The organism is Pseudomonas sp. GL-R-26 (assembly GCF_019947365.1).
Taxonomy (GTDB): Bacteria; Pseudomonadota; Gammaproteobacteria; order Pseudomonadales; family Pseudomonadaceae; genus Aquipseudomonas.
The window spans coordinates 1-57180 of record NZ_JAGYGI010000014.1; the positions used below are offsets into that span (position 1 = coordinate 1).

Consider the following 57180-nt stretch of genomic DNA (forward strand, 5'->3'; position numbering starts at 1 on the left):
GTGGCTCGATGTCGTAGAGCAGGTCGATACGCCCGGAAACCGGGGTCCAGCCCAGGCTCACCGAGAAGAACATGATCAGGATCAGGCCCCACCAGAAGATCGGCATCGAGTATCCCGCCAGGGAGACCCCCATCACCCCATGGTCGAACAGGGACCCTCGCTTGAGTGCCGCGATCACTCCGGCCAAGAGGCCCAGGACACCGGCGAACAACAGCGCGGCCGAGGACAGTTCCAGGGTCGCGGGGAACAGGGAGGTGAATTCGCTCCACACGCTTTCACGGGTTCGCAGGGATTCCCCGAGATCGCCGTGGGCCAGCTTGCCGATGTAATCCAGGTACTGGGCATACAGGGGTTTGTTCAGACCTAGGCGTTCCATTGCCTGAGCGTGCATTTCGGGATCGACCCTACGTTCTCCCATCATGACTTCTACGGGGTCGCCCGGGATCATGCGAATCAACGCGAAAGTCAGCAAGGTGATGCCGAAGAACGTGGGGATCAACAACCCCAGTCGGCGGGCAATAAAACTAAACATCGTGTGTTGTACCTCATCAGCCGGTTAGGCGTGCCCGGCATGCCTGGGTCAGGAATGCCGGGAGTTTTCTTATTACTTCACCTGGGTGGTGGCGAAGTTATTCGTGGTGAGGGGGCTAATGTGATAGCCCTCTACGTTGTTGCGCATTGCGGTAAACATTCTAGTGTGCGCCAAGCTGATCCACGGCTGGTCCTGGTTAAAAATAACCTGGGCCTGTTCGTAGAGCGCTGCGCGTTCGGCCGGATCGGTTTTTTCCCGAGCCTGGTCGATCAGCGCCTGGAACTTGTCATTGCACCAGCGTGCGTAGTTTTCTCCGTTCTTGGCCGCTTCACAACTGAGCATAGGCGTCAGGAAGTTATCCGGGTCGCCGTTGTCGCCCGCCCATCCGGCGGAAACCATGTCGTGCTCGCCGTTTTTGGCGCGCTTGAGCATTTCGCCCCATTCCATCACGCGGATGTCGATCTTGATCCCGACCTTGGCCAGGTCGGCTTGCATCATCTGCGCGCCGAGCATCGGGTTCGGGTTGGTTGCACCGCCTCCGTTGCGGGTAAACAGGGTGAAGGTGGTGCCTTCCGGTACGCCGGCTTCCTTGAGCAGGGCACGGGCCTTGTCCAGGTCACGGGCCGGGTTTTTCAGTGTGTGGTTGTAGCCCAGCAGGGTGTCCGGGAACGGGTTGACTGCGGCTGTTGCATTGCCCTTGCCGAACAGCGCGTTAACAGCTGCTTCCTTGTCGAAGGCGATGTCGATGGCTTTACGCACCCGTACATCGCTCAGGTACTTGTGCGTGGTGTTGATGGCGATGTACGCGACGGTCATCGCATTCAGTTCATCGACTTTCAGCTTGTCGTCTTTCTTGATGCTCGGGATGTCATCCGGTTTTGGATACAGCGCAACCTGGCATTCGTTGGCCTTGAGCTTTTGCAGGCGCACGTTGTTGTCGGTGGCGATGGCCAGGATCAGCGCATCAGCCGGCGGCTTGCCACGGAAGTAGTCCGGGTTGGCCTTGAAGCGAACCTGGGCGTCCTTGTTGTAGCGCTGGAAGACGAACGGGCCGGTGCCGACCGGCTTGTTGTTCAGGTCGCCGGTCTTGTTGGCCTTGAGCAACTGGTCGGCGTACTCGGCGGAGTAGATCGACGAGAAGGCCATGGCAATGTCGGCCAGAAACGGTGCTTCAGGACGGGTCAGGGTGAACTTGACCGTGTTGTCGTCGACTTTCTCGACGCTTTTCAGCAGTTCCTTGAAGCCCATGCTTTCAAAGTACGGGAAACCCACGCTCGACAGTTTGTGCCACGGGTGATTCGGGTCCAGCTGACGCTGGAAGCTCCAGACCACGTCGTCGGCATTCATGTCGCGGGTCGGCTTGAAGTATTCGGTGGTGTGGAACTTGACGCCTTTACGCAGATGGAATGTGTAGCTCAGGCCGTCTTCGCTGATGTCCCAGGAGTCGGCCAGCGCCGGAATCACGTCGGTGGTACCGGGCTTGAAGTCTGCCAGGCGATTGAAGATGGTTTCGGCCACGGCGTCGGCTGTGACTGCAGTCGTGTACTGGACCATGTCGAAGCCTTCGGGGCTGTTTTCGGTACAAACCACCAAGGGTTTGGCCGAGACACCGACAGCGACACTGAGCAACGCGGCCGCGATGGCCGCACGTAGGGGAAGCATTTTCATCAAGAACCCTCTGCAATCAGTTAAAGGACAAAAGCCGAACGGCCGATTCGTCATTGAATCAGCCGTTCGGCACGGGCATTACAGGATGTTGAACGGAACCGTGGTCACGAGACGGAACTCGTTGATGCTGCCGTCAGCCTGGTTTTCGCTGGCACGGTGAGCGGTGTAGGTGCCGCGGATCGTGGTGGCCTTGAGCGGGCCGCTCTGCACGGCGTAGGTCGCGCCGATGCCGTATTCATAGTGGGTTTCGCCATCCTGGGACTGGATGCCGTCGTAACCCTTGCCTGCCACGCCGCCGTTGCCGGTGTAGTGAGTACCGTCGATGCCCCAGCCGCGAGCCTGGTAGATGTTGAACTTCAGACCTGGCACGCCGTATTCGGCCATGTTCAGACCGTAGGCAACCTGGAACGATTTTTCGTTCGGGCCGTTGAAGTCCGACAGCAGGGAGTTGGCCAGGTAGATGCCGTTGGTTTCGTGCAGGTAGTCGAAGTACTCGTTACCGTTCACTTCCTGGTACGAGAAGGTCAGGGTGTGGGCCTGGTGGGTCAGGCCGAACGACAGGGAGTAGGTGTCGTTGTCGATATCGCCGATCAGGGCTTTACCGGTTTCCTTGGTTTTGTAGTAGTTCAGGCCGGTGGTCAGGCTCAGTACCTGGCTGTCGCCCAGTACGTGAGAGGCGCCGAAATAGTACTGGTTCCAGATGTCTTCAGCCTGGGTCGCCCAGAGGCTGGTGGTCAGGCTGGCGAGCGGGTTGTAGGTGATACCGCCGGTGTAGATGTGGTCGGTTTCGACGATGCCGTTGGCGTATTCGGTGCGGAATTTGCGCTGGCTTTCTTCGGTACGCGGTGAGTTGCGGTCGAAGGTGGCGAGGTCGAAGGCCAGGTTGTTCAGCTCTTCGCTGTGGATGGCCACACCTTCGAAGCTCGAAGGCAGTGCACGGTTACCGATCACGTCGACCATCGGGCTGCTGAAGTTCATGCGGCCGGCGGTCAGGGTGCTGTTGGAAATACGGGCCTTGACGTTGGCCAGGCCCAGTTTGCTCCACTGGCCTTGAGCGTCGCCGCCTTCCTTGGTCAGGGTACGGTTGTTGCCCGCGCCAGGACGAGAGCCCGGTGCTCCGCCGTTGTTGGACGCCAAGTCTTTGCGGTCCCGGTCCAGGGCAACGGCATTGTAGGCGGCGACTTCAGTGCTGAAACCGACAGTGCCTTCGGTGAAGCCCGAGTTGTACTTGAGGATGGTGCCCTGGACCCAGTTGATCCGGCGATCGGTCGGGGTCGAAACGCCGTCCTTCTTGTAGGCGAACTTGGCGCCGCGTTGCAGTTGCTCGTTGGCGTACCAGTTACGCGTGGTGCCGGTGATCGACTGGCCTTCGACAAAGCCGGTGGCTTCGCTTTGGGCGCTTTTCTCGTTCACGGTAACCGGGGTGAAAGCCTGGCTTTGGGTTTCTGCGTAAGCCGTGGCGGTTACGCTGCTTATGGCCAAGGCCAATAACGCGGTGCTGCTCAGTTTCATGGGTAAAGCTCCTTACTTTCTTTTTTTATGCCGGTCTTTTTTTGTGATCCGGCTATTGGTTTAGAACTCATTCACGGCATCGCAAACGTTTGCTGTCAGCCAAATTGGCAAAAGACGGCAAAGCGTCTGCGTGAGGGCGGAAAATCCGCCCCCCGGCATTTCTGGCTAATCGGTTATTTTTCTATGCTGACACCCGAGAAAACGTTGCGACCGAACGGGCTCACTTTGAACCCTTCGATTTTGGCGCTCAGCGGCTGGTTGACCGTTGAGTGGGCGACTGGCGTGATCGGCACTTGCTGCTTGAGCAACTGCTGCGCCTGTTTGTAGAGCAGGGTGCGCTGGTCGCGGTCGGTGACGACCTTGGCCTGCTTGATCAGCTTGTCGTAAGCCGGATCACACCACATCGAGTAGTTGTTACCACCAATGGCGTCGCAGCTGTAGAGCGTGCCCAGCCAGTTGTCCGGATCACCGTTGTCGCCGGTCCAGCCGATCAGGCTGATGTCGTGCTCGCCGTTCTTGGTGCGCTTGATGTACTCGCCCCACTCATAGCTGACGATCTTGACCTTGAGGCCGATTTTCGCCCAGTCAGCCTGGAGCATTTCGGCCATCAACTTGGCATTGGGGTTGTACGGACGCTGGACCGGCATGGCCCAGAGGGTGATTTCGGTGCCTTCCTTGACGCCGGCAGCCTTGAGCAACTCCTTGGCTTTTTCCGGGTTGTAGGCGGCGTCCTTGATGGTCTCGTCGTAGGACCATTGGGTCGGCGGCATGGCGTTGACCGCCAGTTGCCCCGCGCCCTGGTAGACGGCATTGAGAATGCCTTGTTTGTTCACCGCCATGTCCAGCGCCTGGCGTACTTCGAGCTGGTCGAAGGGTTTGTGGCGCACGTTGTAGGCGATGTAGCCGAGGTTGAAACCAGGCTTCTCGATCAATTGCAGGGCCGGGTCGCTCTTCAGTGCGGTTACATCGGCAGGGCGTGGATGCAAGGTGATCTGACACTCGCCGGCCTTGAGTTTCTGCACGCGCACCGAGGCGTCGGTGTTGATGGCGAAAATCAGGTTGTCGAGCTTGACCCGGCTCGGGTCCCAGTAATGCTTGTTGCCGGTGTAACGGATGTTCGAGTCTTTCTGGTAGCTCTTGAACACGAACGGCCCGGTGCCGATCGGCTTCTGGTTGATGTCGCTCGGCTTGCCTTCGGCCAGCAGCTTGTCGGCGTACTCGGCCGAAAGGATGGCGGCGAAGCTCATGGCGATGTTCTGGATGAACGCGGCGTCTACACTATTGAGCGTAAAGACCACGGTCAGCGGCCCGGTCTTTTCGACCTTGGCGATGTTCTTGTTCAGGCTCATGCCGTTGAAGTACGGAAACTCTGTCGGATAAGCCTTACGGAAGGGTTGTTGCGGATCGAGCATGCGATTGAACGTGAACAGCACGTCATCGGCGTTGAAGTCTCGGGTCGGCGTGAAGTATTTGGTGGTATGAAACTTCACTCCTTCGCGCAGGTGAAAGGTGTATTTGAGGCCGTCCTCGGAAATATCCCAGCTCATGGCCAGGCCCGGTACGACGTTGGTCGCGCCTTTTTCAAACTCTGCCAACCGGTTGTACAGCGGCTCGGCGGCGTCGTTGTCGGTCGCAGTGGTGTACTGCGCCGTGTCGAAACCGGCGGGGCTGCCTTCGGAGCAGAACACCAGGCTGTTGTTGGCGGCCTGGGTGATGGAAGTGGCGGCCAACAGGCCGGTGCCCAGCAATGCGGATAAAACCAAGGTATGGCGCATAACGCTCCCTCTTTTCTCAAAGTGTTGTCAATGAGCCGCCGTCCCGTCCGCGGACGTAGGGGCATCACTGATTTCAAGCCATGCACACAGCAGTAACCGATGACCCACGCGTGCACTGGTCAGATCCCGACGGTATGAGCCATGGGTCCGGCAGTAAATGCGTAGAGTCCTAAAGACTCGTAGGAAATGGCAACGCGTCCTCGCCCGATGCTGTAGTCAGCTGCGGATTAGGATGTAGGCGAATTCCTGCTTTCTCGGAAGATAAAGCAACGGCGACGTCAGGAACGCCGCCGTTGCAAAACCTTATTTGCTGACGCTGACGCCGTAGAAGGAGTTCAAGCCAAATGGGCTGATCTTGAAGTCCTGCACGTTGGCGCGCATGGGTTGGAACACCGTCGAGTGAGCGATAGGTGTCATAGGCACAGCGTCTTTGAGGACGTGTTGCGCCTGTTTGTACAGTTCGGTGCGTTTGCCTTGGTCCGAAGTGCGCTTGGCTTGCTTGACGATGTCGTCAAACTTCTTGTCGCACCATTTGGAGAAGTTGTTGCCTTCCAGCGAGTCGCAGCCGAACAGTACGTTCAGCCAGTTGTCCGGATCACCATTGTCACCGCTCCAGCCAATCAGCATCGCCTGGTTCTCGCCACCTTTGGAGCGCTTGATGTACTCGCCCCACTCGTAGCTCTGGATCTTGACCTTGAGGCCGATCTTGGACCAGTCGGACTGCAGCATTTCTGCCATCAGCTTGGCGTTCGGGTTGTATGGACGCTGTACCGGCATCGCCCATAGAACGATTTCGGTGCCCTCTTTCACGCCGGCTTCCTTGAGCAGCTCCTTGGCTTTCTCAGGGTTGTACGGCGCATCCTTGATGGTGGTGTCGTAGGACCACTGGGTCGGAGGCATGGCGTTGACGGCCAGCTGGCCGGCGCCCTGATACACGGAGTCGATGATCTGTTGCTTGTTGACCGCCATGTCCATTGCCTGGCGTACCTTCAGGTCAGCCAACGGGTTCGCATCCGTTTGCCCCTTGACCTTGGGCATCACGTTGTAGGCGATGTAACCGAGGTTGAAACCAGCCTGGTCAGGCAGTTTCAAGTCCTTGTCTTCCTTGAGCGCCTTCAGGTCGGCCGGACGAGGGAACAGGGTGACCTGGCACTCGTTCTTCTTCAGCTTCTGGATACGTACCGACGGGTCGGTGGTGATGGCGAAGATCAGGTTGTCGATCTTCACGTCGTCAGGCTTCCAGTAGTCCTTGTTCCCGGTGTAGCGGATGTTGGAGTCTTTCTGGTAGCTCTTGAACACGAACGGGCCGGTGCCGATCGGCTTCTGGTTGATGTCGGCAGTCTTGCCTTCCTTGAGCAGTTGGGCAGCGTACTCGGCGGACTGGATCGAGGCGAAGCTCATGGCCATGTTCTGGATGAACGCGGCATCAACGTCTTTGAGGGTGAACTTGACCGTGTGGTCGTCGACTTTATCGATCTTGGTGATGTTGGTATCCATCCCCATGTCGGTGAAGTACGGGAATTCGGTCGGGTACGCTTTGCGGAACGGGTCATCCTTGTTAATCATGCGATTAAAGGTGAACAGCACGTCGTCGGCGTTGAACTCACGAGTCGGCTTGAAATACGGGGTGGTGTGGAACTTGACGCCTTCACGCAGGTGGAAGGTGTAAGTCAGGCCGTCATCGGAGATGTCCCACTTGGTCGCCAGCCCAGGAATAACGGCGGTGCCGCCGCGCTCGAACTGGGTGAGGCGGTTGAACATGGTTTCTGCAGAGGCGTCGAAGTCGGTTCCGGTGGTGTATTGACCTGGATCGAAACCGGCCGGGCTCCCTTCGGAGCAGAACACCAGGTTAGTCGCTGCTTGGGCGAACGGTGCGCTGGCTAACAAGCTTGCGCCAACTAAGAACGGAATGACCGCGTGTTTAAGCATGGTGGCCTCATGATTTGTTGTCATTTTTGGAATTAGAGGACGACCTCGTGAGTCGTGCCTGCGGATACTTATGCAGGGGCCATACCCAATGCAAGATCCAGAGTGACTACAAGCCTTAAACGGTGGCACGAACGTACCTTAATGTCGCATTTGTATAACTCCTGACGCATTTGACCGTTTGCGCGGCGTTTTTACGGTGCAAATGACGCACTTTCAAGGTGCATCCCGAACGCTGAGTGCTCCCGATCAGGGCGAGGTGTTACTTATTTATACCCCGTTTTGGGCGGTGGGTATGGCGTGAATAAGAGTGGTTATTGTTGCACCGATGGTGGCCAATCAATTTCAGTTGCACCCGGTGCAACTGCCGGCTTTTTCCGGTGGTCTCTCCAGTTATAGCTCATGCCTGAAAACTGCCCAAAAAAAACGGCGATCATCTGAGTGATCGCCGTCTTTTGTTTACGGGCTATCGATTCAAGGCATCAGCACTTCAATCGAGCCATCCGCGGTCATGCTGACCTGGCTGGTGCCGGCCTCGACATCCGGCGTCACCGGTGCGCTGTCCATGGCGGCGGCTTTCATCATCATTGGAGCGCGCAGGTAAGGCTGTGGATAACCGTTGCTGTTGAGGTTCAGGTTGACGATTTTGTAGCTCTTGCCGCCCAGGGCGTCGGTGGCCAGTTGGGCGCGGGCCTTGAAGGCGGTCACGGCGTCCTTGAGCAGGGCGTCTTCGCTGGCCTTGCGCGTCGGGGTGGCGATGGCGAAGTCCATGCCACCCATTTTCAGGTCGGTGAGCAGTTCGCCGGTCAGCTTCGACAGCGCGGCGAAGTCCGAACTCTCCAGGCGCAATTCGGCGCGCTCGCGCCAACCAGTGATTTTCTGGCCCTTGGTGTCGTAGATCGGATAGCTGTTACGGCTGCCCTGGCGCAGGGTGATGTTCTTGACTTGCTTGGCCTGGGCCAGCGCCTTGTTCATGGTGGTGCTGACATCGGCGGCGAGTTTGGCCGGGTCGGTGTTCTGTTCTTCGGTGTAGAGGGTCACGATCATCAGGTCGCGGGCCACTTCCTGACTGACTTCGGCGCGCAGGGAAATCTGGTTGTAATGTAGCTCGTCGGCGGCCAGGGCCGGGAGGCTGGCGACGGTGCCAACGCTCAGGGCGAGGAGGGCGGCGCTGCGGCGGAATGTGTGCATGAAGGCTCCTTGAAAGGTGCGCAGGGGTATGATCCGGGCCTGCGTGAAACCATCAGACTCTAGCTTTTATGCTCCGGTTCGCACAGTTACAACTTCTATACAGATGGCGCACAGGTGGCCCTGTGGTGAGGGGGCTTGCCCCCGTTCGGCTGCGAAGCAGTCGCAAATGGGTTCACGGGATTCAACAGACAAAACGCAGAGCCATGCTTTGGGACTGCTTCGCAGTCCAACGGGGGCAAGCCCCCTCGCCACAGAGTTCATTGCACGCAGATCCATGCGTCTGGCTGTGGCCGTTTGCCGCACTTTTGCCTGTCAGCCCCCGTGCTTGGTTATACTCCCTGCGATCCGCCTGGAGCGCTCATCAGGAGAGCTCATGCTCGCCCCCGTTCAAATCACTTCCGCCACTCGCCAGAACCTCTGGCGGCTGACGTTCATCCGCACGTTGGTGCTGGCCGCCCAGGCCGGTTCCGTTGGCCTGGCCTACTGGCTCGAATTGCTGCCACTGCCCTGGTTTCAATTGGCGGCGACGCTCGCATGTTCAATGCTGCTGTGCGTGTTCACGGCGATTCGCCTGCGCACCTCGTGGCCGGTGACCGAGCTCGAATACGCCGTGCAACTGGCCTGCGACCTGTTTATCCACAGTGCCTTGCTGTATTTCTCCGGCGGCTCGACCAACCCCTTCGTCTCCTATTACCTGGTGCCGCTGACCATTGCCGCGGTGACGTTGCCATGGCGTTATTCGGTGATCCTGTCGGGTATCGCGCTGACGATGTACACGCTGTTGCTGGCGCAGTTCTACCCGCTGCAAACCTTCCCGATTGCCCGGGAAAACCTGCAGGTGTACGGGATGTGGTTGAGCTTCGCCCTTGCTGCCGCAGTGATCACCTTCTTCGCCGCGCGCATGGCCGAAGAACTGCGTCGTCAGGAAGAGCTGCGGGCCATTCGTCGCGAAGAAGGCCTGCGCGATCAGCAACTGCTGGCTGTCGCCACCCAGGCCGCCGGTGCGGCCCATGAACTGGGCACGCCACTGGCGACCATGAGCGTGTTGCTCAAGGAAATGCGTCAGGACCACCATGACCCGATGTTGCAGGATGACCTGAGCGTGCTGCAGGATCAGGTCAAGTTGTGTAAAGAGACCTTGCAGCATCTGGTGCGTGCCGCCGAAGCCAATCGCCGGTTGGCTGTGGAGATGCAGGACGTCACCGACTGGCTTGATGAAGCCCTCAATCGCTGGCACCTGATGCGCCCGGAAGCCAGCTATCGTTTCCAACGCCTCGGTCAGGGTCCGGTCCCCCGCATGGCGCCGCCACCAGACCTGACCCAGGCTTTGCTGAATCTGTTGAACAACGCTGCCGATGCCTGCCCCGAAGGGCTGCAAGTCACGCTGGACTGGGATTGGGAAAACCTCACCATCAGCATTCGTGATCATGGAGCCGGTGTGCCGCTGGCCATCGCCGAGCAAATCGGCAAACCGTTTTTTACCACCAAGGGCAAAGGTTTCGGCCTGGGCCTGTTTTTGAGCAAGGCCAGCGTGACACGCGCCGGCGGCTCAGTGAAACTCTACAGTCATGAGGAAGGTGGCACGCTCACCGAGCTGCGCCTGCCCCGTGTCGCCCGAGGAGACGAACATGAGTGAAGAGATCCAAGTCGAAGGCGAAGAACTGCCGCATTTGTTGCTGGTCGATGACGACGCCACATTCACCCGCGTCATGGCCCGTGCCATGGCCCGCCGTGGTTTTCGCGTCAGCACTGCCGGTTCCGCCGAGGAAGGCCTGGAGCTGGCCAAGGCCGATCTGCCGGATTACGCCGCCCTGGACCTGAAGATGGACGGCGATTCCGGCCTGGTGCTGCTGCCCAAGTTGCTGGAAATGGACCCGGAAATGCGCGTGGTGATCCTCACCGGTTATTCGAGCATTGCCACTGCCGTCGAGGCGATCAAGCGCGGTGCCTGCAACTACCTGTGCAAGCCGGCGGACGCCGACGACGTGCTGGCGGCGCTGCTGTCCGAGCACGCCGACCTCGACAGTCTGGTGCCGGAAAACCCGATGTCCGTGGACCGCTTGCAGTGGGAGCACATCCAGCGCGTGCTGACCGAGCACGAAGGCAATATCTCCGCCACGGCCCGTGCCCTGGGCATGCACCGCCGCACGCTGCAGCGAAAACTGCAGAAGCGTCCGGTTCGCCGCTGAACCAGCGCTGAACGAATGCGGGCCGTATCTCGCGACAAACCGGACCGATCATCTATGATCGGTTCGTGCGTGTACTTTTCTCTATCGAGCCTTATCCATGAATCAGAACGCTGAGTATTCCGCGGTCAACGACGCCGTGCGCGGGCAGTTTTTTCGCAAAGTGTGGGCGATGATCACGCCTTACTGGCGCAGTGAAGAGAAGGTCAAGGCCTGGACGCTGCTGATCGCGGTGATTGCGCTGTCGCTGATCAGCGTGGGGATCTCGGTGTGGTTCAACACCTGGTACAAGGACTTCTACAACGCCCTGCAAAAGAAGGACGAGGCGGCGTTCTGGCAACTGATCCTGTACTTCTGCGCGATTGCGGCGGTGGCGATCGTCGGCGCGGTGTACCGGCTGTACCTGACGCAGATGCTAACGATCCGCTGGCGGGCGTGGCTTACTGAAAAGCACTTTGCACGCTGGTTGGGTGACAAAAATTACTACCAACTGGAGCAGGGCGGTTACACCGATAACCCGGACCAGCGGATTTCCGAAGACCTCAACAACTTCACTTCCAACACCCTTGAACTGGGTATCGGGCTGCTGCGCAATATCGTCAGCCTGGTGTCGTTTTCGATCATCCTGTGGGGCGTGTCGGGCAGCATTGAAGTATTCGGCATCACCATTCCCGGCTACATGTTCTGGTGCGTGCTGGTTTACGCGGTGGTAGGCAGCTGGTTGACGCATTTGATCGGTCGTCGCCTGATCGGCCTGAACAACCAGCAACAACGCTTCGAAGCCGACCTGCGTTTCTCCATGGTGCGAATTCGCGAGAATGCCGAAAGCATCGCGTTGTACAACGGCGAACCGAACGAAAACCGTCGGTTGAGCAGCCGCTTCGGGATGGTCTGGCATAACTTCTGGGACATCATGAAAGTGTCCAAGCGCCTGACGTTCTTCACCGCCGGTTACAGCCAGGCCGCCATCATCTTCCCCTTCATGGTTGCCGCGCCGCGTTACCTTTCCGGCAAGATCGAACTGGGCGAGCTGATGCAAATCAGCTCGGCATTCGGCAATGTGCAGGAAAGCTTCAGCTGGTTTATCAGTGCGTACCAGAGCCTCGCTTCCTGGCGCGCCACCTGCGATCGTCTGTTGAGCTTCCACCAGGCCATGCGTGACAACGAAGAGCGTGCGCCGGCCATCGACGTACAGAATTCGGGCTCGGCGCTGAAGGTGCACAACCTCGGCCTCGACCTGGCTGAAGGTCGTCACCTGCTGACCAACGCCGACATGACCGTGAAGGAGGGCGAGCGTGTAATGCTCAGCGGTCGTTCCGGCAGCGGCAAGTCGACCCTGCTGCGGGCGATGGGACATCTGTGGCCAACCGGCCACGGCAGCATTCGCCTGCCATCGGCGCGCTACCTGTTCCTGCCGCAAAAACCGTATTTGCCGATTGGCACCCTGCGTGATGTCCTCAGTTATCCACAGCCCGGCGATACCTATCCGAAGGAGCGCTACGCGCAGGTGCTGGAAACCTGCCGCTTGCCGCACCTGATTGCCCGTCTCGACGAAGCCAACCACTGGCAGCGCATGTTGTCGCCAGGTGAGCAGCAGCGCCTGGCCTTCGCCCGTGCGCTGCTTTATGCACCGCAATGGCTGTATATGGACGAAGCCACCTCGGCGATGGACGAAGAAGACGAGGCCACGCTGTATCAGGCGCTGATCGATGAGTTGCCGGGGCTGAGCATTGTCAGCGTCGGTCATCGCAGCAGCCTGAAGCGCTTCCACCCGCGGCACATTCGTATCGAGAATGGCCATCTGGTGGATCAGGCTGTGACCGCCTGAAGACCTTGGATCCCTGTGGGAGCGAGCTTGCTCGCGATGCGGAGTGTCAGACATTTAAATATTGAATGTCGTACCGCTATCGCGAGCAGGCTCGCTCCTACAAGGTGATCGTACAACTGCGTTGCGCTATGATGCGCTTTCAGCCGCCGAACTTTTCGAGACAGATGTTCACCATGGAAAACCCGAACGACGCACCACGCCTCCCACGCAAGCGCCGCAGCCTCGCTCAGGAACTGGTGACGGTGCTGTCCGAGCAGATCCGCGACGGCCATCTCAAGCGTGGCGACAAGTTGCCCACCGAGTCGGCCATCATGGATGCCCATGGTGTCAGCCGCACGGTGGTGCGCGAGGCGATTTCCCGTTTGCAGGCGGCAGGGCAAGTGGAAACCCGCCACGGTATCGGCACCTTCGTGCTCGACACGCCGAGCCCGAGCGGTTTCCGTATCGACCCGGCGACCGTGGTGACCTTGCGCGATGTGCTGGCGATCCTGGAACTGCGCATCAGCCTGGAAGTGGAGTCTGCCGGGTTGGCGGCGCAACGCCGCAGTCCGGAACAGTTGGCCAACATGCGCGCCGCCCTCGATGCGTTGAATGAAAGCGCCGCTCACGCCAGTGACGCCGTGGCTTCGGACTTCGCCTTCCACCTCGAAATCGCGCTGTCCACCGGCAACCGTTACTTCACCGACATCATGACCCACCTGGGCACCAGCATCATTCCGCGCACACGGCTGAACTCCGCGCGCCTGGCCCATGACGACCAGCAGCACTACATGGGTCGCCTGAGCCGTGAGCACGAAGAAATCTACGACGCCATTGCCCGTCAGGATTCCGATGCGGCGCGGGCTGCCATGCGTTTGCACCTGACCAACAGCCGTGAGCGGTTGCGTCATGCCCATGAAGAGGCTGAGGCGCAGCGGGGGTAAGTAATTTGCCCTTGTCCTCCATCGTCTGAACTACCGCTATCGCGAGCAGGCTCGCTCCTACAGTGGATCTCGCAACACTGAAGATCACTGTAGGAGCGAGCCTGCTCGCGATAGGGCCGTAACCTATAAAACAAATCCAGTAGTTTTCCCGCATCTTCCGACAACGTATCTCTCAAGCGACCGTTTATCACGGTGCTCGCAACTGTCCTTCTTCCGCTGAAACCCGCTAAAAATCAGGCCAACAGCCTTTCTTGTCGAACAATTTTCATCCCCTGGCGATGAAATGCAGTTGACGGTTGTATTTTAAGTTGTACGATGACCTACAACTTCAGCGCAGGCTGAACGGTTTTCTCACACAACGTCGTTATCCAGGGTGTTCGAATAATGAATCCACAAGAACTGAAGTCCATCCTCTCTTCCGGTCTGCTGTCTTTCCCGGTTACCGATTTCAATGCTCAGGGCGACTTCAATCGCGCGGGTTACATCAAGCGTCTCGAATGGCTGGCCCCATACGGCGCCTCGGCACTGTTCGCCGCGGGCGGCACCGGTGAGTTCTTCTCTCTGGCGGCCAGCGAATATTCGGAAATCATCAAGACTGCGGTCGACACTTGTGCCACCAGCGTGCCAATCCTGGCCGGTGTGGGCGGTTCGACCCGCCAGGCCATCGAATACGCACAGGAAGCCGAGCGTCTGGGCGCCAAGGGCCTGTTGCTGCTACCGCACTACCTGACCGAAGCCAGCCAGGACGGCGTTGCCGCCCACGTTGAAGCCGTGTGCAAATCGGTCAACATCGGCGTGGTGGTCTACAACCGTAACGTCTGCCGCCTGACCGCGCCGCTGCTGGAACGTCTGGCCGAGCGCTGCCCGAACCTGATCGGCTACAAGGATGGCCTGGGTGATATCGAGTTGATGGTGTCGATCCGTCGCCGCCTCGGTGATCGCTTCAGCTACCTGGGTGGCTTGCCGACCGCCGAAGTCTACGCCGCGGCCTACAAGGCGCTGGGCGTGCCGGTCTACTCCTCGGCGGTGTTCAACTTCATCCCGAAAACCGCGATGGACTTCTACCACGCGATCGCTCGTGAAGATCACGCGACCGTCGGCAAGATCATCGACGACTTCTTCCTGCCGTACCTGGACATCCGTAACCGCAAGGCCGGATATGCCGTGAGCATCGTCAAGGCCGGGGCAAAAATCGCCGGCTACGACGCAGGTCCTGTGCGTGCACCGCTGACCGATCTGACCGGCGAGGAGTATGAAATGCTCGCTGCGTTGATCGACAAGCAGGGTGCGCAGTAACACATCCGATTAAGTAAGGCCGCTGAGCAATCAGCGGCCTTTTGCGTGAGGAGATCTCAAAGTGGCAGATGCAAAGTGTTTCGATAACTACATCAACGGCGAATGGGTTGCCGGTGGCGACTATTCGACCAACATCAACCCGTCCGAACTGAGCGACGCCATCGGCGACTACGCCAAGGCTGATCTGGCTCAGGTCCACGCCGCCATCGACGCCGCCCGTGCCGCGTTCCCGGCCTGGTCCACTTCCGGCATTCAGGCGCGTCACGATTCCCTGGATAAAGTCGGTACTGAAATCCTCGCCCGTCGCGAAGAGCTCGGCACCCTGCTGGCCCGGGAAGAGGGCAAGACCCTGCCTGAAGCCATCGGTGAAGTGACCCGCGCCGGTAACATCTTCAAGTTCTTCGCCGGTGAATGCCTGCGTCTGTCCGGCGACTACCTGCCTTCGGTGCGTCCGGGCGTCAACGTTGAAGTCACTCGCGAAGCCCTGGGCGTGGTCGGTCTGATTACCCCATGGAACTTCCCGATTGCCATCCCGGCATGGAAAATCGCCCCGGCCCTGGCCTACGGCAATTGCGTCGTGCTCAAACCCGCGGACCTGGTTCCAGGTTGCGCCTGGGCCCTGGCCGAAATCATCTCCCGCGCAGGCTTCCCGGCCGGTGTGTTCAACCTGGTGATGGGCAGCGGTCGTGTGGTTGGCGATGCGCTGGTCCACAGCCCGAAAGTCGACGGCATCAGCTTCACCGGTTCCGTGGGTGTTGGTCGTCAGATCGCCGTCAGCTGCGTATCGCGCCAGGCCAAGGTCCAGCTGGAAATGGGCGGCAAGAACCCGCAGATCATTCTCGACGACGCCGACCTCAAGCAAGCGGTCGAGCTGTCGGTACAGAGCGCGTTCTACTCCACCGGCCAGCGTTGCACCGCTTCCAGCCGCTTTATCGTCACCGCTGGCATCCACGACCAGTTCGTCGAAGTCATGGCCGAGCGCATGAAGTCGATCAAGGTCGGCCACGCGTTGAAGGCTGGTACCGACATCGGGCCGGTGGTCTCGCAAGCGCAGCTTGAGCAGGACATGAAGTACATCGACATCGGCCAGTCCGAAGGTGCGCGTCTGGTCAGCGGCGGTGGTCTGGTGACCTGCGACACCGAGGGTTACTTCCTCGCGCCAACCCTGTTTGCCAACAGCGAAGCTTCGATGCGCATCAGCCAGGAAGAGATCTTCGGCCCGGTGGCCAACATCGTTCGCGTCGCCGATTACGAAGCTGCGCTGGCCATGGCCAACGACACCGAGTTCGGGCTGTCGGCGGGCATCGCTACCACGTCCCTGAAGTACGCCAACCACTTCAAGCGCCACTCCCAGGCCGGGATGGTGATGGTCAACCTGCCGACCGCCGGTGTGGATTACCACGTTCCGTTCGGTGGGCGTAAAGGTTCATCCTATGGATCACGTGAGCAAGGTCGCTATGCGCAAGAGTTTTACACTGTCGTAAAAACTGCCTACATCGGATCGTAACCCCGCTGCACCCGCGCAAGGTCCTTGCCTAAGGCCTTGCGCGGCACATGACTCTTGAATGTTTTACCCGCATAAAAATAATCAGTGGGAGTACATCTACATGCAATCGACCAAGCCGACTCACGTCCGCTATTTGATCCTGCTCATGCTGTTTCTGGTGACCACGATCAACTACGCCGACCGCGCTACCATCGCAATCGCCGGCTCCAGCCTGCAAAAAGACCTCGGCATCGACGCCGTTACCCTCGGCTACATCTTCTCCGCATTCGGTTGGGCCTACGTGGCCGGGCAAATCCCCGGTGGCTGGTTGCTGGACCGTTTCGGCTCGAAAAAAATCTACGCACTGAGCATCTTCACCTGGTCGCTGTTCACCGTGCTGCAGGGCTATGTCGGCGAGTTCGGCATGTCTACCGCAGTGGTCGCGCTGTTCATGCTGCGCTTTTTGGTGGGCCTGGCCGAAGCGCCATCCTTCCCCGGCAACGCGCGCATCGTGGCGGCCTGGTTCCCGACCGCTGAACGCGGTACTGCCTCGGCTATCTTCAACTCCGCGCAGTACTTCGCCACCGTGCTGTTCGCACCGCTGATGGGCTGGATCGTCTTCACCTTCGGCTGGCAGCACGTGTTCATTGTCATGGGCGTGATCGGCATGGTGTTCTCGCTGGTCTGGCTGAAAGTTATCCACAGCCCGCGTCAACACCCGATGATCAACGATGCCGAGTTCAAGCACATCGCCGACAATGGTGGCATGGTCGACCTGGATCAGGACAAGGCCAAAGGTTCGGCCAAACGCAGCGAGGGTCCGAAATGGGACTACGTGCGCCAGTTGCTGACCAACCGCATGATGCTGGGCGTGTACCTGAGCCAGTACTGCATCAACGCCATCACTTATTTCTTCCTGACCTGGTTCCCGGTGTACCTGGTGCAGGAACGCGGCATGACCATTCTCAAGGCCGGTTTTATTGCCTCCTTGCCGGCGATCTGCGGCTTCATCGGTGGTGTGCTCGGCGGGGTGATTTCCGATTACCTGCTGCGCAAAGGCCATTCCCTGACCTTCGCCCGCAAAGCGCCGATCATTGCCGGCCTGCTGGTTTCCAGCAGCATTGTGGCTTGCAACTATGTGGACATCGAATGGATGGTCGTGGGCTTCATGGCTCTGGCGTTCTTCGGTAAAGGCGTGGGCGCGCTGGGCTGGGCCGTGGTCTCCGACACCTCGCCGAAGCAGATCGCCGGTCTGAGTGGCGGCCTGTTCAACATGTTCGGCAACATCGCCTCGATCACCACCCCGATCGTCATCGGTTACATCATCAGCTCCACCGGTTCGTTCAAATGGGCGTTGGTGTTCGTCGGTTGCAACGCTTTGGTCGCGGTGTTCAGCTATCTGGTGATCGTGGGCCCGATCAAGCGCGTGGTGCTAAAAGAGCCGCCAGCGAACGGTACTGAAGCCCCTGGCAAATTGTCTCAAGCGCATTCCTGAGGAGCGGCGTCATGCAGTTGATTGAACATTCCGACTCGCCGCGCTACATCCGCCTGCACGAGCGGGATAACGTAGTGATCGTGGTCAATGATCAGGGTGTACCGGCCGGTACCAAGTTTGCGGACGGCCTGGTTACCGTGGACTTCGTGCCACAGAGCCACAAGGTCACCCTGGAAGACATTCCCGAAGGTGGCCAGGTGATTCGTTACGGCCAGGTCATTGGCTATGCCTTGCAGCCGATTCCCCGCGGCAGTTGGGTCAAGGAAGATCAACTGCGCATGCCGACCGCGCCACCGCTGGACAGCCTGCCGCTGTCCACCGATGTGCCGGCCGCGCAGGCACCGCTGGAAGGCTTCACTTTCGAGGGTTATCGCAACGCCGACGGCACCGTCGGCACGCGCAACATTCTCGGCATCACTACCACCGTGCAGTGCGTGACCGGGGTGCTCGATCATGCGGTCAAGCGCATCAAGGACGAGTTGTTGCCCAAGTACCCGCACGTCGACGACGTGGTGGCGCTGACCCACAGCTACGGCTGTGGCGTGGCTATCACTGCGACTGACGCGTACATCCCGATCCGCACCGTGCGCAACCTGGCACGCAACCCCAACCTGGGCGGCGAAGCCTTGGTTATCAGCCTGGGCTGCGAGAAATTGCAGGCCGGGCAGGTGATGCACGACAACGACAGCTCGGTGGATTTGAGCGAGCCATGGCTGTACCGCTTGCAGGACTCCAGTCACGGCTTCACCGAAATGATCGAACAGATCATGGAGCTGGCCGAGACACGCTTGAAGAAGCTCGATCAACGTCGCCGGGAAACCGTGCCGGCGTCCGAGCTGATCCTTGGCATGCAATGCGGCGGCAGTGATGCGTTCTCCGGCATCACCGCCAACCCGGCGCTCGGTTATGCCTCGGACCTGCTGCTGCGGGCCGGTGCAACGGTGATGTTTTCCGAAGTCACCGAAGTGCGCGATGCCATTTATCTGCTGACCTCCCGTGCGGAAAACCAGGACGTCGCCCAGGAACTGGTGCGGGAAATGGACTGGTACGACCGTTACCTGGCCAAGGGCGAGGCGGATCGCAGTGCCAACACCACGCCGGGCAACAAGAAGGGCGGGTTGTCGAACATTGTCGAGAAATCCCTGGGATCGATCGTCAAGTCCGGCAGCAGCGCGATCAACGGCGTGCTTGGCCCTGGCGAGCGTTTCAAGCGCAAAGGCCTGATCTTCTGTGCGACCCCGGCCAGTGACTTTGTCTGCGGGACGCTGCAACTGGCGGCGGGGATGAACCTGCATGTGTTCACTACCGGTCGCGGCACGCCTTACGGGCTGGCCATGGCGCCGGTCGTGAAGGTTTCGACCCGGACCGAACTGGCGCAACGCTGGCCGGACCTGATCGACATTGACGCCGGGCGCATTGCCACCGGCCGCGCATCGATCGAGGAGCTGGGCTGGGAGTTGTTCCACTACTACCTGGACGTAGCCAGCGGCAAGAAACAGACCTGGGCCGAGCAGCACAAGCTGCATAACGACATCACCCTGTTCAACCCGGCGCCGATCACCTGAGACTGTGGCGAGGGAGCTTGCTCCCGCTGGACTGCGTAGCAGTCCCATCTTTTGGGGCCGCTTCGCGACCCAGCGGGACGGTGCGGCGTTCCGACAAGCGCCCTCGCCACATGTGATTCATTGCCTGTTCAAGAGGGCGATCCAGCAGGCGCCGAAGCCCTCAGTGGCTTATCATTAGCCTCCTAACGACGCCCACCAAGGTTACCCCCTGCATGCTGGCAATTTTCCTCGAAACCCTGAACATCACCGCGCCGGTGTTTGCCATGCTGTTTCTGGGGGTGCTGCTCAAGCGCATCGACTGGATCAACGACAACTTCATCCACACCGCGTCGGCCCTGGTGTTCAACGTCACCATGCCGGCGTTGCTGTTTCTGGGCATCCTGCATGCCGACCTGCACGCGGCATTGCAGCCGGCGCTGCTGATCTATTTCTCCCTCGCGACCCTGGTGTGTTTTGCCATCGCCTGGGGCTGGGCGATCTGGAAGTGCCCGCGGGAAGATCGGGGGATCTACACCCAAGGTGCCTTTCGCGGTAATAACGGGGTCATCGGCCTGGCGCTGGCGGCAAGCATGTATGGCGACTACGGGATTTCCCTCGGGGCGATCCTCGCGGCGCTGGTGATCCTGTTCTACAACACCCTCTCGACCATCGTGCTGGCGGTGTACAGCCCGGTGATCAAGTCCGATCCGTGGAGCATCTGCAAAAGCGTGTTCAGCAATCCGCTGATCATCAGTGTGATTGCGGCTGCACCCTTCGCCTATTTCAAGATCGGCTTGCCGGGCTGGCTGGAAACCTCAGGCCAGTACCTGGCGCAAACCACCTTGCCGCTAGCGCTGATCTGCATCGGCGGCACGCTGTCCCTGGCAGCACTGCGCAAAAGCGGCAGCATGGCGCTCAGTTCAAGCCTGGTGAAGATGATCAGCTTGCCGGTACTGGCGACACTGGGGGCGTGGTTGTGGGGCTTTCGTGGGGCGGAGTTGGGAATTCTGTTCCTGTACTTCGGCAGCCCGACCGCCGCAGCCAGTTTCGTCATGGCCCGGGCGGCGGATGGCAATCACGAGCTGGCGGCGGCGATTATCGTGATCACCACGCTGATGGCGGCGGTCACCACCAATGTCGGGATCTTCTTTTTGCAGTGGGGTGGGTGGATCTGACCCTGGAATTCGTGGAGTTCTTCAGGGCGCCATCGCGAGCAAGCTCGCGATGGCGCCAGATCAGGCAGCCTGAATTTCAATGACTCACTCCGGCTTCTGGTAACTGTCGATCACTTCCTGCGCCGCCCGAAACGCATCGATCGCCGCCGGCACACCGGCATACACCGCGCAATGCAGCAGCGCCTCGCGAATCTCATCCACAGTGCAGCCGTTGTTCAGCGCACCGCGCACATGTCCTTTCAATTCCTGCGGGCACTTGAGTGCAGTCAGGGCGGCAAGGGTGATCAGGCTGCGGGTTTTCAGCGGCAGGCCTTCGCGATTCCACACGCCGCCCCAGGCGTGTTCATTGACGAAATCCTGCAGCGGCTGGGTGAATTCGGTGGCATTGCCCAGTGCGCGGTCGACAAAGGCGTCGCCCATCACTTGGCGGCGGACTTCAACGCCGGGTTTTTTATTCTCGGTCATGGGGCTTCCCTCTTATGGTGTTGGCGATGCCAGGCGCGTAGCGACGTAAACAGCAAAAACGCCACCAACGCCGGCAGGACGAAAAACAGCATCAAGTGTTCCAGCTTGCCGGCCAGTGGCATGCCGGTGGTGAACGACACCACGTGCAGCCCATACGCCAGGTACAAACCCAGAAACAGCAGGCCTTCGGCGCGGGTCACCCGGTAGCCGGAGTAGAACACCGGCAGGCACAGCGCCGCGACGCCGAGCATCACCGGCAGGTCGAAATCCAGGGCGTTGGGCGACACCGACAGCGGCGACGGCGCCACCAGCGCGGTAAAGCCGAGCACGCCCAGGAGGTTGAACAGGTTGCTGCCAATCACGTTGCCCACGGCAATCTCGCGCTCACCGCGCATTGCCGCGATCAACGAAGTGGCCAGCTCAGGCAGTGATGTGCTGACGGCGACGATGGTCAGGCCGATGATCCGCTCCGACAACCCAAGATCGGTGGCGACCGCAACCGCTGCACCCAGCAGCAAGTGCCCGGCGTACACCAGCATCGCCAGGCCGGCGATGATCATCAGCACGCTGCTCAGCCATGACGCTTGCACGGCGTGATCATGGCTCGATACCGGGCGTGCCGAGTGTCGTGACTGGCGCAGCAGCAAGCCCAGGTAAATCGCCAGTGCTGTCAGCAACATCACGCCGTCGGCACGGGTCAGTTCTTCATTCCAGGCGAGTACGAACACCAACAGGCTGGCGCCGATCATCAATGGAATATCCAGGCGCACCAATTGCCGGGAAACCCGCAAAGGAATGATCAGCGCGGACAACCCGAGGGTGACGAGGATGTTGAAAATGCTGCTGCCGATCACACTGCCGACGGCGATGTCGGCATTGTGCGCCAGGGTCGCTTGCAGGCTGATCGCCATCTGCGGTGCGCTGCTGCCGAGGGCGACGATGGTCAGGCCGATGATCAGTGGTCGTACGTGCAACCGCGCGGCGATGCGTACGGCGGCGCGCACCATCAATTCGGCGCCGACAATCAGCAGGAACAATCCGCTGACTAATTCGATCACACTGATCAGGGGTAAATCGGCTAGTCCGAAAATGGTCGGGGCTCCATCGGTCAGTCGTCGAGGGCTTGCACGCGAACCCGTGCGGTGCCGCTGCTCAGCATGCCCAGGCGCTCGGCGGCTTCCCGGGACAGGTCGATCAGGCGGCCACGGGTGTGCGGCCCGCGATCATTGATGCGTACCACGCAGGATTTGTCGTTATTCAGATTGGTGACCTTCACCCGTGTACCAAAGGGTAGCTGGCGATGGGCGGCGGTCATGGAATTCATGTTGAAACGCTCGCCGTTGGCGGTGCGTTTGCCTTGGTGTTTGGCGCCGTAGTACGAAGCCACGCCGGTTTTATCGTAGCCGTGCGGATCGACGGTGTCGGTGCTGGCGCAACCAGCCAACAGAGAGAGCAGGGCGCAGGCGCCGAACAGACGTTTCATTCAAGGTTTTCCCGAAACAATTGTGGGAGTAGAGCCAATGTGGCGAGGGGCTTGCCCCCGTTGGACTGCGCAGCAGTCCCAAAATTTCGAACACGATTTGTCAGATACAAACCGAATCCGGAAATTGGGGCCGCTTCGCGACCCAACGGGGCGATGCGGCGTTCCGACAAGCCCCCTCGCCACAAAAGCTCGCTCCCACAGGAGATGGAGCCAGATTTAAGAGCTGGCTCCATCCTCATCAGCCTTCGAGCTTGCTTTTGAGCAGTTCGTTGACCTGTTGCGGGTTGGCCTTGCCTTTGGAGGCTTTCATGGCCTGGCCGACGAAGAAGCCGAACATCTTGCCGCGCTTGGTTTCGTCTGCCGCGCGGTATTGTTCGACCTGCTCGGCGTTGGCCGCGAGCATTTCGTCCAGCACCGCCGAGATGGCACCGGTGTCGGTCACTTGCTTGAGGCCGCGCTTGTCGATGATCTCGTCCGCGCTGCCTTCGCCGTTGGCCATCGCTTCAAACACCACCTTGGCGATCTTGCCGGAGATGGTGTTGTCCTTGATGCGCAACAGCATGCCGCCCAGAAGCTCTGCGGAAACCGGAGACTCTTCGATGTCCAGGCCTTGCTTGTTGAGCAGGCTGCCCAACTCGACCATCACCCAGTTCGCCGCCAGTTTGGCGTCGCCGCCGATGCTCGCGACTTTCTCGAAGTAGTCGGCTTGCTCGCGGCTGGTGGCCAGGACGCTGGCGTCATAGACCGACAGACCAAATTGCTCCTGGAAACGCTCGCGTTTTTGCGGTGGCAATTCCGGTAGGGTGGCGCGCACGTCGTCGAGGAACGAGTTCTCGATGACCACCGGCAGCAGGTCCGGATCGGGGAAGTAACGGTAGTCGTTGGCTTCCTCTTTGCTGCGCATCGGACGGGTTTCGTCCTTGTTCGGATCGTACAGGCGCGTCTGCTGGATCACCTTGCCGCCGTCTTCGATCAATTCGATCTGACGCTGGATTTCGCTGTTGATCGCCTTCTCGATGAAGCGGAACGAGTTGACGTTCTTGATCTCGCAGCGGGTGCCGAATTCGACCTGGCCTTTCGGGCGGATCGACACGTTGCAGTCGCAACGCAGCGAGCCTTCGGCCATGTTGCCGTCGCAGATGCCCAGGTAGCGCACCAGCGCGTGGATCGCCTTGACGTAGGCCACGGCTTCCTTGGCGCTGCGCATGTCCGGCTCGGAAACGATTTCCAGCAACGGCGTGCCGGCACGGTTCAGGTCGATGCCGCTGGCGCCGCTGAATTCTTCGTGCAGGCTCTTGCCGGCGTCTTCTTCCAGGTGCGCGCGGGTGATGCCGACACGTTTGACCGTGCCGTCTTCCAGGGCGATGTCCAGATGGCCCTTGCCGACGATCGGCAACTCCATCTGGCTGATCTGGTAGCCCTTGGGCAGGTCCGGGTAGAAGTAGTTCTTGCGGGCGAACACGTTGTGCTGGCCGATCTCGGCGTCAATCGCCAGACCGAACATCACCGCCATGCGCACTGCTTCCTGGTTCAGTACCGGCAGAACGCCAGGCATGCCCAGATCGATCAGGCTGGCCTGGGTGTTCGGCTCGGAACCGAACGTGGTGGAACTACCGGAAAAGATTTTCGACCGGGTGGTGAGCTGGGTGTGAATCTCCAGCCCGATCACGACTTCCCATTGCATGTGTGTCTCCTCAGAAGCCGGTTGGGGTGCGGGTGTGCCAGTCAGTGTTCAACTGGTACTGGTGCGCAACGTTGAGCAAGCGGCCTTCCTGGAAATACGGGGCGAGCAGTTGCACGCCGACCGGCAGACCGTCGACAAAACCTGCTGGCATGGACAGGCCCGGCAAACCCGCGAGGTTGGCGGTGATGGTGTAGACGTCTTCCAGGTACGCAGCGACCGGGTCGCTGTTCTTGGCGCCAAGCTTCCAGGCCGGGTTCGGCGTGGTTGGGCCGAGGATGATGTCGACCTCATTGAAGGCCGCCATGAAGTCGTTCTTGATCAAACGACGAATCTTCTGCGCCTTCAGGTAGTAGGCGTCGTAGTAACCGGCGGACAGCGCGTAGGCACCGACCATGATCCGGCGCTGTACTTCCGGGCCGAAGCCTTCGCTACGCGAGCGTTTGTACAGGTCTTCGAGGTTTTTCGGGTCTTCGCAGCGATAGCCAAAGCGCACGCCGTCAAAACGCGACAGGTTGGACGAGGCTTCCGCCGGGGCGATCACGTAGTACGCAGGGATCGCGTGCTGCATGTTCGGCAGGCTGATTTCCTTGATTACGGCGCCGAGCTTTTCCAGCTCCTTGACGCTGTTGTGGATCAGCTCGGCGATGCGCGGGTCGAGACCGGCGCTGAAGTATTCCTTCGGCACGCCGATGCGCAGGCCTTGCAGCGAACCGTTGAGGCTGGCGCCGTAGTCCGGCACGGGCTCATCGATGCTGGTTGAGTCGTTCGGATCGAAGCCGGCCATACCTTGCAACAATATTGCGCAGTCTTCGGCGGTGCGTGCCATCGGGCCGCCCTGGTCGAGGCTGGACGCGTAGGCAATCATGCCCCAGCGCGAAACACGACCGTAGGTCGGTTTCAGGCCGGTGAGGTTGGTCAGGGCCGCAGGCTGACGGATCGAACCGCCAGTGTCGGTGCCGGTGGCTGCCGGCAACAGACGAGCGGCAACCGCCGCAGCGGAGCCGCCGGACGAACCGCCCGGCACGTGTTCCAGGTTCCACGGGTTTTTCACCGCGCCGTAGTAGCTCGACTCGTTGGCCGAACCCATGGCGAATTCGTCCATGTTGGTCTTGCCCAGGGTCACGGCCCCGGCAGCGGCCAGCTTGGCGACGACGGTGGCGTCGTACGGTGCCTTGAAGTTGTCGAGCATCTTCGAGCCGCAGCTGGTGCGAATGCCCTGGGTGCAGAACAGGTCTTTGTGGGCGATCGGCGCGCCGAGCAGGGCGCCGCTCTCACCATTGGCCCGGCGGGCGTCAGCGGCTTTCGCCTGCGTCAGCGCCAGGTCTTCGGTGAGGCTGATGAAACTGTTGAGCTGTGGATCGAGCTGGACGATGCGCGCCAGCAGGACCTTGGTCAGCTCTTCGGAGGAAAACTTTTTATCGGCGAGTCCGCGGGCGATCTCGGCCAGAGTCAATTGATGCATTGCAGGCTCTTTCCCTATTAGTCGATGACTTTCGGAACCAGGTACAGGCCGTTTTCGACCGCTGGTGCGATGGACTGGTAGGCCTCGCGGTGATTGGTCTCGGTCACGACGTCTGCGCGCAGGCGCTGGTTGGCTTCCAATGGGTGGGCCAGCGGTTCGATACCGTCGGTATTGACCGCCTGCATTTCGTCGACCAGCCCGAGAATGCTGTTGAGGGCCGAAGTGATGTGTGGAAGATCGGCATCATTGAGGCCAAGGCAGGCCAGATGAGCGATTTTTTCCACGTCGGAGCGTTCAAGCGCCATAGGGATTCTCCAGTGGAAAACAAAACGGACGGCGTCCGTGTGTTAGATTGTCGGAACACTACCGCACTTCTACGGTCATAAGGCCGCGATTGTGGGGCTTGGTGCACAGAAAAGCGGCCAATTTAACATATTGGCGCCTTGCCCAAAATCCCTGTCGTTGTTAGAGTTTGCCGCACTTTTTTACCCACGCGTTGCCTAGGGTCCCTTTCCCATGTTCAAGAAACTGCGTGGCATGTTTTCCAGCGATCTTTCCATTGACCTGGGCACTGCCAACACCCTTATTTACGTGCGCGAGCGCGGTATCGTCCTGAATGAGCCCTCCGTTGTGGCCATTCGGACACACGGTAACCAGAAAAGTGTCGTTGCTGTCGGCACCGAAGCCAAGCGCATGCTGGGCCGTACGCCGGGCAACATTGCTGCCATTCGTCCGATGAAGGACGGCGTGATCGCCGACTTCAGCGTTTGCGAAAAAATGCTGCAGTACTTTATCAACAAGGTTCACGAAAACAGCTTCCTGCAGCCTAGCCCTCGCGTGTTGATCTGCGTTCCGTGCAAATCCACCCAGGTTGAGCGTCGTGCCATCCGTGAATCGGCCCTTGGTGCCGGTGCCCGTGAAGTATTCCTGATCGAAGAGCCAATGGCCGCTGCGATCGGTGCCGGCCTGCCGGTAGAAGAAGCTCGCGGTTCGATGGTCGTGGATATCGGTGGCGGTACCACTGAAATCGCGCTGATCTCCCTGAACGGTGTGGTTTACGCCGAATCCGTCCGCGTTGGCGGCGACCGCTTCGACGAAGCGATCATCACCTACGTGCGTCGCAACTACGGCAGCCTGATCGGTGAGTCCACCGCCGAGCGCATCAAGCAGGAAATCGGTACCGCCTACCCGGGCGGCGAAGTTCGCGAAGTCGACGTTCGTGGCCGTAACCTGGCCGAAGGCGTTCCACGTGCATTCACCCTGAACTCCAACGAAGTGCTGGAAGCTCTGCAAGAGTCCCTGGCTACCATCGTTCAGGCCGTGAAAAGCGCCCTGGAGCAATCGCCGCCAGAACTGGCTTCCGACATCGCCGAGCGTGGCCTGGTACTGACCGGTGGTGGCGCCTTGCTGCGTGACCTGGACAAATTGCTGGCCCAGGAGACTGGTCTGCCGGTGATCGTTGCCGAAGACCCGCTGACCTGCGTTGCTCGCGGCGGTGGCCGTGCATTGGAAATGATGGATAAACACACCATGGACCTGCTTTCCAGCGAGTAAGTCGCCGGATTGCCTCTATGCTGTTGAGCGCGCAGGCGGCACTTTGCAGTGCTGCCTGTTCGCGTTTATCTTCTGTCAGTCTGCATCCAGGCCGGATTGCCGCCGTATGAATAAACAGAACATTTGCCTGGGAGGAGCGGCTTATTAAACCGCTTTTCACCAAGGGCCCTTCACTGGGCGTGCGCCTGTTGGTGCTGGTCGTGCTATCGGTCGCGCTGATGGTGGTCGATGCCCGTTTCAGTCTGCTCAAGCCTGCACGCAGCCAGATGTCGCTGGTGCTGATGGACGCTTACTGGATCACCGACCTGCCTGGACGATTGTGGGAAGGCGTTGCCAGTCAGTTTGGCAGCCGGACCGAACTCGTCGCCGAAAACGAAAAACTCAAGACCGAGAACCTGCTGTTGCAGGGGCGCATGCAGAAGCTGGCCGCCCTGACCGAGCAGAACGTTCGGCTGCGCGAGTTGCTCAACTCTTCGGCCCTGGTCAACGAGAAGGTCGAAGTGGCCGAGTTGATCGGCATGGACCCCAACCCCTTCACCCATCGCATCATCATCAATAAAGGTGAGCGCGACGGCGTGGTCCTCGGTCAGCCGGTACTCGATGCCCGTGGCCTGATGGGCCAGGTGGTCGAGTTGATGCCTTACACCTCCCGCGTCTTGCTGCTGACCGATACCACCCACAGCATTCCGGTGCAGGTGAACCGTAACGGTTTGCGGGCGATTGCCAGCGGCACCGGCAACCCGGAGCGTCTCGAGTTGCGGCATGTGGCCGATACCGCCGACATCAAGGAGGGCGACTTGCTGGTCAGCTCCGGCCTCGGTCAGCGTTTCCCGGCCGGTTATCCGGTGGCGACGGTCAAGGAAGTGATTCACGATTCCGGCCAGCCGTTTGCCATTGTCCGCGCCGTTCCGACCGCCGCCTTGAACCGTAGCCGTTACCTGCTGCTGGTGTTCAGCGACAACCGGACTGCCGAGGAGCGCGTCAACGCTGCCGCCCAGGCCCAGGAAAGCCTGGATGCACAGGGTGGTGGACCGATCATTCCGGCGACGGTTCCGAAACTGGTCAGCCCTGCGGTCCCCGCTGCACCGGCCGCCGCACCGGCGATTCCTGCCACGGCGGTGCCTGCGGCCACCGCGCCAGCCAAGCCAGCCAAGCCAGTCACCACGCCAGCCAAGCCTGCGGCAGCTAAACCGCCGGCGGCGCAACCCGCTGCCGCGAAGCCTGCCGCCAAACCGCCAGTCTCCGCGCCGGCCACTCCAGTGGGGAGAGAATAATGGGCGGTGTAAAAGCATCCCGAAACGGCTGGATAGTCTGGCTGACGTTTGCCGTCGGCCTGCTGCTGAGTGTTTCGCCTCTGCCGCAATTCATGGAAATCCTGCGCCCGCTGTGGCTGGCCTTGTTGCTGGCATTCTGGGCGTTGAACCTGCCGCAGACCGTCGGGATGGTGACGGCGTTTTGCCTGGGGCTGGCCGAAGACGTGCTCTACGGTACCTTGCTGGGTCAGAATGCCTTGATCCTGACACTCATCACCTATCTGGTGCTGGCGCTGCAGCAACGCCTGCGGATGTTCCCGATGTGGCAGCAGAGCCTGGTGATCCTGGTGATCTTCGGCCTCGCCCAGCTGGTACAACTGTGGCTCAGTGCCTTGACCGGCAATCGTCAGCCGACGCTGGCGCTGGTGCTGCCGGCACTGGTCAGCGCATTGCTCTGGCCCTGGATCAGTTTCGGTTTGCGCGGACTGCGTCGACGCTACAAAATCAATTAATTCGCTCAGGCATTGGACAGGGAGAGGTCTTGATGAAACGGTTGTACCTCGCCTCTGGTTCGCCGCGTCGACGTGAACTGCTCACGCAGATCGGTGTTCCGTTCTCCGCTATCAGTGCGGATATCGATGAAACTCCTTTAGCTCAAGAATCCCCGTCGGCCTACGTCGAGCGCCTGGCGCGTGGCAAGGCCGAGATCGGGCGCGGCAGCATCGTGTCTGACGAACCGTTCTGCGTGCTCGGCGCCGATACCGCCGTGGTGCTCGATGGAAAAATTCTCGGCAAACCGGTTGATCAAGCGGATGCGTGCGCCATGCTGATGATGCTGTCAGGGTGTGAGCATGAAGTCCTGACCGCGATTGCCGTGCTCGATGGCGAACGTTGCGAATCCCGGGTTGTCACCAGTCGCGTGCGTTTTCGGGATATCGGCCGTGAAGAAGCCGTGGCCTACTGGGCCAGCGGTGAACCGCGGGACAAGGCGGGCGGTTATGGCATTCAAGGACTGGGTGCGGTGTTTGTCGCCGGGCTCGATGGAAGTTATTCAGCGGTGGTCGGACTGCCGCTTTGCGAAACCGCGGAACTGCTCGGCCATTTCGGCATACCCTGTTGGCAACCCCGGAACGCGCTTTAAGCGTCTTCCTGAACAGATGCGGCCATTATCGTGAACATGCCTGAACGAGACCCTGCCATGAGTGAAGAGATCCTGATCAACATCACGCCGATGGAGTCGCGCGTGGCGGTGGTCGAAAACGGTGTCCTGCAAGAGGTCCACGTCGAGCGTACGCAAAAGCGCGGGATCGTCGGCAACATCTATAAAGGCAAAGTCGTGCGGGTATTGCCGGGAATGCAGGCGGCATTCGTCGATATCGGCCTGGACCGTGCCGCGTTCATTCATGCGTCGGAAATTTCCCTGCGTGAAGGCCCCGCGGTCGAGAGCATCAGTGCACTGGTGCACGAAGGCCAGAGCCTGGTGGTGCAAGTGACCAAGGACCCAATCGGTTCCAAAGGCGCACGCCTGACCACCCAGCTTTCGATTCCTTCGCGTTACCTGGTGTACATGCCGCGCACCGCTCACGTCGGCATTTCCCTGAAGATCGAAGACGAAGCCGAGCGCGAACGCCTCAAGCAAGTGGTCACCGACTGCGTGGCCAAGGAAGGGATCAAGGAGGCCGGCGGTTTCATCCTGCGCACGGCAGCCGAAGGTGCCGGTGCGGATGAAATCCTCATGGACATCCGTTACCTGCGCCGTCTCTGGGATCAGATCAACGCCCAGATCAAAACCATCAGTGCGCCTAGCGTGATCTACGAAGACCTCGGTCTGGCGCTGCGCACCCTGCGTGACCTGGTGAGCCCGAAAATCGAGAAGATCCGCATCGACTCCCGGGAAACTTTCCAGAAAACCACGCAATTCGTCGCCGAACTGATGCCCGAGATTGCCGACCGCCTGGAGCATTACCCGGGCGAGCGGCCGATTTTCGACCTGTATGGCGTCGAAGACGAAATCCAGAAGGCACTCGAGCGCAAGGTCCCGCTCAAGTCCGGCGGTTATCTGGTGGTCGATCCGGCGGAAGCCATGAGCACCATCGACGTCAATACCGGGGCATTTGTCGGCCATCGCAATCTCGAAGAGACCATCTTCAAGACCAACCTCGAAGCCGCGACGGCCATCGCCCGTCAATTGCGCCTGCGTAACCTGGGCGGAATCATCATCATCGACTTCATCGACATGGAAGATGAAGAACACCAGCGCCAGGTGTTGCGCACCCTCGAAAAGCAACTGGAACGCGATCACGCCAAGACCAACATCATCGGTATCACCGAGTTGGGCCTGGTGCAGATGACCCGCAAGCGCACCCGCGAAAGCCTTGAACAAGTGCTGTGTGAGCCGTGCAATGCCTGTCAGGGGCGGGGCAAGCTCAAGACCCCGGAAACCGTCTGCTACGAAATCTTCCGTGAAATCCTGCGCGAGGCTCGCGCCTATCAGGCGGAAGGCTATCGTGTATTGGCAAACCAGAAAGTGGTGGACCGCCTGCTCGACGAAGAGTCGGGCAACGTCGCGGAGCTCGAAGGGTTTATCGGGCGTACCATCCGTTTTCAGGTCGAAACCATGTATTCCCAGGAACAATACGACGTGGTGTTGCTCTGAAGCATTTCGTTTTGATTGTTCGAGAAGGGCTGGCCTCAGCTTTTTGCAAAACTTTTGCCATGGGAGCCACCTGACATGGATCGTCTGACACGCATTTTGGCCGCACTGACCCGCTGGGGTCTGGGCCTGTGCGCGTTGGTTTTGGTGTTGATGGCGCTCTACGTCAGCCTGGGCCGGGAGCTGACGCCCTTAGTCGCCGAGTACCGTGCCGACATCGAAACCAAAGCCAGCGATGCCTTGGGCATGCCGTTGCAGATCGGCGAGCTCGAAGGCAACTGGAGTGGATTCGCCCCCATATTGATGGCCCGCGACGTGACGGTCGGCGAGGGCGCCAATGCCTTGCGCCTGGATCAGGTGCGCGCGGTACCGGACCTTTGGGCCAGCCTGTTGGCCCGTCAGGTACGCATCGCTCATCTGGAATTCAGTGGCCTGAAGATCAACCTCAAGCAAGCTGAGGACGGTCAGTGGGCGCTGGAAGGTTTGCCGGTGCAGCAGGACCAGCCAACCGATCCGGAACAACTGCTCAATCGCATGCAGATGATCCAGCAACTGTCGGTGCTCGACAGCCAGGTGACCTTGCAGCCGTTTGGCGAATCGCCGCTGACCCTGACTTATGTCGGCCTGAATCTGAAAACCGGGGCGTCGCGGCAGCGGCTCGACGCGCGGCTGACCCTGCCTGACGGGCAACCGGTAGCCATGAGTCTGCGTACCCGTATTCGAGCCAGCGAATGGAAGGACGGTGAAGCCGAGGGCTACCTGAGCCTGCCGCAAAGCGACTGGTCGAAGTGGTTGCCTGAACGTCTGACCCAAGAGTGGAGTTTTTCCGAGATCAAGGCCGGCGGCGAGCTGTGGGTGACCTGGGGCAAAGGCACCTTGCAAAGCGCTGCAGTGCGATTGAACGCGCCACAACTCAAGGGCGCGTACGATGAGCGCAAGCCGATCCAGATCGATAACCTGGCGCTCAATGGATACTTCCAGCGCAGTGCCAAAGGCGCGTCGGTGACTCTGGACTCCCTGGCGATGAACCTTGGCGAGACCCGCTGGGAGACGCATTTGCAGCTCACGCAAAGCGCCGCCACTGATAAAACCGTAGAGCTCTGGCAGCTGCAAGCCGACCGGGTTGATCTCACTCCACTTACCCCGCTGCTCAACGCCCTGGCGCCGTTGCCAGAAGGTTTGGCCACGGTCGTCGAGCGGCTCAAAGTCACGGGTAGCCTGCGTAACGTGCTGGTCGACTTCCGCCCCAATGCCACTGACGACAGCAAGTTCGGGTTCGCCGCCAACCTTGATCAGGTAGGCTTCGACGCCTATCACGGTGCTCCGGCGGCGCGGAATGTCAGTGGCAGCATCAGCGGTGACCTGGGGCAAGGCGAGCTGCGCATGGACAGCAAGGATTTCATGCTGCACCTGGACCCGATTTTCGCCAAGCCGTGGCAGTACATTCAGGCCAATGCGCGGCTGACCTGGAAACTCGATAAAGAAAGTTTCACCCTGATCGCGCCGTATCTGAAAGTGCTGGGCGAGGAAGGCAAGATCGCCGGCGACTTCCTGATTCGCCTGCATTTCGATCACACCCAGGAAGACTACATGGACCTGCGGGTCGGCATGGTGGACGGCGACGGTCGCTACACCGCCAAGTACTTGCCGACGGTCCTCAGCCCGGCGCTGGACGAATGGCTGCGCACGGCGATTCTCAAGGGCGCGGTGGATCAGGGTTTCTTCCAGTATCAGGGGTCGCTCAACCACGGTGCCGCGGATGTCGATCGCAGCATCAGCCTGTTCTTCAAGGTTCACGATGCCGAACTGGCCTTCCAGCCGGGCTGGCCCCATGTCAGCAAGGTCAGCGGCGATGTGTTTGTCGAAGACAGCGGCGTGCGGATTCTGGCCAGCAAGGGCCAGTTGCTCGACACCCAGGTCAACGATATCTACGTCAACATTCCCCATGTGCCGGCCGGGCAGAACTCTCATTTGTTCCTCGATGGCGGATTTGCCGGCGGTTTGGGCGATGGCCTGAAAATCCTCCAGGAAGCGCCGATCGGCACCGGGGCAACCTTTGCCGGCTGGGAAGGTGAGGGTGACCTGCAGGGTAAGTTGAAGCTGGATATTCCCCTGGCGAAAGGCGAGGAGCCGAAGATCCTCGTCGATTTCAAGACCGCCAAGGCACGCTTGAAACTGGCCGAACCTGTGCTGGAACTGACCCAGCTCAAAGGTGATTTCCGCTTCGATAGCGGCAAAGGCCTGAGCGGGCAGAACATCAGCGCCCGGGCGTTCGACAAGCCCGTCACTGCACAGATTTTTGCCGATGGCAGCCCGGGCAAGCTCAATACCCGGGTGGCCGCGTCAGGGCAGGTCGAGGTCAAGAAACTGACCGACTGGCTGAAGGTGACCCAGCCTCTGCCGGTGAGTGGCGTAATCCCTTATCAACTGCAACTGACCCTGGACGGCGCCGACAGCCAGTTGAGGGTCAATTCCAACCTCAGGGGCGTGGCCGTCGATTTGCCTGCACCGTTCGGCATGACCTCCGAGACTGGGCGCGACACAACGTTCCGCATGACCTTGCAGGGCGACGAGCGGCGCTATTGGCTCAACTACGGGGACCTGGCGAGTTTCATGTTCGCGGCCCCGGCCAACAATTTCGCCGATGGTCGCGGGGACTTGTTCCTCGGTGGCGGCGAGGCCGTGTTGCCTGGCACCAAAGGCCTGCGGATACGGGGCGTGCTGTCGGAGCTGGACGTTGGCCCGTGGAAGGACCTGGTGGATAAATACGCCGGACAGGACCCCGGCGGAAGTGCCAAGCAATTGCTCAGCGGCGCGGATTTCAAGGTGGGCAAGCTCAGCGGTATCGGTACCACACTCGATCAGGCCTCGATCCAGCTGACGCGCAAGCCTTCCGCCTGGGCGCTGCAACTCGACAGCCAGCAGATCAAGGGCAGCGCCAGCCTTCCCGATTCGAAGGCCACGCCAATCACGATCAATCTGCAAACCGTGCGCCTGCCTGCACCGGACCCGACCGTGCTGGCCGATGAAAACTCGCCGGATCCACTGGCGTCGGTGGACCCGACGAAAATCCCCGCGATGGACATCATCATCAATCGGCTATTCCAGGGCCAGGATCTGGTGGGGGGCTGGTCGCTGAAGATTCGTCCGACGCCCAAGGGCATCGTGTTCAACTCCCTGGATTTGGGCCTCAAGGGCATGCTGTTGGTGGGTAGCGGTGGCTGGGAGGGTGTGCCGGGTGCCAGCAACAGCTGGTACAAGGGCCGCATCAGCGGCAAGAACCTGGCCGACGTGCTCAAGGGCTGGGGTTTTGCACCGAGCGTCACCAGCCAGGACTTCTATATGGATGTCGATGGCCGCTGGCCCGGCTCGCCGGCCTGGGTGGCGACCAAGCGTTTCTCCGGCTCGCTCGATGCGACGCTCAATCAGGGCCAGTTCGTCGAAGTTGAGGGCAGTGCCCAGGCGTTGCGGGTATTTGGCTTGCTCAACTTCAACTCCATCGGCCGGCGCCTGCGCCTGGACTTCTCCGACCTGTTCGGCAAAGGTCTGAGTTATGACCGGGTGAAGGGGCTGCTGGTCGGGACCAATGGTGTGTACGTCACCCGTGAGCCAATTCGGCTGACGGGTCCGTCGAGCACTATTGAACTCGACGGCACCCTGGACATGGTGGCCGATCAGATCGATGCGAAACTGATGGTGACCTTGCCGGTGACCAACAACCTGCCGATTGCCGCACTGATCGTCGGTGCACCCGCGGTCGGCGGGGCGCTGTTCCTGATCGACAAGCTGATCGGTGACCGCGTCTCCCGTTTCGCCAGTGTGAAGTACACCGTCCAGGGGCCGTGGAAAGAACCGAAAATCATCTTCGACAAGGCTTTTTGAGATCCTTTTGAAAAGGCGCTCGGCAAGTCTATGGAGTAGCATGGCCGCATACGATTCCAGGAGTGCGCCATGTCTGTAGCGGTGATTCAAATGGTCAGCCAGAGCGATGTGCTGGCCAACCTGGCCCAGGCCCGTCGGCTGCTCGAGCAAGCGGCCGTCGGTGGCGCGAAACTGGCCGTATTGCCGGAAAACTTCGCCGCCATGGGCCGGCGTGACATTGCCGACATCGGGCGCGCCGAAGCACTGGGCGAAGGCCCGATCCTGCCGTGGTTGAAACAGACCGCACGCGACCTCAAGTTATGGATTGTGGCCGGCACATTGCCGTTGCCGCCGGTGGATCAGCCAACGGCCAAAGTGCATGCCTGTTCGTTGCTGGTCGATGACCAGGGCGAAACGGTGGCGCGCTACGACAAGCTGCACCTGTTCGACGTCGACGTGGCCGACAATCGCGGCCGTTATCGGGAATCCGATGACTATGCTTATGGCAGTGGGGTCGTGGTGGCGGACACACCGGTTGGGCGGGTTGGCCTGACGGTCTGTTACGACTTGCGCTTCCCGGAACTGTACAGTGAATTGCGCGCGGCCGGCGCGGAGCTGATTACTGCCCCTTCGGCCTTCACGGCGGTCACCGGCGCGGCGCATTGGGATGTGCTGATTCGTGCGCGAGCCATAGAGACGCAATGTTACGTGCTCGCGGCTGCCCAGGGCGGGACGCATCCGGGGCCGCGGGAAACCTTCGGGCATGCCGCCATCGTCGACCCGTGGGGGCGTGTGCTGGCACAACAGGATCAAGGCGAGGCCGTGCTGCTGGCCGAACGCGACAGCAGCGAACAGGCGTCCATCAGGGCGCGGATGCCGGTGTCCAGTCACCGGCGCTTTTTCTCGCAGGGCGCCCAGCGACCTGCATCAGAACGACGAATTTAAGGCGTAAAGCATATGAGCGAGTTGTTGTCCTCAGTCAGTGAACACCTGCTGGCGCCCGGTGGCGTCACGATCGAGAGCCTGCAAGGCGTGCTCGGCGATCTGGCCGGGCCGGGCATCGATGCGGCCGACCTGTATTTCCAGGGGCAGATTTCCGAGTCCTGGGCGCTGGAAGACGGCATCGTCAAGGAAGGCAGCTTCAACCTTGACCAAGGTGTGGGCGTGCGCGCGCAATCGGGCGAAAAAACCGGCTTTGCCTACAGCAATGCCATCACCCTGGAAGCCCTTGGCGCGGCGGCGCGTGCCGCCCGTTCGATTTCCCGGGCCGGACAACACGGCACCGTACAGGCATTCACCAGCCAGGATGTCGCGCAGTTGTATGCGCCGGACAATCCCCTGGAAGTGCTGACCCGTGCCGAGAAGGTCGATTTGCTCAAGCGAGTCGACGCCGCGACCCGCGCCCTCGACCCGCGCATCCAGCAGGTCACCGTGAGCATGGCCGGTGTCTGGGAGCGGATTCTGGTGGCTTCCACCGACGGCGGCCTGGCGGCGGATGTGCGCCCGCTGGTGCGTTTCAACGTCAGCGTGATCGTCGAGCAGAACGGTCGCCGCGAGCGTGGCGGTCATGGCGGTGGTGGTCGGACCGATTACCGTTATTTCCTCGGCGAAGACCGCGCCATGGGCTATGCCCGTGAAGCGTTGCGCCAGGCGCTGGTCAATCTCGAAGCCATCCCGGCACCGGCCGGTACCTTGCCGGTGGTGCTCGGTTCCGGTTGGTCGGGCGTGCTGTTGCACGAAGCCGTTGGTCATGGTCTGGAGGGCGACTTCAACCGCAAGGGCAGTTCGGCCTACAGCGGGCGCATGGGTGAGATGGTTGCGTCGAAGCTTTGCACCATTGTCGATGACGGCACCCTGGCCGGTCGCCGTGGCTCGTTGAGCGTCGATGACGAAGGCACGCCGACCGAGTGCACCACGCTGATCGAAAACGGCGTGCTCAAAGGCTATATGCAGGACAAGCTCAACGCCCGCCTGATGGGCGTGGCGCGCACCGGTAACGGTCGTCGCGAATCCTACGCGCACTTGCCGATGCCGCGCATGACCAACACCTACATGCTAGCCGGCGAAAGCGACCCGGCGGAAATCATCGCCTCGGTGAAGCGCGGCATCTACTGCGCCAACCTGGGTGGCGGTCAGGTGGACATCACCAGCGGCAAGTTCGTGTTCTCCACCAGCGAGGCGTACCTGATCGAGGACGGCAAGATCACTGCTCCGGTCAAAGGCGCGACGCTGATCGGCAACGGGCCGGAAGCCATGAGCAAGGTGTCTATGGTTGGTAATGATCTGTCGCTGGACAGCGGCGTGGGCACGTGTGGCAAGGATGGGCAGTCGGTGCCGGTGGGTGTCGGCCAGCCAACGCTGAAGATTGATGCGATCACCGTGGGTGGCACGGGCTCGTAAGAGGTGAGGCTGCGGGTGAGCTGCGAGGCAGCTCACCCGATTCGAGAATTAACGCAGACCGCGTTGAGTCTCGTCCAGCTCACGGATGTACTTGAAGATTTTACGGCTGGAAGCAGGAGGCTTGTTTTGCGCAAGCTCATGCTGGGCCTGACGGATCAGGGAACGCAATTGCTGGCGGTCCGCGTCCGGGTAGTCGACGACGAATTTTTCCAGAACGGCATCGTCGCCGGCGATCAGACGATCGCGCCAGCGCTCCAGGTTATGGAAGCGTTCGTTGTATTGACGGGTGGAGGCATCGAGTTGATCGAGCAGAACCAGAATGGCGGCAGTGTCCTGATCGCGCATCAGTTTGCCGATGAACTGAAGGTGCCGTTTACGCGCGATGTTCGCGGTGTGCTTGGGCGCATCGGCCAGAGCCCGACGCATTCCGTCGGTCAAGGGCAGTTTTGCCAGCAAGTCAGGCTTGAGTGTTGTAAGGCGCTCGCCAAGGTCAACCAGAGCATGCAGCTCGCGTTTAACCTGGGATTTGCTTTTTTCTCCCGTATCGAGGGAGTCGTCGTAAGAATCAACCATGGTGGCCGTCCGCAAAGAAACGCCGCCATGATAACCAGTCGGGGGCCGCTTGTCCGGCCCGGTCGCTCGATGACCGTTACCGAAAGCAGAATTTGAGTGGAGAACAGCATGAGTGCAGTTGAAAGCGTCGGCCCACAAGCGTTGCCGGCACTGCAGGAACAAGTCGAGCAGATCATCGCTGAAGCCAAACGCCAGGGCGCCAGTGCCTGTGAAGTGGCAGTGTCCCTGGAGCAGGGCTTGTCGACCACGGTGCGCCAGCGTGAAGTCGAAACCGTTGAATTCAACCGCGATCAGGGTTTCGGCATCACCTTGTACGTTGGCCAGCGCAAAGGCTCCGCCAGCACCTCGGCCAGTGGACCGGAGGCGATTCGCGAAACAGTCGCCGCTGCACTGGCCATCGCCAAGCACACCTCGGAAGACGAAGCCTCGGGCCTTGCGGATGCCGCGCTGATGGCGCGGGATATTCAGGATTTCGACCTGTTCCACCAATGGGACATCACTCCGGAACAAGCCATCGAACAGGCCCTGGCCTGCGAAGCCGCGGCGTTTGCCGCCGACAGCCGGATCAAGAACGCCGACGGCACCACCCTTAGCACCCATCAGGGCTGCCGCGTTTATGGCAATAGCCACGGGTTTATCGGCGGTTACGCGTCGACTCGTCACAGCTTGAGCTGCGTGATGATCGCCGAGGCCGATGGCCAGATGCAGCGCGATTACTGGTACGACGTGAACCGCCAGGGCAATCTGCTGGCCGACCCGGTCAGCATCGGCCAGCGCGCTGCTCAACGGGCGGCAAGCCGTCTGGGCGCACGTCCGGTGCCGACTTGCGAGGTGCCGGTGCTGTTTTCCGCAGAGTTGGCCGGGGGGCTGTTCGGTAGTTTCCTGTCGGCGATTTCCGGCGGCAGCCTGTATCGCAAGTCTTCCTTCCTTGAGGGCACCCTCGGGCAGAAGCTGTTTCCTGAGTGGCTGACCATCGACGAGCGTCCGCATCTGATGCAGGCATTGGGCAGTGCGGCGTTCGATGGCGATGGCCTGGCAACCTACGCAAAACCGTTCGTCGAAAAAGGCGAGTTGGTGTCGTACATCCTCGGCACCTATTCCGGCCGCAAGCTCGGCATGCCGAGCACGGCCAACGCCGGCGGCGTGCACAACCTGTTCGTCACCCATGGCGACGAAGACCAGGCCGCCTTGCTGCGGCGCATGGGGCGCGGTTTGCTGGTGACCGAATTGATGGGGCAGGGCCTAAACATGGTGACCGGCGATTACTCCCGTGGTGCGGCGGGTTACTGGGTCGAGAACGGTGAAATCCAGTTTGCGGTGCAGGAAGTGACCATCGCCGGGAACATGCGCGACATGTTCAAACAGATCGTTGCCGTGGGTAATGATCTTGAGTTGCGCAGCAACATTCGCACCGGTTCGGTGCTGATCGAGCGGATGACGGTGGCGGGCAGCTAAGCCAGGGCCGCTGTACAAAAAGGCGCGCTACCCAATGGGAGTGCGCCTTTTTTATTGACCACAACACAGGTCCTCCTGTGGGAGCGAGCTACTGGCGGGGGGCGATACTGCTGGGGGGGCGCGAAGTCAGTCCCGAATCGCGCGGCAATGATCATGACCAGCTTGCCAGCCTTGGGCTGCTGATGGGGTTCTGTTTGATGATGGTGATGGATACGGCGCTGGCTTTATTTGTGGCAAAGAGCCTTTGTGGCGAGGGGGTTTACCCCGTTCGGCTGCGTAGCAGTCGTAAATCCGGCGAACACAGGATCCACGTTGAATCTCGATTGCAGTTTTTTGGGGCGGCTTCGCCACCCAACGGGGGCAAGCCCCCTCGCCACAGGTTACTCGCCTTCGTCGAAGAAATTGTTGATCAACGCCACCAGCGCATTCAGCGCTTCCTGTTCCTGCTCGCCTTCTGTGCTCAAGTGGATCGTGGTGCCTTTGCCGGCGGCCAGCATCATCATCGCCATGATGCTTTTGCCATCGACCATGGACTCTGGCGTACGGCCGGCCCGGATCTGGCACGGGAACTGACCCGCCACCCCAACGAATTTTGCAGAAGCGCGAGCGTGCAGGCCCAACTTATTGATGATTTCGATTTCCAGAGCAGGCATCGCGATGTGAATCCTTTAGCTGAGGTCGCGGTGGCGGACCTGGACGTTCTTCAGGGTTTTTTGCAGCGCCTGCCCCAGACGCTCGGTCAGGTAGACGGAACGGTGATGTCCGCCAGTGCAGCCAATGGCAATGGTGACGTAGGCGCGGTTGCTGGCGGCAAAACGAGGCAGCCACTTTAGCAGGTATGTGGAAATGTCCTGGAACATCTCTTCGACATCCGGCTGTGCAGCCAGATAGTCGGCAACCGGTTGGTCGAGCCCGGACTGCTCGCGCAATTCCGGTTTCCAGTAAGGGTTGGGCAGGCAGCGCACATCGAACACCAGGTCGGCGTCCACCGGCATGCCACGCTTGAACCCGAAGGACTCCACCAGGAACGCAGTGCCCGGCTCGGGCTGATTCAGCAGACGCAGTTTGATGGCGTCACGCAACTGGTACAGGTTCAGGCTGGTGGTGTTGATCTTGAGATCGGCGAGGTCGGCAATCGGCCCGAGCAGGTCGCTCTCGACGCTGATGGCTTCGGCCAGCGAGCGGTTGGCGTTGCTCAGTGGGTGACGTCGGCGGGTTTCCGAGAAGCGCTTGAGCAGGGTTTCTTCGTCGGCGTCCAGATACAGCACATCGCACTGGATGTGGCGGCTGCGGACTTCTTCGAGCAGCTCGGGGAAGCGTGACAGGTGGCTGGGCAGGTTGCGCGCGTCAATGGAAACGGCGACCAGCGGCTGTAACAGCTCGGTATGAACCAGGGCGCGTTCGGCCAGCTCCGGCAGCAAGCCGGCTGGCAAATTGTCGATGCAGTAGTAGCCGTTGTCCTCAAGAACGTCGAGGGCGGTACTTTTACCTGAGCCGGAACGGCCACTGACGATGATCAAGCGCATGATTACTGACCGTTCTGCTCGTCCAGGACAACCTGATACAGGGCTTCGTTGCTTGCAGCACTACGCAGCTTTTCGCGAACTTCCTTGCGGTCGAGCATGCTGGCGATCTGTCGCAGCAGCTCAAGGTGCGCATCGGTGGCGGCTTCCGGGACCAGCAGCACGAACAGCAGGTCAACCGGCGCGCCATCGATGGCGTCGAAATCGATAGGGGCGTCCAGGTGCATCAATGCACTGATGGGCGAAACACAGCCCTTGAGACGGCAATGTGGAATGGCGATGCCATTGCCAAACCCGGTGGAGCCGAGTTTTTCACGGGCAATCAGTGCCTCGAAGACATCTTGCATCTCCAGGGCCGGCACTTCGCGGGCGATCAGATTGGCAATTTGTTCGAGGGCTTTCTTTTTACTGCCTCCCGGCACGTTCACCAGGGAACGGCCGGGGGTCAGGATACTTTCAAGTCGGATCATGGGTAGGGAGTGTTAACGACCGGTTGCGCCCTGGAGGAGGCTCTGGGTCTTTTCCTTATGCTTTTTGAGTTGTTTATCCAGCTTGTCGGTGAGTGCGTCGATCGCGGCGTACATATCGGTATGCTCCGCGTTGGCGACCACTTCATTCCCGGGAATATGCAGCGTGGCTTCGATTTTCTGCTTCAGTTTTTCGACGGTCATCGTGACCTGCACATTAGTGATCTTGTCGAAATGTCGCTCCAATCGTTCGAGTTTTTCGCCGATGTAGGTGCGAAGAGGTTCGGTCACTTCCAGTTGGTGTCCACTGATGTTGACTTGCATACAGCTTCTCCTTCGTTGCCAGTGCATAAAGCGGTAGATCAGATGATCTACCACTGGAACGCTGTGGCGTGGCTCTACATCAACCGCTTGCGTTCGCTCGAAGGCGCGATCCCGAGGGATTCGCGGTACTTGGCGACGGTGCGGCGAGCCACCTGAATGCCTTGTGCCTCCAGTAAACCAGCGATCTTGCTGTCACTCAACGGCTTTTTCTGATTTTCCGCGGCAACCAGTTTTTTGATGATCGCCCGGATCGCCGTGGACGAGCATTCGCCGCCTTCGGAGGTGCTTACGTGACTGGAGAAAAAGTACTTCAGTTCATAAATGCCCCGGGGGGTGTGCATGAACTTCTGGGTGGTCACCCGTGAAATCGTCGATTCATGCATGCCGACCGCTTCGGCGATGTCATGCAGGACCAGCGGCTTCATGGCTTCGTCGCCGTACTCCAGAAAGCCGCGCTGATGCTCGACGATCTGGGTGGCAACCTTCATCAGGGTTTCATTGCGGCTTTGCAGGCTCTTGATGAACCAGCGGGCCTCCTGCAACTGATTGCGCATGAAGGTATTGTCGGCGCTGGTGTCGGCGCGGCGCACGAAACCTGCGTACTGGGCGTTGACCCGCAGCCGTGGCACCGACTCCTGATTGAGCTCCACCAGCCAGCGCTCGTTGTCCTTGCGCACGATGACGTCAGGAACGACGTACTCGGCTTCAGTGGACTCGATTTGCGAGCCCGGGCGCGGGTTGAGGCTCTGGACCAGTTCGATGACCTGGCGCAGCTCGTCTTCCTTGAGCTTCATGCGACGCATCAACTGGCTGTAATCGCGGCTGCCCAGCAGGTCAATGTAATCGGTGACCAGGCGCTTGGCCTCGGCCAGCCAAGGGGTCTTGGCAGGCAACTGGCGCAATTGCAGCAGCAGGCATTCGCCCAGGTTGCGGGCGCCGATGCCGGCGGGCTCGAATTGCTGGATGCGGTGCAGGACGGCTTCGATTTCGTCCAGTTCGATGTCCAGTTCCGGGTCGAAGGCTTCGAGGATTTCCTCTAGGGTTTCGTCCAGGTAGCCCTGATTGTTGATGCAGTCGATCAGGGTCACGGCGATCAGGCGATCGGTGTCGGACATCGGGGCCAGGTTCAGTTGCCACAGCAAATGGCTCTGCAGGCTTTCGCCGGCCGAGGTGCGGGTGGTGAAGTCCCACTCGTCATCATCATTGCTGGGCAGGCTGCTGGCGCTGGTCTGGTAAACGTCTTCCCACGCGGTGTCGACGGGGAGTTCGTTTGGGATACGCTCGTTCCAGTCACCTTCATCGAGGTTATCAACCGTCGGGGCGCTTTCCTGGTAGGAGGGCTCCTGGATGTCAGTGTTGGGCTTTTGTTCGGCGTTGTCGGCCAAGGGGTCGGAATTGTCGAAGTCGTCGCCTTCTTCCTGGCGTTCGAGCATCGGATTTGACTCCAGGGCCTCCTGGATTTCCTGTTGCAGGTCCAGGGTCGACAATTGGAGCAGGCGGATGGCCTGTTGCAGCTGCGGTGTCATCGTCAGCTGCTGGCCCATTCTCAAGACTAGCGATGGTTTCATGGCTGGGGCTTAACACCTTATTCGCCGGCGCACATGCGCCATCCACTACAGGGCGCCGGGGCGCCAAACTTAAGCAAATTATATGCCTGAAACTAAAGGGTTTGCCTAGAGCGCTGTAACAATAAAAAACTATAAAGCTGTGTTGCTGCGCTGCCCTTGTTGAGGGCTGACCACGCTTGTCGGCACGAGGCGCCGGTGAGTGGCTGGTCAGGTGCCCGGGCAACTGCCCGGGCACGGCTCAGCGATTACAGGCGGAACTCGTGGCCCAGGTACACTTCCTTGACCAGGTTGTTGGCCAGGATGGTCTCTGCGTCGCCTTCGGCGATCAGTTGGCCGTCATTGACGATATAGGCGGTTTCACAGATATCCAGGGTTTCACGAACGTTGTGGTCCGTGATCAGCACGCCAATGCCTTTGGCCTTGAGGTGGTAAATGATCTGCTTGATGTCGCCGACCGAAATCGGGTCCACGCCGGCGAAGGGTTCGTCGAGGAGGATGAATTTCGGGTTGGTGGCCAGGGCGCGGGCGATTTCCACGCGACGGCGCTCGCCACCGGACAGGCTCATGCCCAGGTTGTCGCGGATGTGGCTGATGTGGAATTCCTGCAGCAGGCTTTCCAGCTCCTTGCGACGACCTGCCTTGTCGAGTTCCTTGCGGGTCTCGAGGATGGCCATGATGTTGTCGGCCACCGACAGTTTGCGGAAGATCGATGCTTCCTGCGGCAAGTAGCCGATACCGGCCTTTGCGCGACCGTGCATCGGCTGGTGGCTGACGTCCAGGTCATCAATCAGGACGCGGCCCTGGTCGGCTTGCACCAGGCCGACGATCATGTAGAAGCAGGTGGTCTTGCCGGCGCCGTTCGGGCCAAGCAGGCCGACGATCTGGCCGCTGTCGATGGACAGGCTGACATCACGCACGACCTGGCGGCTCTTGTAGCTCTTTGCCAGATGCTGAGCTTTCAGAGTTGCCATTACTGGGCCTTTTTCTCGTCGGTTTTCTTCTTCGGCTGGATCACCATGTCGATACGCGGGCGCGCCTCGGTGACCTTGCTGCCTGTGGCGCGACCGGCGCTGGCGAGCTTCTTGTTCGTGTCGTAGACAATTTTCTCGCCTTGGGTGACGTTGTTGTCCTTGTCGACAACTTTGGCCTTGTCGATCAGTACGACGCGATTTTGCGCGGCGTGATACTGGATCGTCACGCCCCAACCCTGAACAGGCTTGGTATCGCCAGCCGTTTGCAACTGCTCGAAGTACGCCAGGTTGCCCACCGAGGTCACTACGTCAATGTCGCCAGTCGGGGTGCGGGTGATGGTAACGGTGTTGCCTGTCACCTTCATCGAACCTTGGGTGATGATCACGTCACCCTTATAGGTAGCAATACCTTGCTTGTCGTCCAGTTGGGCGTCGTCGGCCTGAATGCGGATAGGCTGCTGTTGATCTTCCGGCAGAGCCCAGGCGCTCACGCTTCCCAGTGCTGCGCCCAGACTGAGCAAAATCGGGAGGGTTTTAACGAGCCTCATACTGTCCTCTTACGTTCGATAGCAGGTGTATCCTGCTTTCTTTCAAATACGCTTTCATTCCCTTGCCAGTCGATACACCGCCAGCGCCGTCGATTCTAACGTCTTGCTCGGTCTGCGCATATTGCTGCTGCGGGAACACGGTCATGCGGGTGCTGGTGATCAGGGTTTTACGGTTTTTCTCGTCGAAGCGCGTGATGCGCACGTCATCGATCAGTTCGACCTGTGTGCCATCAGGATTGACCTCGCCGTGCAAGCTCTGGACGTGCCACGGAAATTCAGTGCCGCGGAACACGTTCAGGTCGGGGTTGGTCAGCAATGTCACCTCGGTCGCTTTCAGGTGCTCGACCTTGTCGGACACCAGATCATATTGCAGCTTGCCGTCGGGCAGGTACTGCACGCTGTGAGCGTTGATGGCGTAATAGTCGATCGCGCTTTCATCGACCGGCGTTGCCGGCTTGTCGAGGAAGCGTTCCGGGCTGATGTTCCAGTAGCCAACCGCGGCGAATATCGCTGCGATGCAACTGTACATCAGGGTGTTGCGAAACTTTTTGCTCAGCATAATGGGCTCACAGGTACGCCGCATTGGCCGCGTCGAGGCGGTCCTGGGCGCGCAGGATCAATTCGCAGAATTCGCGAGCGGCACCTTCACCGCCACGGGCGAGGGTGATGCCGTGAGCGTGTTCACGCACGAAGCTGGCGGCATTGGCCACCGCCATGCCCAGGCCGACGCGGCGAATCACCGGCAGGTCCGGCAGGTCATCGCCGAGGTAGGCCACCTGTTCATAGCTCAGGTTGAGTTGGGCCAGTAGCTCGTCGAGTACCACCAGTTTGTCTTCGCGTCCCTGATACAGATGCGGGATTCCGAGATTTCTGGCTCTCCGTTCGACCACCGGGGTCTTGCGGCCACTGATGATGGCCGTCTGCACGCCGGCAGCCATCAGCATCTTGATGCCCTGGCCGTCGAGGGTGTTGAACGTCTTGAATTCGCTGCCGTCTTCGAGGAAGTACAGGCGCCCATCGGTCAGCACGCCATCGACATCGAACACCGCCAGCTTGATCTGTTTGCCGCGTTGCAGCAGGTCCGCACTCATTACATTACTCCTGCACGCAGCAAGTCGTGCATGTTCAAGGCACCGACCGGGCGGTCTTCGCGGTCGACCACGACCAGCGCGTTGATTTTATGATCTTCCATGATTTTCAGCGCTTCGGCGGCGAGCATCTCGGCGCGGGCAGTCTTGCCGTGTGCAGTCATGACCTGGTCGATGGTGGCGCTATGGATGTCGATGCTACGGTCCAGCGTGCGACGCAAGTCACCGTCGGTAAAGATCCCGGCCAGCTTTCCATCGGCTTCCAGGATCACGGTCATGCCCAGGCCTTTGCGGGTCATTTCCATTAGCGCGTCCTTCAGCAGGGTGCCGCGCTGTACTTGCGGCAACTCTTGCCCTGCGTGCATGACATTTTCCACCTTCAGCAGCAGGCGTCGGCCCAGGGCGCCGCCGGGATGGGAAAATGCGAAGTCTTCGGCGGTAAAGCCACGGGCTTCCAGCAGCGCGACAGCCAGGGCGTCGCCCATGACCAGGGCGGCAGTGGTCGACGAGGTGGGGGCGAGGTTCAATGGACAGGCTTCGTGCTCGACGTGAACATTCAGGTTGACCTCGGCGGCCTTGGCCAGCGGCGAGTCAGGGTTGCCGGTCACGCTGATCAACTGAATGCCCAGGCGCTTGATCAGTGGCAGCAGGGTCACGATTTCATTGGTGGAGCCCGAATTCGAGAGCGCCAGAATGATGTCGTCGCGGGTAATCATGCCCATGTCACCGTGGCTGGCTTCAGCCGGGTGCACAAAAAACGCCGTGGTGCCGGTGCTGGCCAGGGTCGCGGCAATCTTGTTGCCGATGTGCCCCGACTTGCCCATGCCGACCACGACCACGCGACCTTTGCTGGCCAGAATCATCTCGCAAGCGCGTACGAAATCTGCGTCGATATGGGGTACCAGGCCTTGCACGGCTTCTACCTCGAGGCGGATGGTGCGTTGTGCTGATTGAATCAGGTCGCTGGATTGGCTCATGTCAGAAATCGTATAGCCTGATGAAAAGGCGGCGATTATAGCGGTTATGATCGAATCCCTCACGCTTGTTCGTAGCGCATTGTCATCCTTGTTGCCGGAAACCTTCTAAACGGGGCTTTCTACCTGTGATGCAGTTGAACATGACCTGGCTTTGGTCTTGGGCGCGCAGCCTTTGCAGTGATATAGTTCGCCGCCAGTTCGGCCTGCCCGGGAGGTATGTGCTTTCGTGAGAAAGCCAGGCGTCCGAGTGAGAGGCTGCATCGCAAGGAGTTTAGATGAGTGCCGATAACGCCTACGCGGTCGAGCTGAAGGGACTGTCCTTCAAGCGCGGTGCGCGCAGCATTTTCAATAATGTCGATATCCGTATCCCGCGCGGCAAGGTCACCGGCATCATGGGGCCTTCCGGGTGTGGCAAGACCACGCTCTTGCGTCTGATGGGCGCCCAGTTGCGGCCCACCAAGGGCGAAGTCTGGGTCAACGGTCAGAACCTGCCGAAGCTGTCGCGCAGCGACCTGTTCGATGCGCGCAAGCATATGGGCGTGCTGTTTCAGAGCGGCGCACTGTTTACCGACCTCGATGTTTTCGAGAACGTCGCGTTTCCGCTGCGGGTTCATACGCAACTGCCGGAAGAGATGATCCGCGACATCGTTCTGCTCAAACTGCAGGCCGTGGGCTTGCGGGGTGCCATCGAACTGATGCCCGACGAGCTTTCCGGCGGCATGAAACGCCGTGTTGCGCTGGCTCGGGCGATTGCGCTCGACCCGCAGATCCTCATGTACGACGAGCCCTTTGTCGGCCAGGACCCCATCGCAATGGGCGTTCTGGTGCGGCTCATCCGGTTGCTCAACGATGCGCTGGGCATCACCAGCATCGTGGTATCCCACGACCTGGCCGAGACCGCGAGCATTGCCGATTACATTTATGTGGTGGGCGATGGTCAGGTGTTGGGGCAGGGTACGCCGGACGAATTGATGAACTCGGATGAACCGCGCATTCGCCAGTTCATGACCGGTGAACCCGACGGCCCGGTTCCGTACCACTTTCCAGCGACGGATTACCGCGCAGATCTTCTGGGGAAGCGCTGATGCGCAGAATTTCATTGATAGAACGCGTTCGTCGCTTCGGCCAGGCCGGCATCGATGTGTTGGCGGTGTTCGGGCGTTCGAGCTTGTTCCTGTTCCATGCCTTGCTTGGTCGGGGCGGCATCGGTGGCGGTTTCGGGCTGCTGGTCAAGCAGTTGCATTCGGTGGGCGTGATGTCCCTGGTGATCATCGTGGTCTCCGGGGTGTTCATCGGCATGGTGCTGGCGCTGCAGGGCTTCAACATTCTTTCCAGCTATGGTTCAGAACAGGCTGTCGGGCAGATGGTTGCCCTGACGCTGCTGCGTGAACTTGGGCCGGTGGTGACCGCCTTGCTGTTCGCCGGGCGCGCAGGTTCGGCGTTGACCGCCGAAATCGGCAACATGAAGTCCACCGAGCAGTTGTCCAGCCTGGAAATGATCGGGGTCGACCCGCTCAAGTACATCATCGCGCCACGCTTGTGGGCCGGTTTCATTTCCCTGCCGGTGCTGGCGATGATTTTCAGCGTGGTGGGGATCTGGGGCGGCTCGTGGGTGGCGGTCGACTGGCTGGGAGTCTACGAAGGTTCCTACTGGTCGAACATGCAGAACAGTGTGACGTTCACCGATGACGTGCTCAACGGGATCGTCAAAAGCATTGTCTTTGCCTTTGTGGTGACCTGGATCGCCGTATTCCAAGGCTATGACTGCGAACCCACTTCCGAGGGGATCAGTCGTGCCACTACCAAGACCGTTGTGTATGCCTCGTTGGCAGTACTCGGCCTGGACTTTATTCTGACCGCCTTGATGTTTGGAGATTTCTGATGCAAAACCGCACCCTGGAAATCGGTGTCGGCCTTTTCTTGCTGGCTGGCATCCTGGCTTTGCTCCTGTTGGCGTTGCGGGTCAGTGGCCTGTCCCCGACTCCGAGCACCGACACATATAAACTTTACGCCTACTTCGACAATATCGCCGGTTTGACGGTCAGAGCAAAGGTGACCATGGCCGGTGTGACCATCGGCAAGGTCACGGCCATCGATCTGGATCGCGACAGTTTCACCGGTCGGGTGACCATGCAGCTGGAAAAACGCATCGATAATCTGCCGGCGGACTCCACTGCATCTATCCTGACTGCTGGCCTGTTGGGCGAGAAGTACATCGGTATCAGCGTGGGCGGGGAAGACACCCTGCTCAAGGATGGTGGAACCATCCATGACACGCAGTCATCGCTGGTGCTCGAAGACCTGATCGGTAAATTCCTGCTCAATACCGTTAGCAAAGAAGCTAAATGAGGAACAGTTAAATGATCTCTACCTTGCGACGTGGCCTGTTGGTAATGCTCGCGGTGTTTCCGTTGGTGTCCCATGCCGTAGCGGCGCCTTCGGCGCACGATCTGGTGCAGGACACAACCAACCGTATGCTCGCGGACCTGGCGGCAAACAAAGAGAAGTACAAGCAGGACCCGCAGGACTTCTATACGGCGCTGGACAACATCGTCGGGCCGGTTGTGGATGCCGAGGGTATTTCCAAGAGCATCATGACGGTCAAATACTCGAAGAAAGCTACGCCTGCGCAGATGAAAACCTTCGAAGTAAACTTCAAGAAGGGCCTGTTCCAGTTCTATGGCAATGCCTTGCTTGAGTACAACAACCAGGGCATCACCGTTGAACCGGCCAAAGACGAGTCGGGCGACCGTACCAGCGTTGGCATGACCGTCAAGGGCAGCAGCGGCGCGATCTACCCAGTGTCCTACACGCTGGAAAAGATCAACGGCGAGTGGAAACTGCGTAACGTCATCATCAACGGCATCAACATTGGCAAGCTGTTCCGCGATCAGTTCGCCGATGCGATGCAGCGCAATGGCAACGACCTGGACAAGACCATCAATGGTTGGGCCGGGGAAGTCGCCAAGGCCAAGGAAGCCACCGACAAGAAGCCAGAGCAGTCAGCCCAATGAGTGAGTCGGCAGTCCAGATGGACGAAGCGGGCGAGCTGCGACTCAGTGGTGTGCTGGATTACCGCACCGGCCCTGGCCTGCGCGAGCAGGGCAAGGCGCTGATCAAGGCCAGCAAGGCTGCGGCGCTGGTGGTCGATTGCTCGGCGGTGACCAAGTCCAGCAGTGTCGGTTTGTCGTTGCTGCTGTGCTTTATCCGCGATGCACAGGCGGCCGGCAAGGCCCTGAGCATCCACGGGATGCCGGAAGACATGCGTGAAATCGCTCAGGTCAGTGAGCTGACCGAGCTGTTGGCGCATCCCTAACCCGCATCTATGAACAAGCCCCCCGTCCGAGTCCTGCTTGGCGGGGTTCGCAGGCGCGGGGCTTTTTTGTATGATGTCCGACCCGCGCGCACAGGGCGCCGATTGAGGTTGAGCATGCAGGCCAACGAAGTTAAGAGCTTTCTTGAAGGAAAGCTGCCCGGAACGAAAGTAGAAGTCGAGGGCGAAGGCTGCAATTTCCAGCTGAACGTGATTAGCGATGAACTGGCGGCATTGAGCCCGGTCAAGCGTCAGCAGCAGGTCTATGCCCATTTGAACCCGTGGATCACCGATGGCAGCATCCACGCGGTCACTATGAAATTTTTCAGCAGCGCGGCCTGGGCCGAGCGCACCTGAGCCCAAGGGCGTCGAGATTCTTATGGATAAATTGATTATTACTGGTGGTGCTCGTCTTGACGGCGAAATCCGCATCTCCGGGGCAAAGAACTCTGCCCTGCCGATCCTGGCCGCCACTTTGCTGTGCGATGGCCCGGTGACCGTGGCCAACCTGCCGCACCTGCACGACATCACCACCATGATCGAGCTGTTCGGGCGCATGGGCATTGAGCCTGTGATCGACGAGAAACTCTCCGTCGAAATCGACCCGCGCACCATCAAGACCCTGGTCGCACCGTACGAACTGGTTAAAACCATGCGTGCGTCGATTCTGGTGCTCGGTCCGATGGTTGCCCGTTTCGGTGAAGCCGAAGTCGCCTTGCCTGGCGGTTGCGCCATCGGTTCGCGTCCAGTTGACCTGCACATCCGTGGCCTGGAAGCCATGGGCGCAGTCATCGACGTCGAAGGCGGCTACATCAAGGCCAAGGCGCCTGAAGGCGGCCTGCGCGGCGCGCACTTCTTCTTCGACACCGTCAGCGTGACCGGTACCGAAAACATCATGATGGCCGCGGCCCTGGCAAAAGGCCGCAGCGTCCTGCAAAACGCCGCTCGCGAGCCTGAAGTGGTCGACCTGGCGAACTTCCTGAACGCCATGGGTGCCAAGGTTTCCGGCGCCGGTACCGATACCATCACCATCGATGGCGTCGAGCGACTGCACACCACTACTTATAAAGTAATGCCCGACCGTATCGAAACCGGCACCTACCTGGTGGCGGCGGCGGTGACCGGTGGTCGCGTGAAGGTCAAGGATACCGATCCGACCATCCTCGAAGCCGTTCTGGAAAAACTCCGTGAGTCCGGTGCCGAAATCACCTGCGGCGAAGACTGGATCGAGCTGAACATGCACGGCAAGCGTCCGAAAGCCGTCAATGTGCGGACCGCTCCGTACCCGGCGTTCCCGACCGACATGCAGGCGCAGTTCATCTCCCTCAACGCCATTGCCGAAGGCACCGGTGCTGTGATCGAGACGATCTTCGAAAACCGCTTCATGCACGTCTACGAACTGCACCGCATGGGTGCCAAGATCCAGGTTGAAGGCAACACCGCCATCGTCACCGGCACCGAAAAACTCAAGGGCGCGCCAGTGATGGCGACCGACCTGCGTGCTTCGGCCAGCCTGGTGATCTCGGCCCTGGTCGCCGACGGCGACACGCTGATCGACCGCATCTACCACATAGACCGTGGCTACGAGTGCATCGAAGAAAAACTGCAGATGCTGGGCGCCAAGATCCGTCGCGTTCCGGGCTAGTACCTGCTGCATGGGCATAAGGACATGCCCGTTGATTTGTTGAAGTCGAGCCGTTTTCGGCTCGATGTGTGTCCGGCGCCATTTGCGACCGGGCATGAGTACCTTGATAAGGACTGACGTTTCCCATGTTGACCATCGCACTGTCCAAGGGCCGCATCCTTGACGACACCCTGCCGCTTCTGGCTGAAGCGGGCATCGTGCCGACCGAGAATCCGGACAAGAGCCGCAAGCTGATCATTCCCACGACCCAGGAAGATGTACGCCTGCTGATCGTGCGTGCTACCGATGTGCCGACCTATGTCGAACATGGTGCTGCCGACCTCGGTGTCGCCGGTAAAGATGTGCTGATGGAATATGGCGGCCAGGGCCTGTACGAGCCACTGGACCTGCAAATTGCCCAGTGCAAGTTGATGACGGCCGGCAAGGTCGGTGCGGTCGAGCCCAAGGGTCGCCTGCGCATCGCCACCAAGTTCGTCAACGTTGCCAAGCGTTATTACGCCGAACAGGGTCGTCAGGTCGACATCATCAAGCTGTATGGCTCGATGGAGCTGGCACCGCTGATCGGCCTTGCCGACAAGATCATCGACGTGGTCGACACCGGTAACACGCTGCGGGCCAACGGCCTGGAGCCACAGGATTTCATTGCTGCCATCAGCTCCCGGCTGATCGTCAACAAAGCTTCGATGAAGATGCAGCACGCCCGTATCCAGGCGTTGATCGACACCCTGCGCAAGGCAGTGGAGTCTCGACACCGCGGCTGATTCACCTGCGCGACGTTAAGTCGCGCCCGTCTATCCGCCTCATAGCCAGAATTCTCAGGTGCCCAAGCGGAAACGACTGCTAAGTTAGGGCGCCTGAGTTTTTGCCATTCCTATGAGGCTCTCGCTATGACCGCACCGACTGCAATTCGCCGACTCAACGCTGCTGACCCGGATTTCGCGCATCATCTGGATCATCTGCTGAGCTGGGAAAGTGTGTCTGACGACTCGGTCAATCAGCGGGTGCTGGACATCATCAAGGCCGTGCGTGAGCGTGGCGACGCGGCACTGGTGGACTTTACCCGCCAGTTCGACGGTCTGGACGTGAAGTCCATGGCCGACCTGATCCTGCCGCGCGAGCGTCTGGAACTGGCGCTCACCCGCATTTCCGTGCCTCAGCGCGAAGCCCTGGAGGTCGCTTCGGCTCGTGTGCGCAGCTACCACGAAAAACAGAAGCAGGATTCCTGGAGCTACACCGAGGCCGACGGCACCGTGCTGGGCCAGAAAGTCACGCCGCTGGATCGCGCCGGTCTATATGTGCCAGGCGGCAAGGCATCGTACCCGTCGTCGGTATTGATGAACGCGATTCCGGCCAAGGTCGCCGGCGTCACCGAAGTGGTCATGGTGGTACCGACCCCGCGGGGTGAAATCAACGAGCTGGTGCTGGCTGCTGCCTGCATCGCCGGTGTCGACCGCGTGTTCACCATCGGTGGCGCTCAAGCCGTTGCTGCGTTGGCTTACGGCACCGAAAGCGTGCCGAAGGTCGACAAGGTCGTCGGTCCGGGCAACATTTATGTCGCCACCGCCAAGCGCCACGTGTTTGGCCAAGTCGGTATCGACATGATCGCCGGTCCCTCCGAGATCCTCGTGGTGTGCGACGGCCAGACCGATCCGGACTGGATCGCCATGGACCTGTTCTCCCAGGCCGAGCACGACGAAGACGCCCAGGCGATTCTTGTCAGCCCCGACGCCGAGTTCCTCGACAAGGTCGCCGCCAGCATCGCCAAGCTGATGCCGACCATGGAGCGCGCCGCGATCATCGAAACCTCGATCAATGGCCGTGGTGCACTGATCAAGGTTCGCGACATGGAGCAAGCCATCGAAGTGGCCAACCGCATCGCGCCGGAGCACCTCGAATTGTCCGTTGCCGATCCACAGGCCTGGCTGCCGAAAATCCGCCACGCCGGCGCGATCTTCATGGGGCGTCACACTTCCGAAGCCCTGGGCGACTACTGCGCAGGTCCTAACCACGTATTGCCGACTTCCGGTACTGCGCGCTTCTCTTCGCCGCTGGGTGTGTACGACTTCCAGAAACGTTCGTCGATCATCTTCTGCTCTGAGCAGGGCGCGTCCGTACTGGGCAAGACCGCTTCCGTGCTGGCCCGTGGCGAGTCGCTGACCGCCCACGCTCGCAGTGCCGAATATCGCATCGTTGACGAGCTCTTTAATGAAGAGCAGGGGGAGTGAGCATGAGTAAATTCTGGAGCCCGTTCGTCAAGAATCTGGTGCCTTACGTGCCGGGCGAACAGCCGAAACTGGCGAAACTGGTGAAGCTCAACACCAACGAAAACCCGTACGGTCCATCGCCGAAAGCCTTGGCTGCGATGCAAACCGAACTCAATGACAACCTGCGCCTGTACCCGGACCCGAACAGCGACCTGCTCAAGCAAGCCGTTGCCAGGTACTACGGCGTACAGAGCAATCAGGTGTTCCTCGGCAACGGTTCCGATGAAGTGCTGGCGCACATCTTCCACGGTTTGCTGCAGCACGATCAGCCGCTGCTGTTCCCGGACATCAGCTACAGCTTTTACCCGGTCTACTGCGGGTTGTACGGCATCACCTTCGACGCGGTGCCGCTGGACGAGCAATTCCAGATCAACCCGGCGGACTACGCCAAACCGAACGGCGGGATCATCTTCCCTAACCCGAACGCACCGACCGGCTGCCTGTTGGCGCTGGAGGCGGTGGAGCAGATTCTCAAGGCCAGCCCGGATTCGGTGGTGGTGGTCGACGAGGCCTACATCGACTTCGGCGGCGAGACGGCAATCACCCTGGTGGACCGCTATCCGAACCTGCTGGTGACCCAGACCCTGTCCAAGTCCCGTTCCCTGGCCGGTCTGCGGGTAGGCCTGGCGGTGGGGCATCCGGACCTGATCGAGGCGCTGGAGCGGATCAAGAACAGCTTCAACTCCTATCCGCTGGATCGTATGGCGAATGTCGGCGCTGCCGCAGCGTTCGACGATCGCGAGTATTTCGACAAGACCTGCGCGTTGGTGATCGAGAATCGCGAGAAGGTCGTTGCACAGCTAAAGGAGAAGGGTTTTGAAGTGCTGCCATCGGCGGCGAACTTCATTTTCGCCCGTCACCCCCAGCACGATGCGGCGGGGCTTGCGGCGAAGTTGCGCGAGCAAGGCGTGATCGTCCGGCACTTCAAGCAGGAGCGGATCGCCCAGTTCCTGCGGATCTCCATCGGCACGCCAGAGCAGAATCAGGCGCTGATCGACGGCCTCGGCGACCTGTAAACCACCGCTGCCCCCTGTAGGCGCGAGCAAGCTCGCTCCTACAAGGGTTTGTATTAGCCGCTTACTCTTCTTCTTTATCTTTGACCGGAGCCGGCGGTGGGCGCAGGCCGACTTCCGCCGTCAGTTTGAGCTCCTTGCCGTTGCGCATCACCTGGATCGCGACCTTGTCGGTCGGCTTGATCCGCGCCACCTGATTCATCGAGCGACGGCCATCACCGGCCGGTTCGCCATCGATGGAAAGAATCACATCACCCAGTTGCAGGCCGGCCTTCTGTGCCGGACCATCGCGGAAAATCCCCGCCACGACAATGCCAGGGCGTCCGGACAAACCGAACGACTCGGCCAGTTCCTGGGTCAGCGGCTGCACTTCGATACCCAGCCAGCCACGAATCACCTGGCCGTGCTCGATGATCGACTTCATCACTTCCATCGCCAGCTTCACCGGGATCGCGAAACCAATGCCCTGGGAGCCCCCGGACTTGGAAAAGATCGCCGTGTTGATGCCGGTCAGGTTGCCGATGGCATCCACCAGCGCACCGCCCGAGTTGCCCGGGTTGATTGCCGCATCGGTCTGGATGAAGTCTTCGTAGTTGTTCAGGCCCAGTTGATTGCGCCCGGTGGCGCTGATGATGCCCATGGTCACGGTCTGGCCGACGCCGAACGGGTTGCCGATGGCCAATGCAACGTCGCCGATGCGGATGTTGTCGGAACGCCCCACGGTGATCGACGGCAGGTTTTTCAGGTCGATTTTCAGAACCGCGAGGTCAGTCTCCGGGTCGCTGCCGATCACCCGTGCCAGGGTTTCCCGGCCGTCCTTGAGGGCCACCACGATCTGGTCGGCACCGCTGGTCACGTGGTTGTTGGTCAGGATGTAGCCTTCCGGGCTCATGATCACGCCGGAACCGAGGCTCGACTCCATACGTTTCTGCTTGGGCGAATTATCGCCGAAGAAGCGACGGAACTGCGGATCTTCGAACAACGGATGGTTGGGTTTGTTGATGACTTTGGTGGTGTACAGGTTCACCACCGACGGCGCCGCGGTGGATACCGCTTCGGCATAAGACACCGGGCCCTGCTGCATGCTGGTGGTTTGCGGCGCTTGTTGCAGATTGACGTCGAGGCTCGGGAGCCCGACCCACTGCGGGTAACGCTGGATTATCAAAAGAGCGACAAGCACGCCGGCCAACAGCGGCCAGCCGGAAAAACGCAGCGCCTTGAGCATTAAGCAGTTCCTGAGAGAGTTGCAGGCGGTATGAGACCGCTCATAATGACGCGCATTATACGAGGCCGCGCGCGCCTCTGAACGGGATATTTAGGAGTCTTTTATGGCCGTCGCCCTGTGCACCCTGGTCGAAGAAGCCGACCGCTACCTCAACAGCGCCAGAATCGCTGATTACTGCCCCAACGGCCTGCAGGTCGAGGGGCGGCCGCAAGTGATGCGCATTGTCAGCGGCGTCACCGCCAGCCAGGCCTTGCTCGATGCGGCCGTGGAAGCCAATGCCGACCTGGTGTTGGTGCATCACGGCTACTTCTGGAAAGGCGAGAACCCGTGCATCACCGGCATGAAGCAGCGCCGCCTGAAGACCCTGCTCAAGCACGATATCAGCCTGTTGTCCTATCACCTGCCGCTGGACCTGCACCCGGACGTCGGCAATAACGTGCAGCTCGCACGGCAGCTCGACATCACCGTCGAAGGCCCACTGGACCCGGACAACCTGAAGATTGTCGGCCTGGTTGGCTCGCTGAATGAGCCGATGATGCCCCGGGATTTCGCTCGCCGCGTCCAGGAAGTGATGGGGCGTGAGCCGCTGTTGATCGAAGGCAATGCCATGATCCGCCGCGTCGGCTGGTGCACCGGTGGTGGCCAGGGTTACATCGATCAAGCCATTCTGGCAGGCGTCGACCTGTACCTCAGCGGCGAGGCCTCTGAGCAAACCTTCCACAGCGCCCGGGAAAACGACATCAGCTTCATCGCCGCCGGTCACCATGCGACCGAGCGCTACGGCGTTCAGGCGCTGGGGGATTATCTGGCCCGTCGGTTTGCGCTGGAACACATCTTCATCGATTGCCCGAATCCGATTTGAGAACGCCATACA

53 protein-coding genes and 1 pseudogene are annotated in these 57180 nt (G+C 60.2%); 30 read left to right on the forward strand and 24 right to left on the reverse strand.

Annotation, left to right across the window (positions count from 1 at the left end; translation table 11 throughout):
* From KGA96_RS15960 to KGA96_RS15985, 6 genes are all read right to left on the reverse strand, one after another.
* Positions 1–532, reverse strand: a 532-nt coding sequence (locus tag KGA96_RS15960; protein WP_223513579.1) for an ABC transporter permease subunit, incomplete at its 3' end; no start/stop codon positions are given.
* A 72-nt stretch (positions 533–604) separates the two neighbouring features.
* Complete coding sequence (locus KGA96_RS15965; RefSeq protein ID WP_223513581.1) at positions 605–2200, reverse strand: ABC transporter substrate-binding protein; 1596 nt, start codon at positions 2198–2200, stop codon at positions 605–607.
* Between the two features lie 78 nt (positions 2201–2278).
* Positions 2279–3712 (reverse strand): OprD family porin, encoded by a 1434-nt coding sequence (locus KGA96_RS15970; RefSeq protein WP_046040001.1) that lies wholly within the window; start codon positions 3710–3712, stop codon positions 2279–2281.
* A 173-nt stretch (positions 3713–3885) separates the two neighbouring features.
* Positions 3886–5487 (reverse strand): ABC transporter substrate-binding protein, encoded by a 1602-nt coding sequence (locus KGA96_RS15975; protein WP_223513591.1) that lies wholly within the window; start codon positions 5485–5487, stop codon positions 3886–3888.
* A 303-nt stretch (positions 5488–5790) separates the two neighbouring features.
* On the reverse strand, positions 5791–7416 hold the full coding sequence (locus tag KGA96_RS15980) for an ABC transporter substrate-binding protein (protein WP_223513594.1): 1626 nt from the start codon (positions 7414–7416) through the stop codon (positions 5791–5793).
* Positions 7417–7887: 471 nt separating this feature from the next.
* A complete protein-coding gene (locus KGA96_RS15985; RefSeq protein WP_046040005.1) occupies positions 7888–8604 on the reverse strand; it encodes an SIMPL domain-containing protein in 717 nt (238 codons plus the stop codon).
* 373 nt (positions 8605–8977) lie between these two features.
* On the opposite strand from KGA96_RS15985, the gene KGA96_RS15990 reads away from it, so the two are divergent.
* The 9 genes from KGA96_RS15990 to KGA96_RS16030 all read left to right on the forward strand — a co-directional run bounded on the left by KGA96_RS15990 (position 8978) and on the right by KGA96_RS16030 (position 20537).
* A complete protein-coding gene (locus KGA96_RS15990) occupies positions 8978–10240 on the forward strand; it encodes an ATP-binding protein (RefSeq protein ID WP_057716443.1) in 1263 nt (420 codons plus the stop codon).
* Positions 10233–10793 carry a response regulator transcription factor gene (locus KGA96_RS15995; protein ID WP_007973041.1) on the forward strand — a complete coding sequence of 187 codons (561 nt, stop codon included), beginning with the start codon at positions 10233–10235 and terminating at the stop codon, positions 10791–10793. Before KGA96_RS15990 ends, KGA96_RS15995 begins: the two co-directional genes overlap by 8 nt.
* Positions 10794–10890: 97 nt before the next feature.
* Positions 10891–12618 (forward strand): ABC transporter ATP-binding protein/permease, encoded by a 1728-nt coding sequence (locus tag KGA96_RS16000; RefSeq protein WP_046040009.1) that lies wholly within the window; start codon positions 10891–10893, stop codon positions 12616–12618.
* A gap of 173 nt (positions 12619–12791) precedes the next feature.
* A complete protein-coding gene (locus KGA96_RS16005) occupies positions 12792–13541 on the forward strand; it encodes a FadR/GntR family transcriptional regulator (protein WP_223467498.1) in 750 nt (249 codons plus the stop codon).
* Between the two features lie 384 nt (positions 13542–13925).
* The gene (gene kdgD / locus KGA96_RS16010) at positions 13926–14837 is read left to right on the forward strand and encodes a 5-dehydro-4-deoxyglucarate dehydratase (protein WP_007976489.1); all 912 of its coding nucleotides are present in this window, start codon (positions 13926–13928) and stop codon (positions 14835–14837) included.
* Between the two features lie 61 nt (positions 14838–14898).
* Positions 14899–16344, forward strand: a complete 1446-nt coding sequence (locus KGA96_RS16015) for an aldehyde dehydrogenase family protein (RefSeq protein WP_223513597.1) — start codon at positions 14899–14901, stop codon at positions 16342–16344.
* A 100-nt stretch (positions 16345–16444) separates the two neighbouring features.
* Positions 16445–17818, forward strand: a complete 1374-nt coding sequence (locus KGA96_RS16020) for an MFS transporter (RefSeq protein WP_223513599.1) — start codon at positions 16445–16447, stop codon at positions 17816–17818.
* A gap of 11 nt (positions 17819–17829) precedes the next feature.
* Positions 17830–19383, forward strand: a complete 1554-nt coding sequence (gene garD / locus KGA96_RS16025) for a galactarate dehydratase (RefSeq protein ID WP_046040015.1) — start codon at positions 17830–17832, stop codon at positions 19381–19383.
* Positions 19384–19595: 212 nt separating this feature from the next.
* Entirely contained in the window at positions 19596–20537 is a 942-nt protein-coding gene (locus KGA96_RS16030; RefSeq protein ID WP_046040017.1) for an AEC family transporter, read from the forward strand.
* An 84-nt stretch (positions 20538–20621) separates the two neighbouring features.
* On the opposite strand, the gene KGA96_RS16035 is transcribed toward KGA96_RS16030, so the two are convergent.
* From KGA96_RS16035 to gatC, 6 genes are all read right to left on the reverse strand, one after another.
* A complete protein-coding gene (locus KGA96_RS16035) occupies positions 20622–21002 on the reverse strand; it encodes a carboxymuconolactone decarboxylase family protein (protein WP_046040018.1) in 381 nt (126 codons plus the stop codon).
* On the reverse strand, positions 20999–22060 hold the full coding sequence (locus KGA96_RS16040; protein WP_046040020.1) for a calcium/sodium antiporter: 1062 nt from the start codon (positions 22058–22060) through the stop codon (positions 20999–21001). The genes KGA96_RS16035 and KGA96_RS16040 overlap by 4 nt, the downstream gene beginning before the upstream one ends.
* Before the next feature lie 50 nt (positions 22061–22110).
* Positions 22111–22485, reverse strand: coding sequence for a septal ring lytic transglycosylase RlpA family protein (locus tag KGA96_RS16045; protein WP_046040022.1), 375 nt, complete (start codon positions 22483–22485; stop codon positions 22111–22113).
* Positions 22486–22723: 238 nt separating this feature from the next.
* Positions 22724–24169, reverse strand: coding sequence for an Asp-tRNA(Asn)/Glu-tRNA(Gln) amidotransferase subunit GatB (gene gatB / locus KGA96_RS16050; protein WP_046040024.1), 1446 nt, complete (start codon positions 24167–24169; stop codon positions 22724–22726).
* A gap of 10 nt (positions 24170–24179) precedes the next feature.
* Positions 24180–25631 (reverse strand): Asp-tRNA(Asn)/Glu-tRNA(Gln) amidotransferase subunit GatA, encoded by a 1452-nt coding sequence (gene gatA, locus KGA96_RS16055; protein WP_223513602.1) that lies wholly within the window; start codon positions 25629–25631, stop codon positions 24180–24182.
* A 17-nt stretch (positions 25632–25648) separates the two neighbouring features.
* Entirely contained in the window at positions 25649–25936 is a 288-nt protein-coding gene (gene gatC / locus KGA96_RS16060) for an Asp-tRNA(Asn)/Glu-tRNA(Gln) amidotransferase subunit GatC (RefSeq protein ID WP_046040026.1), read from the reverse strand.
* Between the two features lie 211 nt (positions 25937–26147).
* Here gatC and mreB point away from each other — a divergent pair, with 211 nt between their 5' ends.
* The 8 genes from mreB (at position 26148) to tldD (ending at position 37352) form a co-directional block, all read left to right on the forward strand.
* Positions 26148–27185 carry a rod shape-determining protein MreB gene (gene mreB, locus KGA96_RS16065; protein WP_002555108.1) on the forward strand — a complete coding sequence of 346 codons (1038 nt, stop codon included), beginning with the start codon at positions 26148–26150 and terminating at the stop codon, positions 27183–27185.
* Positions 27186–27328: 143 nt separating this feature from the next.
* Positions 27329–28459: a rod shape-determining protein MreC gene (mreC, locus tag KGA96_RS16070; protein ID WP_223467505.1), complete on the forward strand. Its 1131-nt coding sequence runs from the start codon at positions 27329–27331 to the stop codon at positions 28457–28459.
* Positions 28459–28950, forward strand: coding sequence for a rod shape-determining protein MreD (mreD, locus tag KGA96_RS16075; RefSeq protein ID WP_007970244.1), 492 nt, complete (start codon positions 28459–28461; stop codon positions 28948–28950). The genes mreC and mreD overlap by 1 nt, the downstream gene beginning before the upstream one ends.
* A gap of 32 nt (positions 28951–28982) precedes the next feature.
* Positions 28983–29579 carry a Maf family protein gene (locus tag KGA96_RS16080; protein ID WP_223513606.1) on the forward strand — a complete coding sequence of 199 codons (597 nt, stop codon included), beginning with the start codon at positions 28983–28985 and terminating at the stop codon, positions 29577–29579.
* A gap of 57 nt (positions 29580–29636) precedes the next feature.
* Positions 29637–31094, forward strand: a complete 1458-nt coding sequence (gene rng / locus KGA96_RS16085) for a ribonuclease G (RefSeq protein WP_008018726.1) — start codon at positions 29637–29639, stop codon at positions 31092–31094.
* A 75-nt stretch (positions 31095–31169) separates the two neighbouring features.
* Complete coding sequence (locus KGA96_RS16090) at positions 31170–34973, forward strand: YhdP family protein (protein WP_223513608.1); 3804 nt, start codon at positions 31170–31172, stop codon at positions 34971–34973.
* A 69-nt stretch (positions 34974–35042) separates the two neighbouring features.
* Positions 35043–35897 (forward strand): carbon-nitrogen hydrolase family protein, encoded by an 855-nt coding sequence (locus KGA96_RS16095; RefSeq protein WP_046040034.1) that lies wholly within the window; start codon positions 35043–35045, stop codon positions 35895–35897.
* 12 nt (positions 35898–35909) lie between these two features.
* Positions 35910–37352 carry a metalloprotease TldD gene (tldD, locus tag KGA96_RS16100; RefSeq protein ID WP_046040036.1) on the forward strand — a complete coding sequence of 481 codons (1443 nt, stop codon included), beginning with the start codon at positions 35910–35912 and terminating at the stop codon, positions 37350–37352.
* A gap of 48 nt (positions 37353–37400) precedes the next feature.
* Here the strand turns inward: tldD and yjgA are convergent, their stop codons facing one another.
* The gene (gene yjgA, locus KGA96_RS16105; protein WP_008046139.1) at positions 37401–37925 is read right to left on the reverse strand and encodes a ribosome biogenesis factor YjgA; all 525 of its coding nucleotides are present in this window, start codon (positions 37923–37925) and stop codon (positions 37401–37403) included.
* A gap of 108 nt (positions 37926–38033) precedes the next feature.
* Between yjgA and pmbA the strand changes: the two genes are divergently transcribed.
* Entirely contained in the window at positions 38034–39380 is a 1347-nt protein-coding gene (gene pmbA, locus KGA96_RS16110) for a metalloprotease PmbA (RefSeq protein ID WP_046040040.1), read from the forward strand.
* 74 nt (positions 39381–39454) lie between these two features.
* Positions 39455–39601: pseudogene (locus KGA96_RS16115) on the forward strand (ZIP family metal transporter); the annotation flags it as partial.
* 159 nt (positions 39602–39760) lie between these two features.
* Here the strand turns inward: KGA96_RS16115 and KGA96_RS16120 are convergent.
* The 10 genes from KGA96_RS16120 to KGA96_RS16165 all read right to left on the reverse strand — a co-directional run bounded on the left by KGA96_RS16120 (position 39761) and on the right by KGA96_RS16165 (position 46846).
* On the reverse strand, positions 39761–40033 hold the full coding sequence (locus KGA96_RS16120; protein WP_046040042.1) for an HPr family phosphocarrier protein: 273 nt from the start codon (positions 40031–40033) through the stop codon (positions 39761–39763).
* A 15-nt stretch (positions 40034–40048) separates the two neighbouring features.
* Positions 40049–40906, reverse strand: a complete 858-nt coding sequence (gene rapZ / locus KGA96_RS16125) for an RNase adapter RapZ (RefSeq protein WP_046040044.1) — start codon at positions 40904–40906, stop codon at positions 40049–40051.
* Positions 40907–40908: 2 nt separating this feature from the next.
* Positions 40909–41373, reverse strand: coding sequence for a PTS IIA-like nitrogen regulatory protein PtsN (gene ptsN, locus KGA96_RS16130; RefSeq protein WP_008046148.1), 465 nt, complete (start codon positions 41371–41373; stop codon positions 40909–40911).
* Positions 41374–41385: 12 nt separating this feature from the next.
* The gene (hpf, locus tag KGA96_RS16135) at positions 41386–41694 is read right to left on the reverse strand and encodes a ribosome hibernation-promoting factor, HPF/YfiA family (protein ID WP_007941242.1); all 309 of its coding nucleotides are present in this window, start codon (positions 41692–41694) and stop codon (positions 41386–41388) included.
* Between the two features lie 74 nt (positions 41695–41768).
* A complete protein-coding gene (locus tag KGA96_RS16140; RefSeq protein ID WP_015093497.1) occupies positions 41769–43262 on the reverse strand; it encodes an RNA polymerase factor sigma-54 in 1494 nt (497 codons plus the stop codon).
* Positions 43263–43507: 245 nt separating this feature from the next.
* Positions 43508–44233: an LPS export ABC transporter ATP-binding protein gene (gene lptB, locus KGA96_RS16145; RefSeq protein ID WP_046040048.1), complete on the reverse strand. Its 726-nt coding sequence runs from the start codon at positions 44231–44233 to the stop codon at positions 43508–43510.
* Positions 44233–44781: a lipopolysaccharide transport periplasmic protein LptA gene (gene lptA, locus KGA96_RS16150; protein WP_046040049.1), complete on the reverse strand. Its 549-nt coding sequence runs from the start codon at positions 44779–44781 to the stop codon at positions 44233–44235. The genes lptB and lptA overlap by 1 nt, the downstream gene beginning before the upstream one ends.
* Positions 44768–45340, reverse strand: a complete 573-nt coding sequence (gene lptC / locus KGA96_RS16155; protein ID WP_223513732.1) for an LPS export ABC transporter periplasmic protein LptC — start codon at positions 45338–45340, stop codon at positions 44768–44770. Before lptC ends, lptA begins: the two co-directional genes overlap by 14 nt.
* Before the next feature lie 7 nt (positions 45341–45347).
* On the reverse strand, positions 45348–45872 hold the full coding sequence (locus KGA96_RS16160) for a KdsC family phosphatase (protein WP_007970265.1): 525 nt from the start codon (positions 45870–45872) through the stop codon (positions 45348–45350).
* Entirely contained in the window at positions 45872–46846 is a 975-nt protein-coding gene (locus KGA96_RS16165) for a KpsF/GutQ family sugar-phosphate isomerase (protein WP_223513610.1), read from the reverse strand. The genes KGA96_RS16160 and KGA96_RS16165 overlap by 1 nt, the downstream gene beginning before the upstream one ends.
* 275 nt (positions 46847–47121) lie before the next feature.
* Between KGA96_RS16165 and KGA96_RS16170 the strand changes: the two genes are divergently transcribed.
* The 10 genes from KGA96_RS16170 to hisC all read left to right on the forward strand — a co-directional run bounded on the left by KGA96_RS16170 (position 47122) and on the right by hisC (position 55084).
* Positions 47122–47931 carry an ATP-binding cassette domain-containing protein gene (locus KGA96_RS16170; RefSeq protein WP_008001295.1) on the forward strand — a complete coding sequence of 270 codons (810 nt, stop codon included), beginning with the start codon at positions 47122–47124 and terminating at the stop codon, positions 47929–47931.
* On the forward strand, positions 47931–48728 hold the full coding sequence (gene mlaE, locus KGA96_RS16175) for a lipid asymmetry maintenance ABC transporter permease subunit MlaE (protein ID WP_046040051.1): 798 nt from the start codon (positions 47931–47933) through the stop codon (positions 48726–48728). Before KGA96_RS16170 ends, mlaE begins: the two co-directional genes overlap by 1 nt.
* A complete protein-coding gene (gene mlaD / locus KGA96_RS16180; protein WP_007970271.1) occupies positions 48728–49195 on the forward strand; it encodes an outer membrane lipid asymmetry maintenance protein MlaD in 468 nt (155 codons plus the stop codon). The genes mlaE and mlaD overlap by 1 nt, the downstream gene beginning before the upstream one ends.
* 11 nt (positions 49196–49206) lie before the next feature.
* Positions 49207–49860 carry a phospholipid-binding protein MlaC gene (locus tag KGA96_RS16185; protein WP_046040052.1) on the forward strand — a complete coding sequence of 218 codons (654 nt, stop codon included), beginning with the start codon at positions 49207–49209 and terminating at the stop codon, positions 49858–49860.
* The gene (locus KGA96_RS16190) at positions 49857–50162 is read left to right on the forward strand and encodes a lipid asymmetry maintenance protein MlaB (RefSeq protein ID WP_046040055.1); all 306 of its coding nucleotides are present in this window, start codon (positions 49857–49859) and stop codon (positions 50160–50162) included. The genes KGA96_RS16185 and KGA96_RS16190 overlap by 4 nt, the downstream gene beginning before the upstream one ends.
* A gap of 114 nt (positions 50163–50276) precedes the next feature.
* Complete coding sequence (locus KGA96_RS16195) at positions 50277–50516, forward strand: BolA family protein (RefSeq protein ID WP_020796650.1); 240 nt, start codon at positions 50277–50279, stop codon at positions 50514–50516.
* A gap of 22 nt (positions 50517–50538) precedes the next feature.
* Positions 50539–51804 (forward strand): UDP-N-acetylglucosamine 1-carboxyvinyltransferase, encoded by a 1266-nt coding sequence (gene murA, locus KGA96_RS16200; RefSeq protein ID WP_046040062.1) that lies wholly within the window; start codon positions 50539–50541, stop codon positions 51802–51804.
* 125 nt (positions 51805–51929) lie between these two features.
* Entirely contained in the window at positions 51930–52565 is a 636-nt protein-coding gene (hisG, locus tag KGA96_RS16205) for an ATP phosphoribosyltransferase (RefSeq protein ID WP_008018703.1), read from the forward strand.
* Positions 52566–52691: 126 nt separating this feature from the next.
* Positions 52692–54029, forward strand: coding sequence for a histidinol dehydrogenase (gene hisD / locus KGA96_RS16210; protein WP_223513613.1), 1338 nt, complete (start codon positions 52692–52694; stop codon positions 54027–54029).
* A gap of 2 nt (positions 54030–54031) precedes the next feature.
* On the forward strand, positions 54032–55084 hold the full coding sequence (hisC, locus tag KGA96_RS16215) for a histidinol-phosphate transaminase (protein WP_046040066.1): 1053 nt from the start codon (positions 54032–54034) through the stop codon (positions 55082–55084).
* 61 nt (positions 55085–55145) lie between these two features.
* Here hisC and algW read toward each other — a convergent pair whose 3' ends face one another.
* On the reverse strand, positions 55146–56306 hold the full coding sequence (gene algW / locus KGA96_RS16220) for a Do family serine endopeptidase AlgW (protein WP_046040068.1): 1161 nt from the start codon (positions 56304–56306) through the stop codon (positions 55146–55148).
* 103 nt (positions 56307–56409) lie between these two features.
* Here algW and KGA96_RS16225 point away from each other — a divergent pair, with 103 nt between their 5' ends.
* On the forward strand, positions 56410–57168 hold the full coding sequence (locus KGA96_RS16225) for a Nif3-like dinuclear metal center hexameric protein (protein WP_046040070.1): 759 nt from the start codon (positions 56410–56412) through the stop codon (positions 57166–57168).
* Positions 57169–57180 lie beyond the last annotated feature (12 nt).

Coding starts and splice junctions, on each gene's coding strand:
- hisG (WP_008018703.1), top strand. CDS start 51,930: ATGTTGACCATCGCACTGTCCAAGGGCCGCATCCTTGACGACACCCTG.
- murA (WP_046040062.1), top strand. CDS start 50,539: ATGGATAAATTGATTATTACTGGTGGTGCTCGTCTTGACGGCGAAATC.
- gatC (WP_046040026.1), bottom strand. CDS start 25,936: ATGGCGCTTGAACGCTCCGACGTGGAAAAAATCGCTCATCTGGCCTGC.
- KGA96_RS16195 (WP_020796650.1), top strand. CDS start 50,277: ATGCAGGCCAACGAAGTTAAGAGCTTTCTTGAAGGAAAGCTGCCCGGA.
- tldD (WP_046040036.1), top strand. CDS start 35,910: ATGAGCGAGTTGTTGTCCTCAGTCAGTGAACACCTGCTGGCGCCCGGT.
- kdgD (WP_007976489.1), top strand. CDS start 13,926: ATGAATCCACAAGAACTGAAGTCCATCCTCTCTTCCGGTCTGCTGTCT.
- yjgA (WP_008046139.1), bottom strand. CDS start 37,925: ATGGTTGATTCTTACGACGACTCCCTCGATACGGGAGAAAAAAGCAAA.
- mlaD (WP_007970271.1), top strand. CDS start 48,728: ATGCAAAACCGCACCCTGGAAATCGGTGTCGGCCTTTTCTTGCTGGCT.
- KGA96_RS16005 (WP_223467498.1), top strand. CDS start 12,792: ATGGAAAACCCGAACGACGCACCACGCCTCCCACGCAAGCGCCGCAGC.
- algW (WP_046040068.1), bottom strand. CDS start 56,306: ATGCTCAAGGCGCTGCGTTTTTCCGGCTGGCCGCTGTTGGCCGGCGTG.
- KGA96_RS16045 (WP_046040022.1), bottom strand. CDS start 22,485: ATGAAACGTCTGTTCGGCGCCTGCGCCCTGCTCTCTCTGTTGGCTGGT.
- KGA96_RS16170 (WP_008001295.1), top strand. CDS start 47,122: ATGAGTGCCGATAACGCCTACGCGGTCGAGCTGAAGGGACTGTCCTTC.
- gatA (WP_223513602.1), bottom strand. CDS start 25,631: ATGCATCAATTGACTCTGGCCGAGATCGCCCGCGGACTCGCCGATAAA.
- KGA96_RS15985 (WP_046040005.1), bottom strand. CDS start 8,604: ATGCACACATTCCGCCGCAGCGCCGCCCTCCTCGCCCTGAGCGTTGGC.
- KGA96_RS16165 (WP_223513610.1), bottom strand. CDS start 46,846: ATGAGCCAATCCAGCGACCTGATTCAATCAGCACAACGCACCATCCGC.
- KGA96_RS16020 (WP_223513599.1), top strand. CDS start 16,445: ATGCAATCGACCAAGCCGACTCACGTCCGCTATTTGATCCTGCTCATG.
- mreB (WP_002555108.1), top strand. CDS start 26,148: ATGTTCAAGAAACTGCGTGGCATGTTTTCCAGCGATCTTTCCATTGAC.
- KGA96_RS16140 (WP_015093497.1), bottom strand. CDS start 43,262: ATGAAACCATCGCTAGTCTTGAGAATGGGCCAGCAGCTGACGATGACA.
- gatB (WP_046040024.1), bottom strand. CDS start 24,169: ATGCAATGGGAAGTCGTGATCGGGCTGGAGATTCACACCCAGCTCACC.
- ptsN (WP_008046148.1), bottom strand. CDS start 41,373: ATGATCCGACTTGAAAGTATCCTGACCCCCGGCCGTTCCCTGGTGAAC.
- KGA96_RS15970 (WP_046040001.1), bottom strand. CDS start 3,712: ATGAAACTGAGCAGCACCGCGTTATTGGCCTTGGCCATAAGCAGCGTA.
- KGA96_RS16185 (WP_046040052.1), top strand. CDS start 49,207: ATGATCTCTACCTTGCGACGTGGCCTGTTGGTAATGCTCGCGGTGTTT.
- rapZ (WP_046040044.1), bottom strand. CDS start 40,906: ATGCGCTTGATCATCGTCAGTGGCCGTTCCGGCTCAGGTAAAAGTACC.
- KGA96_RS16160 (WP_007970265.1), bottom strand. CDS start 45,872: ATGAGTGCGGACCTGCTGCAACGCGGCAAACAGATCAAGCTGGCGGTG.
- KGA96_RS16120 (WP_046040042.1), bottom strand. CDS start 40,033: ATGCCTGCTCTGGAAATCGAAATCATCAATAAGTTGGGCCTGCACGCT.
- lptC (WP_223513732.1), bottom strand. CDS start 45,340: ATGCTGAGCAAAAAGTTTCGCAACACCCTGATGTACAGTTGCATCGCA.
- KGA96_RS15975 (WP_223513591.1), bottom strand. CDS start 5,487: ATGCGCCATACCTTGGTTTTATCCGCATTGCTGGGCACCGGCCTGTTG.
- garD (WP_046040015.1), top strand. CDS start 17,830: ATGCAGTTGATTGAACATTCCGACTCGCCGCGCTACATCCGCCTGCAC.
- mreD (WP_007970244.1), top strand. CDS start 28,459: ATGGGCGGTGTAAAAGCATCCCGAAACGGCTGGATAGTCTGGCTGACG.
- KGA96_RS16190 (WP_046040055.1), top strand. CDS start 49,857: ATGAGTGAGTCGGCAGTCCAGATGGACGAAGCGGGCGAGCTGCGACTC.
- KGA96_RS15995 (WP_007973041.1), top strand. CDS start 10,233: ATGAGTGAAGAGATCCAAGTCGAAGGCGAAGAACTGCCGCATTTGTTG.
- mlaE (WP_046040051.1), top strand. CDS start 47,931: ATGCGCAGAATTTCATTGATAGAACGCGTTCGTCGCTTCGGCCAGGCC.
- KGA96_RS16035 (WP_046040018.1), bottom strand. CDS start 21,002: ATGACCGAGAATAAAAAACCCGGCGTTGAAGTCCGCCGCCAAGTGATG.
- KGA96_RS16030 (WP_046040017.1), top strand. CDS start 19,596: ATGCTGGCAATTTTCCTCGAAACCCTGAACATCACCGCGCCGGTGTTT.
- hpf (WP_007941242.1), bottom strand. CDS start 41,694: ATGCAAGTCAACATCAGTGGACACCAACTGGAAGTGACCGAACCTCTT.
- pmbA (WP_046040040.1), top strand. CDS start 38,034: ATGAGTGCAGTTGAAAGCGTCGGCCCACAAGCGTTGCCGGCACTGCAG.
- lptB (WP_046040048.1), bottom strand. CDS start 44,233: ATGGCAACTCTGAAAGCTCAGCATCTGGCAAAGAGCTACAAGAGCCGC.
- KGA96_RS16000 (WP_046040009.1), top strand. CDS start 10,891: ATGAATCAGAACGCTGAGTATTCCGCGGTCAACGACGCCGTGCGCGGG.
- KGA96_RS15990 (WP_057716443.1), top strand. CDS start 8,978: ATGCTCGCCCCCGTTCAAATCACTTCCGCCACTCGCCAGAACCTCTGG.
- KGA96_RS16090 (WP_223513608.1), top strand. CDS start 31,170: ATGGATCGTCTGACACGCATTTTGGCCGCACTGACCCGCTGGGGTCTG.
- KGA96_RS16225 (WP_046040070.1), top strand. CDS start 56,410: ATGGCCGTCGCCCTGTGCACCCTGGTCGAAGAAGCCGACCGCTACCTC.
- KGA96_RS16095 (WP_046040034.1), top strand. CDS start 35,043: ATGTCTGTAGCGGTGATTCAAATGGTCAGCCAGAGCGATGTGCTGGCC.
- hisD (WP_223513613.1), top strand. CDS start 52,692: ATGACCGCACCGACTGCAATTCGCCGACTCAACGCTGCTGACCCGGAT.
- KGA96_RS16080 (WP_223513606.1), top strand. CDS start 28,983: ATGAAACGGTTGTACCTCGCCTCTGGTTCGCCGCGTCGACGTGAACTG.
- hisC (WP_046040066.1), top strand. CDS start 54,032: ATGAGTAAATTCTGGAGCCCGTTCGTCAAGAATCTGGTGCCTTACGTG.
- KGA96_RS15980 (WP_223513594.1), bottom strand. CDS start 7,416: ATGCTTAAACACGCGGTCATTCCGTTCTTAGTTGGCGCAAGCTTGTTA.
- lptA (WP_046040049.1), bottom strand. CDS start 44,781: ATGAGGCTCGTTAAAACCCTCCCGATTTTGCTCAGTCTGGGCGCAGCA.
- KGA96_RS15965 (WP_223513581.1), bottom strand. CDS start 2,200: ATGAAAATGCTTCCCCTACGTGCGGCCATCGCGGCCGCGTTGCTCAGT.
- rng (WP_008018726.1), top strand. CDS start 29,637: ATGAGTGAAGAGATCCTGATCAACATCACGCCGATGGAGTCGCGCGTG.